The organism is Bacillus sp. CDB3 (genome assembly GCF_002081505.1).
GTDB classification, from domain to species: domain Bacteria; phylum Bacillota; class Bacilli; order Bacillales; family Bacillaceae_G; genus Bacillus_A; species Bacillus_A cereus_AT.
In genome coordinates, this window is the sequence record NZ_ALBR01000041.1 from 1 (window position 1) to 47,657 (window position 47,657).

The following is a 47,657-nucleotide window of genomic DNA, read 5'->3' on the forward strand; positions in this document are numbered from 1 at the left end:
ATTTTATAAGAAATTAGGTTTTAAAGATTCTCATGAAGGATTAAAACTCTCTCTCTAATGAATATAGCTATTTATATACCAAAAAGACGTATATTGTAAGGTAAATTAACTAGAGGCTTCGAAAATTATGGTAATTATCACTGTATTAAATATACAAATTGACACATTGTCTTTCATATAAATTACGTCACTTCAAAAGGTGTACCTTTTGATACGAAAATAAGCAAGTTAATGTTCTCTTTTATGAATGAGAATATTAACTTGCTTTTTAGATTTTAGTAAAAATTATTATAGTTTTATTTTATTGATAGCTTTATAATATAATATACAAATTCTTCACCTGTTTTTATAATTAATTAACAGCATAAATAAAACATAAATTTTATCCATGTTTTAAAATAATATGTATTTTGGAGGAGGTTAATTTGATTTTTTCAAAACTCATTGATCGATATGCCTTGTATGATTTGCACAAAAAAAGAAGTGTCGAGTTTCAGTATACTTCTCTTTCTAACACCTCACTAGATATAAAGGACATAGAATTTTTTTATAAAGTACAACCATCTAATATTCATTTTAACATTAAGCATTCAAAGCAGGAAAAGGAATACATGGTGGGACAATTCAAATATAAAAGCTCGGTTCAATCTGGTGATTCACGCAACGACTCTGTAACTGGGGAATTATTTTTACATAAAAATGCAGATACACCTCATGTCATCTTTGTTCACGGTTGGAGAATGGATTCTAACGAACGTGTAAAAAAAATATTTCACGACCATATGACCAACTTGAAGTGGAATATGTATTATTTCACTCTACCCTATCATTTTGAAAGAAAACCCAACCAATCCTTATTCAGTGGAGAGTACATGGTAAGTGCCAATATTGAACGAACTGTACAAGCCACTAGACAAGCGGTAGCTGATTTACGAGCTTTGATTAAATGGATTAAAGCAAATAATAATGGCCCCTTGATTTTAATAGGAGTCAGTTTAGGTGGGGTTATTACTAACCTAACAGCTCTTGTTGAATCAGAGATTGATGTATTAGCATCCATTTTCTACGCGAATCGACTTTCTTATTCGATTTGGAAGACAAATCCAGGTAAATTTATTAGAGAAGACTTGGAACATCATGGTGTAACGTATGATGATTTAATAGATTATTGGAAAATCACTGAACCGAGTCAAGCATTACCAAAAGTGAAAAAAGAAAATATTTTATTAATTTCAGGTAGGCACGATCTATATGTGCATCCTGAGGATACGGACTATTTGTGGGAATCCTGGGAAAAACCTACGCGATATATTTATACATGTGGGCATGCCGGGATTGTCCTTAAACGTAAAAAAATTGCAATTGATACTATCAATTTTATTCAGAATCGATTGAACTCCCCACACTTTCCCAATGTGATGCCTTAAAGCGAGAAATTACTAAGTACGGAATCTTATACTTGCAATGTTTCATTTTATACTAAGCTCACTTTTAAATCTTCCTTTTTTCTGTTTTCTCCCTTAACCTTACATGATTGGAAAATGATATAGAATTTAGGAAGTAACTCTGAAATAAACTCGCCATATGGAAAAGCGCTACTTATTCACCAGAAATTATTGTTGTATATCCTTCTTATGCAATATTACATATAAAATGCTTTATTTGTTCTGTTATAATTTTAAGAGTAAATTATTCATCCATTAATTTACACCATCCATATCTACAGTTATGGAAAACCTAATTACACATAAAAAAGAGAAGAACATTGGTGAGTTCTTCTCTTTTTGTTTATTTTTTTCATTGAATTGTAATATAATTACAGTATGTGAAATTATACTAATTTAACTTTAAAAGCGAAGTGAAAATAACCGTCACTTCGCTTTTTGCATTTACAATCCTTATTACATTTACTCAATTCAGTATATACTTCCACATTATTTGCTTTTATTTAATCGGTTCCTCTGTTTTTAAAACAAATGAACTTAATGCAGGAACTTTAATTTTATTATCATGGACAACATAAAGTGTTTTACTTCCGGCTTGCTTACCATCTACAAGCACTTTCCAAGGACCTTTCGATGGAAGAGTTATGTCCACGGTTTCTCTGTTTGCATTGTGAGCCACCATAAAGTATTCGCTTTTATTCCCATTGCCCTTTCCATCTATTGTATAAGCTACAACATTTTTGGGAGCATCAATAAAAGATACATGTGTTTTAATTTGCTCTGCAGATGTCATTCGAAAAGCTGGGTACTTTTTCCGTAAATCTATTAAGCCCTTCATATAATCTACTTCATTATTAAATGCTGCACGGCGCAACCAGTCCATCTGGTTAATTGAATCAGGAGATTTGTAACTGTTATGATCACCATATTTTGTGCGCATAAACTCTTGTCCTGCATGTAAGAATGGAATACCTTGTGATGTTAATAAAATAGAAGAAGACAATTTGTGCATTTGTTTTCGCACTTCTTCACTTTCACCTGAATTAGTCAACTCAAGTTTATCCCATAATGTATGATTGTCATGTGCTTCCACATAAGTTAGCACCTGCTCTGGATCTTGATAAGTAGTCGAATTTGTATCATAGTCAATACCTGCCTTAATGCCTTTTTTAATACGGTCTTCCATGTTTTGCTTTCCATTTACAAAACCATTATCTTTATCCTCAAATACACTACCTTTCAATCCATCACGTATATTATCGTTAAAATGAGCAATCCCTTTCATTTTCTCCGCATTTTTTTGATTGGCTTTCAACTCAGCTGCTAGAGGTGTATTTAAATCCCAGCCTTCTCCATGCAGAATAATAGAAGGATCAATTTGATTAACACCTTTACGTATTTCATTCATCGTTTCATAATCATGAATACCCATTAAATCAAAACGGAATCCATCTAAATTATATTCTTTTGCCCAGTATGTGACGGAATCCACCATAAATTTCCTCATCATTTTTCGTTCCGAAGCCGTATCATTTCCTACACCAGTTCCATTGGCAAGTGTTCCATCTTCATTGTAACGATAATAATAACCGGGAACTAACTTATGAAAATTTGATTCAGCGGCATTATACATATGGTTATATACTACATCCATCACAACACGAAGATTATTATCATGCAGTGTTTGAATCATTTGTTTTAATTCAGTTATTCGAACAGTCGGTTCATAAGGATTTGTAGAATAGGAACCCTCTGGAACGTTGAAATTTTTCGGGTCATATCCCCAGTTATATTGTGGTTCATTTAAAGTTTCTTCATTTACCGAGGCATAATCAAATATCGGTAAAAACTGAACGTGCGTAACACCAAGATCTTTTATATGATCAAGTCCTGTTTTTACACCTGCAGGCCCTTTTGTTCCTTTTTCTGTTACCCCTAAATATTTTCCTTTTTGCTTAATGCCACTTTCAGGTTGGATGGAAAGATCGCGTACATGCAATTCATAAATAATAGCATCTTCCGGATTTTTAAATTCTGGTTTTTTGTTTGCTTTCCATTTTTTCGGATTTGTTTCGTTTAAATCAATGACTACACCTTTATCTCCATTTACAGAAGCAGCACGTACATATGGATCAACTGCTTCAGTCCACTTATCCCCAATTTTCACCTTATACGTATAAAAGAGACCTTTTTGGTTCCCTTTAAGTTCTGCTTTCCAAGTCCCCTTTTCACCTTGTTGCATGTTTATTTCAGTACCTATTTTATCGTTCCATTTTTTATATGTAACCAATTTCGCTTCACTCGCAGTAGGAGCCCATACACGGAACTTTGTATGTTGCGGGGTATATATATTACCTAAATCGTTACCACTATAATAAAATAATTTATCAAACTCTTCGCTACGAATGACTTTACCAATTTCTGTATTCGTATTAGCTAAGTTTTCTATTTTAACTTTGTATGTCTGTTTTAAATCAATTTTCTGTTCCGTAATTATTTTCACCTTATTAGTAATATCTCCACCATTTTTATCAAAAGGATTAATTTCCTTAATTTTAATTCCCTCAATTTCAATTTTCTGTTCCTTACTATTAAACGGAACATTAGTCGTTACAGTAATTTCATTAAAACTATCAATAGTAGCTTTTTGAATTGAGAGATCCGAAGAAGGCTTAGAGTCATATATTTTTTCATCACCCGAAAGAATCCATACTTCAGCACGACCGTCCTTTATATTTTCAATCCAACGATCTCCACCGTCTTTCTCCCACTCATTCGTACGAATGATAAAGCCTACACGATTATAGTCACCATCTATTTTAATTTTTGCGTACTTTCCAAATTCATCTTCACCAGTAAATTCATATGAATTACCATTTGCATTTTCTCCCCACATCCAAAGATTCCAGTTTTTTGTGTTTCCAGATTTCTCTTTGTAATGAATGATAATTTCAGTAGCTTTCGAACTTGAAACTGCCTTCACACTCTGAAAAGAGAAAACAGATGATAACATAACAATTATGGTAAGTAATAAAAATGATTTGTTAATTAACCTTTTTGTCATTTGCACCACATACACCCTTTCTTTAAATAGTACGAGCGATTTATTATGCTCGTCTAAATTACACTGCTTAAATTAATGTAGAAACCTCGTTTATTTCACCCCCATATTGACTATTTTCACGTATGTATTCCAATGATCTTTTAATATGAAAACGTTTGCATCAATACTTAAAAAAATAGATTTGTTTTTCCCTTCATATATTTGTAAATACTAAAAGATCAGGGAAATCATTTTAAAGCAATCGTTTGTTATCGCTTTCATTTTATAGCACTTACTATTAAGAGGTCAATATATTATTAATTTTCTGTTTTTATACCCTTTAAATCTTGTATATTTGGGGTAGCTTATTGAAGATAGCCAGCCTGATTATTGCTTAGTAAGTTTATTTTCACTAATACATTGCTACGTAAAAAAACAGCTAATATCCTTAAAATAATATTAGCTGTTTTTTCATAATGTATTAATTAAAGTCCGATATGGGCTTTCACGCATCGCGAAATGTGTAATGCTGATTACATTTTCGGATTTCATTTCCAATTTATTTCCTTCTAAATGCAAATGCTGAGATCACTTCCAAAAATAATAACCCCGCTCTTCATTTAAGACGGGGTTACACTTATACAGCAAATCGGATTCAGATTTTTTTCGAATGTTCGTTTCCTCTTCAGGAGCTAGATCTGCTAGTTTCGTAATTTCTTCAGCTTATTGGTTGCTTTCAACTAAATTCATCATAATTTTAATCAGGATTTCTATTTTATTACTCGAAACCTTGATGCTATCACAAATCGCTCAAAAAATAGATAATGATGTTTATTTTTCAACTCCACAAAGCAATTTTATCTCTTTAATTTGTTCTATATGACGCTGTTCATGCAAATAGATCAGTTCTATCCACTGATCAAGAAGTAATTCTCCAAGAGCTGGATGCGTCACTGATTTTTTCGCTAATATAGATTCATCTTCTATTGTACTCAGGAAACGCATCAATTCTTTTCTAGAGTCGTTTAACAAATCAACCATTTGCTGCACTTCAAATGGTTCTATACTTGGTTCAATCATTTCTGGGGCTATAAATTTTATCGATCTATCTAATAAAATAGTGTGAATTTCTTTACGCTCATTTAATATACTATCCATCTTTTTTAATCCCGATGAAATAACTGTTATAACTCTCTCATCTAATAAAACTAAGTGATGACAAACTTGTGCTATACTCCATTTATCCTTATCTGGTTTCCTATTAAATTGAGCATCACTTAACAAAGTAATTTCCTCAAATAATTGATTTCTAGTTTCATAAAACTTGTCATTTACAAATGTATTCATGTGAATTCTCCTTTCATTAGAACCTACATACTTAGATTCTTACGCTAGAAATATTCTCTATAGAAAAAAGATTTTCCTTCACTATTATTCCAATCCGATCTTTTCTTCCTTTAGTAGGTTCTCTAATTCATGCTGAAATGTATGAGTTCTCTCAATATCCTTGAAGATTTCCTTGAGGTTATCATGCGCTACAGCTACATCATAATACTTTCCACGGAATCCTTTCAATATAACTACATAAAACGTTCCTAATTATCAATCTAGCATTAACTATATGTAAAAAATCACCCTATTCATTCATTTTTAATGCTTATGTATGTACATTTGTTAATTTATTAGTTATATTATGGGTATTGAATGATTACGAAAAGTTAATAAATCGCTTGTATAACACCTTATATTTTTATATCCGTGAAAACTACAAAATGTATAAAATTCCATTTGTCAAATGAATTTAATGCGGAAGGAGGTTTGTGGTTACTTCATCGGGATATAATAATCAGTTTTGAACTGATAAAAATATAGGAGGCGACATAATGTTTCGTACGATTTCAAATTTCATGAGAGTAGCTGAGATAAGAAATAAAATTCTTTTTACACTAGCGATGTTAATTGTTTTTCGAATTGGCACGTTTATTCCAGTTCCTCATACTAACGCAGAGGTATTAAAAGTACAAGATCAAGCCAACGTTTTAGGCATGCTGAACGTATTTGGCGGAGGAGCGCTGCAACACTTCTCAATCTTTGCTGTAGGTATCACACCATATATTACAGCTTCTATCATTGTACAATTACTACAAATGGACGTTGTACCTAAATTTACAGAATGGGCAAAGCAAGGAGAAATGGGCCGTAAGAAATCAGCTCAATTTACTCGATACTTTACAATCATTCTCGCATTCATACAAGCCATTGGGATGTCTTATGGTTTTTAATAATATAGCAGGTGGACAATTAATTACAGATCAAAGCTGGACTACATACTTATTTATTGCGACAGTTTTAACTGCAGGTACTGCATTTTTACTTTGGTTAGGTGAACAAATTACCGCTAACGGAGTTGGTAATGGTATTTCGATGATTATCTTCGCAGGACTTGTTGCGGCGATTCCGAATGTCGCTAATCAAATTTATTTGCAACAATTCCAAAACGCAGGCGATCAGTTATTTATGCACATTATAAAAATGGTCTTAATTGGACTCGTTATTTTAGCGATTGTTGTTGGTGTTATTTACATTCAACAAGCTGTTCGAAAAATACCGATTCAATATGCAAAAGCTGTTTCAGGAAACAATCAATATCAAGGAGCAAAAAATACTCATTTACCTCTTAAAGTAAATAGTGCAGGTGTAATTCCTGTTATCTTTGCTTCAGCCTTTTTAATGACGCCGCGTACAATTGCGCAGCTCTTCCCTGATTCAAGTGTATCTAAATGGATAATTGCGAATCTTGATTTTGCACATCCATTTGGAATGACACTATATGTGGGTCTTATCGTTGCCTTCACATATTTCTACGCATTCGTTCAAGTAAATCCTGAACAAATGGCTGAGAATTTGAAAAAGCAAAACGGATATGTTCCAGGTATTCGACCAGGTAAATCTACAGAACAATATGTAACAAAAATTTTATATCGTTTAACATTTATCGGTGCCATTTTCTTAGGCGCAATTTCAATATTACCGCTTGTATTCACGAAAATTGCTACATTACCACCTTCTGCTCAAATCGGTGGTACAAGCTTACTAATCATTGTAGGTGTAGCATTAGAAACAATGAAGACGCTTGAAAGCCAGCTTGTGAAGCGTCATTATAAAGGCTTTATAAAGAAAGTGAACTAATAAAAAAACACTAGATCTTAAAGATCTAGTGTTTTTTATTCTATAATATTCTATTTTTATCTTTACTACCAAAAAAGGAACTCCTTTTTCTCACCTTCAATATATCTCTTAGCTGTTATAAAGAGTCTCATCATGAATTTATCAATAGTTAGATAATCTGGTACAAAATCTTTTAATGTAATTACTTTGTGACTAACAACTCTATTACCATCTTTTATCCCAAAGGTTTTCACTTCTAAGTATTCTATTTTACCTAAAAGTAAATCTATACCTTGATATATTAGCACTTCAACCAATTCTTTAACTTCTTTATTATCAGGCTTATATTGTGTAAGTCGTCTATTATTATCGTATAAAAAGAGATGTTGAAATTCATTAATAATATAGTCTGCAGACACAGGTATCATATTTTTCTTTCAAAAAAACAGAGTGCCGCTCATTTAGCCCTCTGTTTTAAATTAACTATATTATTGTGCATGTAAAATACCTTGCAAAACAACTTCTAATCCCCAGCGGAATCGCTCTTCTCCACCAGATAACATATCTTCTTTTAGACTTACAATCATTGGATACCTTGCTGTATCTAAAGCCTCATATGAAGCACGAATTGGGTCAAGAGTGGTACCTTTTTCTTTGCGAGCTGTTTGCTCATATGCGACCGAAGCAGCATATAACAGTAAAATATCTACTCCCCATGCCGATGCTCTTGCATTAACCCCACCTTCATGTAGTTGACGCAAAATCTGTTCAGTAAGGGCTAAAGAATTTGGCCCAATTGGAATTGTCATTAAAGCTAATTCTGCCATTCCAGAAGAGTCGAATAAAGTCCGAAAATATGAATGTACAAGTGAAAATAGCTCTTTTTTCCATGGTTCATTTTTCTCATCTGTTATTTCAATTTTCCCTAGACCATAATCTAATACATACGCTCTTAATTCATCAGCATTTTTTACGTATACATATAAAGAAGACGGCCCCGTATCTAATACTTTTGCAATTTTACGCATACTAAGGCCAGAAATACCTTCAGACTCTAATAGGTCATAAGCAGTCTTCACAATGATTTCCTTACTTAACGGTTCTTTTGCTGGTCGTGAACGACGACTAGTAATTGTATTCGTTTGTTCTTCCATAGTTCTCCTTTAGTAAATATATTTTTATTGTTGCTCATGGAGTTGATTCATAAGGTTATTCATTTTCATAGCAGCATCCTCTGAGAAACAAATCTCAAGATTATCATTTGACACTTCAGCGGATTGAGAAGAATAATCGTACATTTTTTCTTCGTAATTTTCAATTGCCTCGTTCAAATTATCATGTTTTACAATAGATAATGCAAGTTCTGCCGCATCATGCATCGCTAGATTCACACCTTCTCCAGCAAATGGAGACATTAAATGAGCAGCATCACCAATTAAAGTAACACCAGGCGTACTTTTCCAAGTTAGTCCAACAGGTAACATATAAATTCGTCTAGGAAAAATCGCACCATCTGCACATCGAATATAATTTTTAAGTGTTTCATCCCAGTCTTCGAAATATTGTAGAAGTTGATGTTTTGCTTCCTCTGAATTTTCAAATGGAATTCCACAATTATCAAGCCATTTTTTCTCTGTTCTAAAACTTAAATATACGCGAATACTGTCATCTCCATTTAATTGCGCAAGAATTCCTTTATGCTCCGCAAGTGCAAATACTTTGCCACGTCGATTAAATTTCGCCATCTGAGGATGATTTTTCGTTACATTTTTCAAATTCAATTCTACCATGCTAATACCAGTATATTGCGGTATAGAATTTGTGACAAGTGGACGAATTCGAGAGAAGGCACCATCTGCTGCTACCACTAAATCAACAGTGTCTACGTGTCCATTTTCAAAATGCAGTTCATGTATACCATTTTCTACGGGAATGGCTTTTGTTAAGTTATAGCCCCAATGTATACATTCCGGATCAACAGAATTTAAAAGTAACTCACGTAAAGTGCCTCGATCAATTTCTGGACGATCTCCGCCATTAGGATCCGCTACTTCGTCTAAATATATTTTTCCGTTCTTATCAAATAAACGAAAATCTTCTCCCTCGTATCTAGCAAGTTCATTGAATTGTTCTAACAATCCTGCTTCTTTAAGCGCCTCTTGTCCGGAATCATGATGAATATCTAATGAACCTCCTTGTTGCCGAATCCATGGTGATGTTTCTCTTTCATATACGACACATTTTAAACCATGTTTCTGTAATATACGAGCTAATGTTAATCCCCCTGGTCCAGCACCTATAATTGCAATACGTTTTTCTGCCTTATTTTTCTTTCCATCATTTATCACACCTTATATTTGATTGAATTACTTGTTTTATTTATAACACAACGTACACTGTTCGTAAAGTACACCGTTCGTTAATCACTAAGCAAATTATGTTAAACTTAATGTGTAAAAATATAAAGCATGTTACAAGTTAGTAGTAACATGCTTTTTAAGTTGATAAAGTAATAAAATTTTATTAACTTAAAAGTCCAATGATTTCTTTTATATTATTTAAATTTCTTTCTTCAATAACTTCCCTTGCTTAAAGTAAACACCCAGCGTAGTTCGATTTGCTAAGAATACACCAATCAAGATTAAACCAGCACCAATTCCCATTGTAGGATTTAATGGTTCTCCTAATACAAAATAACCTACAATAACAGCGATTAACGGAGATACATATAACCACGTTGATGGAAATACAGGATTTGTTTTTGATAAAAGCCAGTAATATAAACCGTGTCCACCGATAGACCCTACAAATATGAGATATAAAATTGGCCATTGTACATTCCAAGATGTTAAGATTGTTAGATTAGGCTGTTCCATTACGATAGATACAATTAACAACAAAACTCCTCCATAAAACATTTGAATGCCGTTAATGAGAAATGGTGATACGTTAGGTAAATCTGAAAGTATCTCTTTAGAACGAATAGAACCTATTCCATAAAACAACTCTCCTATTAATATAACAAGGCAAGCGATACTCCATATTAATGTAAGTTCTTGATGCATTCCAGGTAAAGAAATGCAAAAAACACCAAGGAGTGCTATAACTAAAGCGACAAGTTGTTCTTTTTGCAATTTTGTTTTATTTCTCTTTGATTGCAATAGCAAGATCATCATTGGACCCGTAGCAGATAGAACTGCAGCTAATCCAGAAGAAATATATTGTTCAGCCCAGTAAAGGGTCGCGAATGTCATAAATGTTAAACAAAAACCAGCATATATAATACGTTTCGATATTAAGTAAGGCATAATATCCTTTCGCTTTAATTTAAAAATAATAATGAGAATAAGGCCCGCCAAAAAGAAACGAATTCCAGCTGAAAATAATGGTGGTGCGCCCGCTTCTATTCCAATTTTTATCGTTAAAAATGTCGTTCCAAAAATAATACATACTAAAATATAATTTAAAATGACCATTTTGCTTCCTCCTTTTTACTCTTGAAATGAGTATAGAGGATATGGTGTATAACAGTGTATCAACGCATATAACAGTTGAATAAAAATATAGTTGATTGCCAGAATGTTTTTCGCTTTAATTAAATTAAAAAGAAAAACAGGTGATTCTATGAAGATAGTACTGCGTAAAGAATCCAACATACCATATTACCAACAAATATATATGCAAATCGTTGAGAGAATTCAAAGCGGGATGTTTTCACATGGCGATTACCTCCCTTCCTTACGTTCTATGGCCGATGATTTACAAATTAGTTTATTAACTGTTCGTAAAGCGTATAAGCAGTTAGAAACGAAAGAATATATACGCATTGAGCAAGGAAAAGGTACCTATATACATAAACGTGTGAATATAGATTTAAAACCAATTCCGTATCAATGGCAAAAAACGAAATCCATTAATGTTATGCGTTCTCAATATGTAATGAACCAACACCGTAAATATTTCGATTTTTCACAGGCGGTCCTTTATCCACGTTTATTACCAAATCCGTTTCTTTCAGATGAAATGCACAAATTACTTAATAAGGATCAAATGATACTGGCAACATACGGACCTGTTCAAGGTGATAAAGAACTTAGAGTGGAAATAACAAACTACTTAAAAGAACACCAAAAAGTAGTTACAGATCCATCTCAATTATTAATTACAAGCGGTGCCCAGCAAGGAATTGATTTAATCGCCCAAACGTTATTAAAGCCTGGAGACATAGTGTTAGTAGAAAGTCCGTGTTATGGAGCGGCGCTTGATGTATTTATTAATAAAGGAGTTCAAATTATCCCTGTTAGTCTTGATAACAACGGCATTCGCTCAGACTTAATCGATGATATTTGTCAAAGAAAGAATCCTGTTTTGTTATATGTGAATCCTACTTTTCAGAATCCAACGGGCACAGTAATGAGCAAAGAAAGAAGAATGGAGCTTGTAGAACTAGCAGAGCTTTATCAATTTTTCATTTTAGAGGATGATTCTTTCGGAGAGATATATTTTGAGGATTTTAAAATTCCCCCTCCAATAAAAAGCTTTGATACAAATGGTCACGTTATATATTTAAAAGGATTTAGTAAAACATTAGCACCAGGTCTGCGCATCGCGGCGCTTGCAGCTGAGGGTCCTATTTTTGAATGGTTATATGCCGTGAAAGCTTCGATGGATATAGGTAGCCCCTTATTGACACAAAAAGCACTACTTCCTTTTTTACGAGCGGAACGAATGAAAAATCATTTAGAAAAATTATGTACTGCTTTACAAATTAGACGCGATTTAACAATTGATATATTGTCTCCATTAAAAGAATTAGAATTTGAAATACCTAATGGAGGATTTAACTTATGGGTTACACTCCCTCAGTCAATCGATCCTTTTACATTATTACAAAAAGCGAATGAAGTAGATGTTTCTTTTTTACCCGGCACAGCTTGTCTGTTAAGCCATGAAACTCAATATAATCATTTGCGAATTAGTTATTCAATGTTAAATGAAAAAGATATGTTGATTGGATTAGAAAGATTATATGATACAATTACCAAATTTAAATCAATGATTTAAACTCCAAAACAACAACTAACCTCTTATTTACACAATAAAAAACCAACACTTTTAAATTTTATTAAAAATCAAGATATTAGCTGAACCTATTATTAATAGTGAATTCTTATATAATGTCATACATTATATGTATAGAAATTAAAAGGATAGAAGAGCTTGAATAAATTCGCTCTATCTATCCTCTTTTTAACCACAAATGACTTATCATAGCGGACTTCGCTGTCAACAGAACCCGTATTGCTCTATTGCTATGCTCAAACTTCTTTTTATTACTACTTGTTCAATAAGAGGTGTTTTCTTCCTGTATAAAATTTATTTTATAGGGAATTCATTATACTTATTAAAACAACAATATGATATAGACAAAGCCAAAGAATAAACATAATGGACTATAGAACCAAGTGTCGTATCTAGCAAACTGAGAATGTTTAATTTTTTTGAAAAATCCAACAAATTTAAAATCACCAATTGCCCTAATAATAAAAACTAAAGCACAGACAATACTTCCGATTTTAGATAAACTATTTGCCTGGAACCCCTGCAAATAATCTGCTTGAACAACAATAATGACACTAGCTAGTAGAATAAGAATGGCTATGAATAATGTTCCCCATATTCTCGGAGTAAAAGCAGGCTTATGTTCTCCCTCTTTTACTGGGATAACAGCGGCAGAACCCCATCGACCTCCAAAAGCCCAATAAATATGCAAAAAACTGATAAAACACAGAAGCACTACAGCTACTAATGTTAATAGTAATTTCATTTATTTGCCCCCAATGTCGTAGCTTCAAAAATAACATACACTACCGTATGTTACAGTAAAAATTTTGTCCCTTCAGGTTTTATAACCATATTAGGGACATTAATTATCGAATAATCAATTATGCTTGCGTTCGGAGGCTTTACTTCTTTCAGTCGATGTTTGTACACCCGCTGAAAGAAGTTAAAAGCTCAACCATTTTATCAATATCAAAATTAGGATTTGCTTCAAACCTTGTCATCCAACCTACATACGTTAAATAGGCAAGTCTCGCTCGAGCAATTGATTCAGTTTCGTCTATGCCCATTTTTTGATACAATTTTGCAACACAAGAAATTCTTTGTTCTTCTATATCTAATAAACGTGTTGCCACAACAGGATCATATTTAGCCCAAGCATAAATACCATTCTCAACTTTTTTATCTCGATTAAAACTAATCTGTAATAGCTGTTCTAAAGAGGAATCCTGTTGCTCCATACTTTGAACAATCAGCTTTGTTGCATGAACTTCCCAAAAGTCAAGCATAGAATCTAAAAGTTCTTGATGGTCACGAAAATAGTGATAGAAGCTTCCTTTGCTTATTTTTAGCAATCGAGCAAGTGCTTCAATGCGAACTTTATGTATTCCTTCATTAGCTAATTGTTGTAATCCTACTTTTATCCAGTCTTCCCTCGTTAATTGCATATCATCTCTCCAATAAAATACGGTAGCGTATGTTTTACGTTAGGTTACTACTATTCTCATTTTTTGTCAATTATTCATTCTATATATTTTTTGAACTTTAATGTTGTTAATCATAATATTGATCGTTATCACCCTAGGTAAAATACAAGCACATACTTTAAGTCATATTAGCTTCACATGTATAAGGGATATATCAATGATTTTGTTGGTCAAGTATACAAACAATATAACATCCATGTAATAGAATATACTATATTAGACGAAAGGAGATAGCGATATTTGGAATTAAAAAAATTTATTGATCCCCTTCCGATTCCCTCTGCAATAAAACCTAAAGGAACATATAAAGGGAAGCCATTTTATGATGTACGTATGATTGAAACGTTACACAAGTTTCATAGTGATTTACCAAAGACGAAAGTATGGGGTTATAATGGAATGGTACCTGGTCCAACGTTTGAGATAAAAAAAGATCATCCTGTATATGTGAGATGGTCAAACGATTTACCTAAAAAACACTTCTTACCTGTTGATACAACCGTTCACGGGGCGCATGATAACCCAGAAGTACGAACTGTTGTACATTTACATGGAAGCCCAAGTGAACCAGATAGCGATGGTCATCCTGAAGCATGGTTTACGAAAAACTTTCAACAAACAGGACCTAGTTTCGTAAAAGAGATTTATCATTATACGAATCGAGAACGAGCAACTGCCCTTTGGTATCATGATCATGCACTTGGGATTACTCGTTTAAATGTATATGCGGGTCTTGCAGGACTTTACTTGATTCGTGATAAAGAAGAAAAATCACTACCCCTACCTAAAGGGAAATATGAGATACCACTTATCGTTCAAGATAAGTCTTTTAATCCGGACGGTTCCCTATTTTATCCTGCTCAACCTGAAGATCCATCACCAGGTTTACCATACCCTTCTATTGTTTCTCTATTTTTAGGAAATACAATTGCAGTCAACGGGAAATTATGGCCATTTTTAAAAGTGGAGCCCCGCAAATATAGATTTCGTTTATTAAACGCTTCTAATACTCGCACATACAAGTTCCAATTAAGTGACCTTAGCTCATTCTTTTTAATAGGAACTGATGGAGGCCTTCTTAAACGGCCGATTAAAGTACAAAGTTTAGATGTTTCACCAGCAGAGCGTATTGACATTATTATTGATTTTTCAAGGTTTGAAGGAAAAAAAGTAGTTTTACAAAATGGAATTGATTTAGATAATCCAACTGGTGAGATAATGGAGTTCCAAGTAACGAAACCATTATCCTGCCCAGATAAAAGTAAAATCCCGTGCATATTAAGTAACATTGCCTTTATTCCATTAGAAAAAGTAAGACGATTAACATTAAATGACTCAGAGGATGAATTTGGGCGTCTCATGCTTTTATTAGATAATAAAGAATGGGCCGATCCAGTGACAGAAACACCTTTATTTAAGTTCTGTTGAAATATGGGAGTTAGTAAAATTTTGACCGTTGGGATTTCATCCTATTCATATACATCTAGTAAATTTTTCGAGTTCTTGATCGTCATGATTTGAATGGAAACTTGTTAGAGCCTCTCCCGAGCTGATTTTTGGTTTTAAAACGACTTACCGTGCTAGTAGCAGGTGAACAAACCGTTCGAATCATAATGAAGTTTGAACCCTATTCTGGAGATTATGTATGGCATTGTCATCGCTTAGAGCATGAAGACCATGATATGATGAGACCTTTAAAAATCATACCTTCCAGTCTTATTAAGCACAAAAAGTAACACGAAAGTCCCTTCAGAATTACTGAAGGGACTTTTACATATTTGCGAAAAGTACCTTTATGTATAAGCACCTTTCAATCTATAACTATTTTTTTAGATTGTATTGCTCTAATAGCTTTTCTAACCTTTCTAAAGTAACTGGCTGTGCCGTGGTAGTTAGTTGATACCCAATACGTCCGTTCGTTTCTACAGTTGCTTGTTGTAAATTCTTGATTTCATGTATACCTTTTTCTCTCAGATGCATAAATAATTGTTGCTCTGACATTTTTGCGCGTAATAAATTCTTTTTTAAAATCTCTCCGTTTTCTATAACAATAATGCTATTTCCATTTAGAAATTTTTCTATTTTTCGTGATTTCAATTCAAAAAAATGAATGATAAGTAAAACACTCGCAAAAATAAACGCAGCAAAAATAGATGGGACTACTTTCCTACTTAATACAGGTTCTACAATAATACGACCTATAGAAACAACAATAATAATTTCAGCACGAGTCATTTGGCTAACAGATTTACTACCCGTCAATTTTAAAAAAATAATTCCAGTGAGGATTAAAATTATGCTTTCAAAAAGTATATTCATTACAGTCCAATCCTTTAATTGTGAATGTTACTAGTATTCCCATTAAAGGATTTTTATAATATTTTAAACCCTTCAGACCATGAAGGATGTAAAGGTATCCATCCATACTCTTTACGTGCTTTATTATTTGAAGCACCCCTCTCCCAGCTATTCTTCCCCGTTTGAATCTTAGGATTAGGTGCCCCTATTGCAGTTGCATATACCGGTAACCACTCTTTACTAGTAGCTGGGTAATCATCAACTATATTTACTATGCCTGAGGGCCAACTAAGAGCTAACACAGCTGCCCTAGCTGCATCTTCGACATGTATAAACGAGCTTATCCCATCCGTCGCAACAATTTCGTTATTTCGAACTTGATTCGCAATCACTCCGTTTTCCGTATACCACGTTCCTGGACCATATAACGTACCGTACCGAAGTATAACTACTTCGGATAATTCAGAGACTATTTCTTCTAATTTAACAATACCATTTATCGTAACTTGACGAGGCATAGAAGCTGAAAAATCTAGAGGATCTGTTTCTGATGCAAGCGTATCTCCTGGTTGATATGCCCACGAAATACTTTGAGCAATTATTTTCTTTACACCTACATTTTTAGCTGCGTCAACGAGATTACGAGTACCTTCGATTCTAATTTTTGCATTATCCTCAAAATCCCATGAAGACAATGATGTTAATTGATGAATTACTACATCGGGATTTGTTTCTTCTAATACAGAAAATACAGCATAACGATTAAATACATCGGCTATTACTGGTATAGCACCAACTTTCTTTATTGCTTCTACTTGCGATTCATAACGAATCATTGCAAATACCGTATGCCCCTCTTTTATTAACATTGGCAATAAAGAACGTCCTATTACCCCCGTTGCACCTGCCACAAAAATTTCCATATGTGTTCCTCCTCATTTTGAATATCATAATTAAGACGAAACATATGTAAGGTATGTGACAAATATTTGGTTAGTTTTTTCATTATTCATATGAAACATATACTTTTAAAGGATTAATTTTCCCTTGTCCCAATTCCTCAAAACATTGTATGAGTGCAGTATAATGTATTTCATGTTGAAAAATTTCTTCTATAAATGGTGTTTGTTCTATTTTTCTAAAAAACCAACCTGCATGTTTTTGATAATCATATCCGTCACTTGATCCAATAATCTGCAACTCTTTCTGATAAAAATCGGCGGTTAATGTTAGTTCTTCTATATTACCATCAGAAAGTATACATATTTCACTATTACTGCTAAGAGCTTTTTGCAATGTATGGAATCCACTATTTGTAGCGGAACATTCGAAACCATAACTATATGTTTCTATTATTTGCTCTTCTGAATCATATATGTTTTTTGTACCAAATTTCTTTGCCAATTCTCTTCTATTTGTATTAGGTTCAACAACATCCACATATTCAACACCTGCATAGTATTTTAAGAAATAACATGTGAGTAAACCCATAACTCCCATTCCAGTTATAAGTACTTTTTGATCCTGTCGTGGGTTTAATTTTAATACCCCTTTAGCAGCATCACATGAAAGAATGGATAATAAGGCAACTTTAGGTTTTATATAACTAGGTACTCGAATTACTTTATGTCCCTTAACTATTCCTATCGTTTGATGCCCATAAAAAGAAACTACTTTATCGCCTACGTTTAAATTTGTTACTTTATTACCAACTTGAATAACTTCACCATAACTTTCATACCCAGTTTCTCTCGAATATGAAGGATTAACATCTGAAATGTCCGATTCTTTATACTGTGGTAACTCTGCCCCTATACTTATTGCACCTGCGATTGTTTTAACGATAATTTCATCATCCTGTAAAGGCCTAATTTTATCCGTTTGCCACTTCAGTTGATTAGATCCTTCTAAAACTAATTTATATTGTTCCATTAATACCCTCTCTTTTTATGAAAATGTATTTAAAGTAGCTTTTGAACTATTTATAATAATTAATGTGCATGTTTCATCCAAATTTTAAGCTATAAAGTTGACTAGCAACCAACAGTGATAAAATGATTATTGAATTTGAAGGATTTGAAATAAATGAATATATTATTGGAAGTAACTGTTCTATTGCTGATTTAAAGAAAAAGTATAAAAACATAAAACACAATGATCTATCTTATAACGAAATTGTTTCCTTATTTTGTGTTAGAAATAATTATCAACGTATTTCAAAAATTTATTTAAAAGATATTTTAAGTGATGTTGTAATTGATTTAGACACAGACTATATTTATATTCCTAGAAGGTAAAAGTAACTACTTTATAATAGAGAGTTTCAATGTAAATTATGATTTAGACAAAAATTTAATAAAAAAAGTGAATCCCCAAGTATAAATCGTAAATAGAGTGATAATATACATCGTAAATTCAAAAAGAGTAAGCTTTCGCTCACGTTTTATATTCTTTAAATATCTATAAAAGAAAAATGAGCATAAGAGCATTAGTAATAAAGACATTTGATATAAATTTTCTACTACAAGAACTGCCATACACTTCACCCCCATATAAAATATATAAACTATACTTAAATGATATCATTTAACAGGAATTATTTACCAGAGATTTGTAGGAAATCTATAATACTTACTTAAATAAAAAAGAGCACTCCTACAAATGAGTGCTCTTAAAAAATATTAATTTTGATTTAAAACATGTTCTTCAAAATATTTTCCCCAGTCTGGTCGTCTTCCATCCATATCTGTAAATCCATACTCTCTTCCTAATTCCCATGAACTTAAAGCTCGTCCAGTTTTTTCATGAACAGTTGGATCACCTGCTAAAGCTGCGACTGCTCTCCCAACGAAGAAAGGCGTTTCCGATGCGATAAAATGAGGATCTTGTTTTGCTCCGTCTCGCCAATTTTCCTCTGTTACACCAAATATATCTAACATCGCTTCTGAACGAAGGAATCCTGGACTAACTGCAACCGCTGTAATATTGTGTTGTTCTAAATCTTTCGCCATTGCTTCTGCTAAATGAATTGTTGAGATTTTTGCTAAACTATAGTATAAATTTCCTCTGTATTGATAGTCGACACCATCTGTAATTTCAATTACAAGTCCCTTTTTATTATTTACCATTAATGGCACACCGTAATGGCTTGTCATTATATGAGAATGAACAGCTCTTTGTTGCATGAGTAGTCCGTTATGTAAGTTGTGTTCCCAGAAAGGTTTCTCCCATTCCGTTAAAGGATCGCCTCCCCAAACATCATTTACTAAAATATCAAGCTGCCCATTTTGTTCTTCTTGAATCTTTGTAAATAATGCTTTAATATCTTCTTCTATTGTATGGTCAACACGAACTGCGATTCCAATTCCGCCATGTTTTGTAACAAGCTCTGCTGTTTCTTCAATCGTTTCAGTTCTTCCCATACAGGATAGATTCCCTTTTGTACTTCTTCCTGTTACATATACAGTTGCACCCGCTTCACCAAGCATCATCGCAATTCCTCTTCCAGCACCTCTTGTCGCCCCGGCTACAACTGCTATTTTACCTTGTAATGGTTTCATGTGATTCTCCTTAGTTGTTATGATCAAGTTTAATTATTTATAGCACACTCTAACTACCATAATTCTTTATAAGAATTATGGTAGTTAGAGTAATACATTTTAAAGTAAATTTACCACAAACTCCACTTGCAGTTTACATTCATCAGTTCATTTAAGGGTGATTTATTTAGGGATTTTCACAGTTATCTTTCTTGGTCATCATAATATGTTTTATCTGCGTATTTTTTATCCTTTCCTTTTAGATAAGCTAAGATTACTTTTGGATTTTTAAGTAAAGCCCAGTCTCCGTATTTATCAAATCTTCTACATGAAGTTATCATTCCATTTTTTATTGTACCGAATTTCTTATTACTTTGCTTTCCCCATTCTTTTAATCGTTTAGCGAAATCTGCATCTTCGGCCATAAGCATGTTTTCATTAAATCCGTTGATTGCCATAAAGTCTTTTCTATAGCACCAAAAAATCCCTACAGATATAGCTCCATACTTAAAAAGTAAAGGGATTATTATTAACATTGCGGAAACGAATATTCCTAAAGACATCCTTTCAAACTTCCCAGTTACCCCACCACCAATGTATTTACCTGAAGCTAAATATTTGTCTACATTAGATAACATAAATTCTGTCATTTGGGTATCAGCATCTATAGTAATGATTATTTCTCCACTAGCTATTTCGGCCCCTGCATTTCGGATTTTGGATAAGTTTTTATCGTTATTTTTTAATGTAATACAGTTATAAGACTTTGCTATTTCTTCTGTGTTATCTGTGCAACGATTTAAAACAACTATGACTTCAGTTTGATCTTTATATAGCTCTGATGCCTTTGCAATTGAATCCAAACATTTTTTAATGTACTTTTCTTCATTGTGTGCAGGAATTATAAGAGAAAACTTCACATCTTTATTAAAATTTACTCCTGAAGATTCGTTTGTTTCAGTCATAATATCCCCCTTATTTTATAAAGTAAATATCTACTATATATATTAATAGTTATTAGGTTGTATTATAGAAACTGAAGGTGAACTGTTATTTACAAGTTTACTTCGGAGTATTTAAAACATAACAGTAAACGTAAAACAAGCATAACCCCGTTCTGATGTTAAGAAAGGGGTTAAATAATATGAATTAAATTTGATTAGTATTGCGCCCTATGCCTCATTGTGCAACAGCGAGGTTCACGCTTTTTCGTTCGAAATCAGCACATCTAAATAGTGCTGATTGTACATAATGCCTAATATGTTTCCGAAGGGATCAACTACGGAAGCGGTAGTGAATCCCACGCCGCGCTCTGTAGGTGCCTCATATTCTTTAGCTCCCATAGACAACAGCTTATTAAAAGTTGCTGTTACATCATCAACATGCCAGTACACGATAGCACCAGCTGGGCTAGTCACTGAACCAGCTGGTGCATAACGGCTATCGATTAAACCTAGCTCATGTTGGTAGTCTCCAATACGAAATTCGGCATATCCTGGGCGTTCAAAGTATGGTTCGCTTCCTAATAGCTCAGCGTACCACTTCTTTGCAGCTGCTAGATCATCTGTCCAAAAACTAACTGTAGTTAGTCCTCGTAATGTTTGTGTATCGCTCATAATCGATTCCCTCCATAATGTTGAGTAATACTTCCTCCTACTAAACGATATAACATCTTCTGAACTACCTTTAATTTACTTACAAATACCCCATCCTCTTATTTTTATTCAAGAAAACGACCTTTTAATGGCATATCATGTATGTAACGATTTTTTGTAATTAAACAATATTATTGTGACTCAACCAGAGCGGTACATACAAACAAGGCTATTCTATTCAAAGCAAGCCCACTCATAAGCATTATTCTTTTTTAAACTGAAAATCCACACGGTTCATTCGTTTTATTTCCTCAATTACTTTGCCAATCCCTTCTTCAATCTTGTCTTCTTTTACATTAGATACATTTAATTTTAACAATCTCTCTTTTTGAAAGTTACTTAAATAATTTTTATCAATAGAATCTATGCTTATTTGACTCTTGCTTAAATTTTGAATAAATGTATCCGTGACTATATTTCTTTTTAACTGTAAACAAGTGTGTATCCCCATTGGATCTACTGTTCTATAAGTAAACAAATCTGGATTTTCATTTTGAACACTTTCTACTACTTTCGCTAGTTTTTTTGCCCTATTGTAGTAAGATGCTTTTATTTTATGTTTATGTCGATCAAACATTCCGCTCTTTATGTAAATTTCTAAAGCAGCTTGCGAAATCATAGGACTATCGATATCTAAAATCTTTTTATACTTATAAAAGGCATCTGCAATGGATGGCGGAATGACTGCAACACCGACTCGCAAACCAGGAAATATGATCTTCGAATAACTTTTTAAATATATAACATGGTTACAATTATCTTGACTGTAAAAAGGATCTACTTTTGAATTAGTCTCTAAATCTGCTAAATAATCATCTTCCACTATAAATACATTATATTTCTTCGCAAGTTTAATAATCTCTTCTCTCTCTTTTTTAGAATACGACGTTCCAAGTGGATGGTGAAACCTCGGTATTGTATAAAAAAATTTAATTTTTTCTGTTCGGAATATCTTCTCTAGTTCATTTAAATCTATCCCTTCATGTGTACGCTTTATTCCGATTACAGGGATCTTATTTGTTTCTACATATTCAATATATAAATGGTAACTCGGTTGTTCAATTAGAATTGTGCCATGCCCATTCGGAAATGGTATAGAAGTTAATATAGCAAGTGCTTGCTGCACACCTGACGTTATAAATATATTATCTTCCTTCGTGAAAACTTGATAGTTTGCTAATTGTTTTTGAACAACCGAAATTAAAGATGGTAATCCTTTCGGTGTTCCGTATATAAACAAATCATTTTTATATGTATCAATCGCTTTATTAATACAATGTTGAAAATCCAAGTATGGAAAAACATCGGGATCTGGTGCTGAAGAAGCGAAATCAATTATCTCATTATTCTCTAGGTAACTTCCAGATTTTTTAACAACGTAGTATCCACTTTGAGGTACAGAATAAATAATATGGCGTTTTTCTAATTCGTGAAGCGCCCGTATTATTGTCGCCTTATTACATTCGTATTGCGTAACAAGTGCACGTATAGACGGTAATTTCTTCCCTTCTTTTATCTCACCATTTTGAATCATACTTTCTAGATCGTTCAAAACATGTAAATACTTATACATCATTACACCTCCTATATTTTTTGTACCGGTACAGTTTGTATTTGTTCACATTGTAGCACTAGGTCAGAAAGATTACTATGAACGTATACTGGCCAGTAAGAAATTAACTACTATGAGGTGAAATTATGAAAAATACAACAAAAGCATATATATCAGCATTACTCTATTCATTTATTATTGGATTTTCATTTATGTTTGTGAAACTAGCACTAACCATTACGAGTCCTCTTGATACTCTGGCTCATCGTTTTACAGTTGCTTTCATCGCAGCAACCATTCCGGTTATTTTCGGTTTCGTAAAGTTAAATATATCATTTAAAAACATACTTACTCTTTTACCACTCGCAATATTTTATCCGGCGTTGTTCTTTGCTTTCCAAGCATTTGGTTTAGTATATACAAGTTCCTCCGAAGCTGGAATTATACAAGCAGCTATTCCTATATTTACAATGATACTCGCTTCCTATTTTTTAAAAGAGTATACGAATACATGGCAAAAAACATCTGTATTTATTTCTGTCGTCGGTGTCATATATATATTTATCATGAATGGTATAGGGTCTCATGAAACGAACTTCATCGGCGTTATTCTCATTTTATTATCGGCATTATCATCTGCTTGCTACAATGTATTAGCTCGAAAAATGACAAAGAAATTCAAGCTAATGGATTTAACCTACACAATGACAGCAATCGGTTTTATTAGTTTTAATTTAATCGCTATCGCTGATCATATAAATAAAGGCACAATAACTATGTACTTTAAGCCATTTACAAACGGTACATTTCTTATATCCATTTTATATTTAGGATTACTATCATCCCTACTAACGGCCTTATTATTAAACTATTCATTATCTTATATTGAAGCAGCTAAAATAAGTGTTTTTAGCAACTTATCTACACTTATTACTATAATTGCAGGTGTTGTATTCTTACACGAGCAAATTGCCTACTTTCATATTATCGGTACACTTATGATTGTTCTTGGAGTAATAGGTACAAATTTTCTAGGCAAAAAAGGAATCATAGCGAAAAAGAAGAATACCTCCTTGAGTAAATAAAAAGTGAGGGGGAAATGATGCAGAACTCTAATACGATCGATATCCGTAATATACATGAGCTAGAAAACGAATTGTCTACTTTATTAAGTAAACCTATTTCTTCAGAAGAAGATTTAGAAAATTGGCTGAAAATACAGTCGAAATTAATATGGGAAATCGAAGAACAATTAAGATTACACTATATTGCTTTTCAATGTAATACCGATAACAAAGAAATAAAAGATAGGTTTGAATTTGATCAACAATATGTAAGGCCTCTTTTGAAACGTTATCAAAATTCATTTGATAATAAATATTTAGAATCACCATTTCGAATGCTACTTGATCCAAAAACTTATAGCATACTAGATAAAAAAATAAAGAATGCACAAACATTATTTTGTGAGAAGAACATTGATTTAGAAGTAAAAGAAGACAAATTAGTAACCGAGTACTTCGAAATCACAGGCAGTTTGACTGCACTATGGGATGGCGAAGAAAAAACAATTACTGAACTACAGTCTTACTTACAAAATCCAAATCGTGATATACGAAAAAAAGCAAAAACGCTCATTTCTGAAAAATTCTTATCTGTTGAAAATAATTTACAACATATTTTAAATGAATTAATTGCAATCCGTCATCAAAAGGCAAAAAACATTCAATTAGATAATTATCGTGATTATATGTTTAAAAAATATGAACGCTTTGATTATACGGCTGATGATTGCTATGAACTTGCAAAATCTGTTCGTAAATACGTTGTACCACTTATTGATAATATATTTAATGAGAAAAAAGCTGAACTTCAAGTAGATACACTTCGTCCGTGGGATCTAAAAGCAGCCGCACCAAATCAAAAAGTATTAAAACCTATTGAAGACGAGAGTGATTTAATCGAAAAAAGTTCTCATATTTTACACAAACTAGACCCTGAATTCTCTGCATTATTGAGCCGTATGCATAAAAATGATTGCTTAGATTTAGAAAGTCGTAAAGGAAAAGCACCTGGAGGATTTTGCGAACACTTACCTGCTTCTCAACTATCTTTTATTTTTATGAATCTCAATCATACACATTATGATGTTACTACTTTCCTCCATGAAATGGGCCATAGTATTCATAATGAATGTATGAAGCAGCTAGAGCTACAAAAATATTTAGAAATCCCTTCAGAATCAGCTGAGCTAGCCAGCATGACAATGGAATTATTTTCGATGGAGTATTGGGATACATTTTATGAGAATACAGAAGAATTTATAAAAACAAAATTAGATTTCTTTAAAGATATTGTTAAGTATTTACCACAAATGATTATCGTTGATCAATTCCAACATTGGATGTATGAAAATCCAAGTCATACTGCTAAAGAAAGAAATGAAAAATATTTAGAATTACATAACACTTACCAATCGAATGTGGTAAATATTGAAGGCTATGAAAATTGGATAGCAACTGGCTGGTTACCTGTACTACATATTTTTGAAGTACCATTCTATTATATCGAATATGCGATTGCACAGCTTGGTGCACTGCAAATGTATAAACAATATAAAGAGAATCCTAAACAAGCACTACAAAACTATAAAAAAGCATTATCTCTAGGTAGCTCTAAACCCTTAACAGAAGTATATGAAGCAGCTGGAATTCGCTTTGATTTTTCTAGTGAAACAATAAAAGAATTAATGGCATTTGTAGAAGAAGAATTGGAATTACTTGAACGGATATAAGTAAAAAGATGTACCTATCAGGTGCATCTTTTTACTTTATTCTCTTCTAATTAGTTTCAATTTTCATCTCGCTTTATTAATAAGTTCTATATATTGTAGGTCCCCATATCCTATTGTTGGAAAAAGATTAAACAACCTTTTTAATAACTCTTGTGTTGGTAAACCTTTATTTTTGGAAATATACTTTACTACTACATTATTTTCTTTTAGCATTTCTAAATATAAATCTATCGCCTGATACATTACAGGTAGTACCTCATGAGATGGCTTTTTATGATTTACTAGCACTTCATTGTAAACAGAAAAATAGTTTCCTAATTCAAGTTCAATTTGACTTACTTTAAATTCATCCTCTCTGAAGCTATTTAAGTATACTTTGCCCTTATAACCAGACTGTTCAAGGTAAGAAAGTACTGTAAGTAGATTCATTTGGCAAAACATATCTTCACCGAACCATAAAACAATACATTTATACTCTTTCTTAAAAAGATCCTCTAAAGGATGAATAACCTTTTTCATATAATTTTCTACAGTGCCTTGGTGTCCTTCTGCCCTTGTTTTAATAAACTCTTCATCAAAAATCTGTGCAGTAGTCGCATTTACACACATAGCTTCATTAAATGGAGCATAATCAGACTCCCCCATTAGTTTTTCACTTTTAAATTCTTCATACATAAATTGACCATTTAATATGTTTAGTACATCTTTATCAAACAGCTCACTCTTCGCATTTCGTAACTGATCAACTTCAATTTTTCTAGAGAAATTCATTCTATCCCACTCCTTGCCATTATTGATTGAGAGTTTAATAAATGATTGAACGGGCTTTTTGTTAAGTTGGAATTCTCTTGGGGTTATACCAAAAACAGTTTTAAAAGCTCTACTATAAGCCTCTTGCGAAGAGTAATCGTAATTAAATGCAATATCAATTATCTTCCTATTATTCGTCAAATCTTCCGTAGATAAATACAATCTTCTGAGAAGAATATAGCGTCTAATACTTATTCCTGTTACTTGGTGAAATTTAAAAGAACAATAATAAGGAGTATACCCCATATAATTAGATAATTCATCTAATGAAAATTCACTTTTCAAATTCCCCTCAATCCAATCGATCATAAGTTGTATATGTTTATTCAATAACTTCACTCCCCAATAAGATTATACGAGGTATCCTTTTCCTTCTTTTGATATTTCTTGTGATTTATAACATTACACTTCCACAAAAAAACTTAACTACTATATGTAACTTTTATTTTCATATTTTTTCAGCTATCTTATTTTGTCATACATTTACTTAACTTTCCAATGAAGTGAAACTTTAATCAGGGTGGAGTTTATTCTTCCCCACCGATTATTATTCCGTACTAATCGGGCTTTTACAGGATATATCTTTTTAAAGGATTCTACCAAATAAAACACGAAATTTGTAAGATAAGGAACTAATAGTTTTGTGGGTGGAAAATTTATGTTTGGAAAGGAAGTTATAATGAAAAATTTAGAAATAGAAATACTTAAACAAATTAATAAACTATATCCATTGAATTTTATTGAAATTATACCAGTAACAAACGAAATGTATCAATGTCTCGCAGAACAAGGTAATTACTTCGTTAGAATAACTAACTATAAAACGTATGAAGAACAGTTGGAAGAAGTTAAATATACGGACTTTTTATATAAAAAAAGGGTTAGGAGTCCCTCCAATAATTCCTTCTATATCAGGGGATTTAGTAGAAAAAATAACATTAGACAAAGAACTCTTTACTGTATTATATAAAGCTGCTCCTGGTATACATTTACCAAGAAACGAATGGAATTCTAATGTATTTAAAAAGCTTGGTCAACAAATTGGAAAATTACATCGTATATCTAAAGACTTTGAAAGACTTGAACCAGTAATACATATAAACGACTGGTATGAAAATGAAGAGTATAATTTTATTAACTATATCCCTAAAGAAGAAACTACTATAAGAGAAATTGCATCTGACGTTTTAACTTCTATAAAGGAACTGCCAAAGAATCCTTCAAATTACGGCTTAATACATGGAGATTTATGGTTAGAAAACATATTAGTCGAAAATAATTCGAATTTAACAATGATTGATTTTCAAGACTGTGAGAAACATTTTTACATATTCGATTTAGCAGTCCCAATCTATAGTGCGATAGAATATTCATTCGTTGGGAATGGTAACATAGTCGACTATGAGAATTCTATTACAAATGCAATAATCGACGGATACCAAGAAGAAAATGAGATTCCTAAAGAAATGATAGATCTATTTCCATTTTTTATTAAATTAAAGGAGATTTTTGAATATAGTTTAATGCATATGTATTGGGATAAAGAAGAATTAACTGAGGAACAAGTACGAATAATGAATCTTTATAGGATGAAGATTGAAAATAAGTATGCCTATATCAATATTTAAAAATGCTGTTGTTTAACTATAAGGAAACTTTAGTTAAACAACAGCATTTATTAATTAGCTACTAGACAACCTTTGTTTTATTACTTATAAAAACTGATTCAATAATCTTTTCAAATACACTTCATTTTGCGGAGATATTTTCTCAGAAAATCTAGCTGCAATAATAATAGGAGCCCATTGAAAGATCTCATCTCTTGTTAGATCAGTATTACTGCAATATATTTGTAAATACATTTCCGCTAATTCTATATAAGACTGCGCATACAATAAATATGTACGAAACACATCTGCACGAATATCACCTGAACTAGCATCTACCCAATCTATAATATTCACATTCTTTTTACTCAAAATTAGATTAAATGGATGGAAATCCCCATGGCATAATCTAGGTTCAAATTTGATTGAATGTAACTTATTCAATATATTTTCCTTTTGTTTTTCATCCAATTTATGTACAGATTTAATTTGACACTCTAACCTTTCCCTCATTGATTCTATTTCATCCGTATTCACACGTATAGCATGAATCTTTTTTTGCTCATTAACACATAGGCCAATGTAATGCTCTGCTTTATTCAAATTATTAAGTAGGAGCTTACCAACACTTTCTCCTTCTACATATTCCATAATAATAGCTTGTCTTCCTTGTACCTCTGTAACTTCAAATACTTTAGGAACTTGTAAATCACGTGAATATGCATACTTTTGTTTTTGTGCTTCATATAGAGATTCTGTATTAGGGAGGTATTTTTCAAACAATTTTACAACTTTATTATCACATAGATAAATTTCAGCCGTATTTCCTTTTGCTATCGGATTTTCTAGATTCAATTCATTTCTCTCCTTACAGTAAAGTATTCGTAAGATTGTTAAAAAGCAGAAAAAAGTGGAGCGCCCTACATTAACCCCAGACGAACAAGAGCGTATTGAAAACATGTTATTATGTTCATTTCTTTCTGAAGAGAAGAAATTGATTACTTATTATAGAGATGATCATTTACTTACTAGATATATGACTGTAACTGACATAAATCCGATAAAAAATTTAATAACTTGTACTGATGCATCTTATAACAGAATTCCCCTTAAATTTAGGGGTATAATTGATTGACGGCATGTGAACCGATATAGCCTGCACCACCTAAAACTAAAACTGTCATTTCGTCATCACCTCTCGATTTGCGCTTTGTAATTCTTTGATAAAGCGATCAAATCCTGCTCTACCATCTTCATTCATTTTATAGACACCAGCATCTTCTAATATGCATTCGAATTTTTTTGCAACTTCAGTTTGAAGAAAGCTTTGGATGGTCTCTTCCGCATAGCCACTCTGGGCTTTTAATTCATCTGCCCATTTTTGATGGAGTTCAGAAACATTCGCTTCTTTATTTAACAAGTACAGCTCAACTTCATGAAGCTCCTCAATCAAACGTGAAGGGAGAATCGCTAGGCCCATGACTTCAATAAGCCCGATATTTTCTTTCTTAATATGCTGTACATCTGGATGTGAATGAAAGATTCCATCAGGGTATTCTTCACTCACATTATTATCACGCAGTACAAGATCAATTTCATACTTTTCTTCGCGACGCCGCACAATTGGTGTAATCGTATGATGTTGTGTGCCATATTTTGATTGCGCACGAATTTGTAAAAATTCATCCGAATAGTTCTTCCAACTTTCATGGATGTAGGTGCTGGCATTAATTAGTTCCTCTTTGTTTGAAGAAGAGAGGCGAATCACACTCATTGGCCAGTTGACAATACCGCAAGAAATATTTGGATAGTCACATAGTTCAAATGTTTTAAGAACTTTAGCCTTAGCCATCGGAAAGTTATGGCGTCCAGCTTGATAATGATCATGACTTAAGATAGATCCTCCTACAATAGGTAAATCCGCATTTGAACCAATAAAATAGTGTGGCATGATTTCTACAAAACTGAATAAACGAGAGAATGCCTCACGAGAAATTTTCATTGGTCGATGCTTCTTAGATAATACGATGGAGTGTTCATTAAAGTATGCATATGGTGAATATTGAAAACCCCATTCTTCTCCATCTAGCTCGATGTTAATGATTCGGTGACTGCTTCTACCTGGATGGTTCCAGCGACCGAAATACCCTTCATTTTCAATACAAAGTAAACATTTTGGATAATTACCCTTCGGTGTATTTCTTGCCGCTAAAATCTCTTTTGGATTTTTCTCTGGTTTGGATAAATTAATAGTAATCTCAAGTTCACCATATTTTGATTCTGCTAAATAATGAATATTTTTTGCAATCGCACGGGTCTTTATATAATCATTGCGTTTACTTAGTTCAAAGAAATAATCCGTTGCTTGTTCAGGACTTTTGCGATATCTCTCCTGAAAATTCACATTGACCTTGGATGGAAGTGGTGTAATCACATTCATTAAAAGTGCTTCGAACATATCACGATTGGCCTGGTTTTTAGAAATAGTAAGATTTTCCGTCGCTTTATCCAAAAGCGTATCTAACAGCACATGTGGGTCCGTTTCGACTACACTAGTAATCTCCTCCATTTCCGATTCACCAAGCAAACGTAATAGTTGATTGTGCATATAAATTCGGTCATTTTCTTCAATGGTTCCATTTTCAATTGCAAGTGTAATAAAATCATAAATTGCTTGACATGTGTTCATCGTTTCCACCCCATTCATCATCCAATCACTTTAGTTCCGCTACCAATGTGTGCCACATAAAAGACAGGCGCATATCCTACAACTTTGATATACTCATCATAAACATTGTTTTTAAAAGTGTTGGTTTCACTTTTTTTTACTAATGCGATGGCGCATCCCCCAAATCCAGCTCCAGTCATACGGGCTCCAAGCACACCCTCTTGTATTTGCGCAGTTGCCACCAATGTATCTAATTCAATCCCGGTTACTTCATAATCATCTCTTAAAGATGTATGAGAAGCATTCAATAGCTTTCCGAATTCTTCTAAATCACCTGCAGTAAGAGCTGCTTTGGCTTTTTTTGTGCGTTCATTTTCGTAAACTGCATGCTTCGCGCGTTTAATAAGGACTTCATCTCCAATAAGATTTTGGTTTCCATCAAATTCTGCTTCGCTTAGTTCTCCAAGTGCATTAATCTCTAACTTCGTTTGGAGACGTGCGAGTGCTTCTTCACATTCAGCACGTCTCTCATTATATTTTGAATCTGCTAGTTCACGACGTTTATTAGTATTCATAATTACAATTGCATAGTCGTCCAAAACCACTGGAACCATTTCATACTCTAACGTATTGGTATCAAGGAGAATCGCTTTGTCTTTCTCGCCAAATCCAATGGAAAATTGATCCATGATACCAGAATTTACACCAATGAATTCATTTTCAACTTTTTTACCCATTTTCACTAATTCAAGTCGCGTTACGTCTAAGTTGAACAAGTCTTCTAATACTACCCCTACAAGTAATTCAAGTGAAGCACTACTTGAAAGACCCGCTCCGTTTGGAATCGTTCCTTCAACTAACAACTCAAAACCACAGTCTATTTTATGACCTGATTCTTTCAGTGTTAAGATAACTCCTTTTACATAATTTGCCCAATTCGCATTTTTATCGTAATCCAGTTCATTCAACGTGAAGCTAATTACTCCAATTTCTTTAAAATTCGTTGAATAAACTAATACTCTACCATCCTCACGACGTCTAGCGACTCCATAAGTTCCATAAGTAATCGAAGCGGGGAATACATAGCCACCATTATAGTCTGTATGTTCTCCGATTAAGTTGATACGTCCTGGAGAAAAATATTGAGTTGTTTCTTGAGGTCCAAATACCTCAGCAAATTTTAAAGCTAGTTCACGTTTCTTTTCCATAAGTATAAACCTCTCTCTTGCATTCATTTTAAATAAGAAAATCAGCTCAATATTCACTGGCTCACTTGTAATAGTTCATCATTATTTCTAGACACAATATCGTATTTTAAGTAAGTTCTAATAGCAGTATCTAATTTTTTCTATACATGTTTCTAACGTGGTATAAGGAATGTCGTATTCCCGTACCACATCTGACAAGGCACGACCGTGACAACGACGCACAATTTCAAGGCGAAACGAAGCCGTTAAAGAACGAATTAACCCAAGTCCGTAATCATATGGTAAAATCATTTTGATAACCTTAGAGTAAAAAACGAAAACTCCTCTCGTGGCTTGTCTCGGCAACAATTACGATACGGAAGTTTTCTCTTTTTTATAGTCCTTTAAGGAATCCTTAGAGTTTATTCGAAAGTTTATATTGAATTCTAGCTCTTTAAAAAACATGTCTAACCTGTATGATGTTTCTTATCCAACAGTACGTGCCAAATTAGATAGGTTACTACAAAAGATTGAAGTACATAGTAAGGAAGAGGATGTAGAGTTTGTAAATATGATTAAGGGCTTTGTTATTGATGAACGAATTAGTCTAGACGTCGCTAAAATCATCATAGAAAAATATAAAAAAGAAAGGAATGTTTAATTATGAGCCCTGTAGTTGGAATAATAGTTGTTATTATTATAGTTACTCAAAGCTTTTTATCATCTCGAAAAACCCCTTATTTAGGTGGAATTCTTCCTGTAGCATGCATAGGTTTTATTAGCTTCTTTTTTAATAAACTAATAGCTAATGGTGATTATTTCTCTACATGGCTAATGATAATAGCTGGTTTATGCGTGCTTTTAAGTATATGGAATTCAGGCAGAGAACGTTTTAAAAGAAATAGACAAAAAGAATTAGATCGAATTGAGTTACAGAATCTCTAATTTTAATTTTCTTTTTGTCCTACGCTTTTTATTCCACGGTTCCCTTGACCACGAGCCTCTACACCCTCATCGTCAAGGGACTTTCGCGGCATAAATGCATAAGACTTAGTGATTCCCCCAAATAGAAACTACTTTTAGTAGTTTCGAGATCGTAACTGCTGATAGCAGGAAAAATCATTTATGATTGATATAGCTTTGTACGTTGTTTTACTTGATTAAAATAAAATCCTACAAGTTGAAGGCAATCTCCTCTTTTTTCTTAAATTCTGGAAGCCACTCTCCATGTGCCTCTATTAAATCATCACAAAGGGAAACAATATCATCCAATGACAATTCTGCGGCCGTGTGAGGATCTAGCATCGCCGCCTGGTAAATATATTCTCGATTACATGTAATGGCAGCTTCAATGGTTAGCAGCTGCGTATTAATATTAGTACGGTTTAATGCAGCAAGCTGCTCAGGGAGATCTCCAACATACGTTGGAGTTATGCCACTTCGATCCGCTATACACGTAACTTCCACACAGGCTTTTTCAGGTAAGTTGCTAATCAATCTTCCGGTATTTAGTATATTTCCATTAAATTTAAATGGGATATTCGTTTCAATGGCTTCAATGATAAATGAACCGTATTCTTTTGAGCGTACATGGTCTAATGCCTTATTATTGACTAATTCCTCCCGCATAGTTTCCCACTTCTTGATTTGCTGTTCACAACGGCGCAGATATTCATCAAGGGGAATATTGTATTTTTCGATTAACTCCGGATATCTAGATTTGATAAAGTACGGATGATACTCGGCGTTATGCTCCGATGATTCGGTCACATAATAGCCAAACTTATCCATCAATTCAAATCTCACCATATCATGATGTTTTGTTTTTTGCTTTTCTCTTGCCCTTCTTTTAATTTCTGGATAGAGATCCTCACCATTTCTTGTTACTTCCAATAGCCATGCCATATGGTTAATTCCTGCAATCTTTTCTTGAACACCTTCAGAATCCATGCCCAATGATTTGAATAGTTCATTTGTACAACTTTGAACGCTGTGACATAGGCCCACTGTTTTAATTGCTGTGAAACGATTCATCACGCCTGTTAATACCGCCATAGGGTTGGTGTAATTTAGAAAGAGGGCATTAGGGCAAACCTCTTCCATGTCCTTTGCAAAGTCTAGCAGCACAGGAATGGTTCGGAGATTACGAAAGATACCGCCTATCCCTACCGTGTCAGCAATCGTCTGCCGTAAACCATATTTCTTAGGAATTTCAAAATCAATCACTGTGCTTGGCTTATACCCCCCCACTTGAATGGCATTAATGACGTATTTTGCGTCCTTAAGCGCTTCCTTTCGATCTAAATAGGCTTTGATTTGAATATTTTTATTCAAGCTTTCTTTCAAGTTGGTCAACATATTCTCAGAATCTTTTAACCTTTGCACATCAATGTCATATAGTGCGAATTCAAATCCCTCTAACGCTGGAACAAGCATACAATCACCAAGAACATTTTTCGCAAATACCGTGCTACCTGCACCTATAAATGTGATTTTTGACATTTTTATCCTCCTTATGAACCATTTTTATTTATTATTTATAGCAACTAGGATCGGCTTTTTAGAATAAACAGCCGTGAAAAAAATCGTCCCATTGCAGTGTTGCTAAAAACAGTTTGTTCTAGTTGCATACCAGCATTCATTAACATGAAGCCATAATCCGATTTAGGATTTTCTAAAAATTAGAACTCCAGACTTCTCTGTCTCCATCCTATGTAACCCTTTCGATAGATCGGTTTTATGTTTTCGGATTAATTTGCCAGTGCAGCTGTATGTCTCAATTGTTATATTGATAAGATCTGTTTCTAAATCTAGGATGAACTCCTCGTTTAAAGTGCCATTTACAATAATAAATTCCTCGGGAATATTGGTACCAGTCTTAATACAAACATCTGCGTAAATGGCGATTAGTCTGGTTGAGTCATTCACAGCCTCTACTATCGGATAAAGTAATTCCGGTGCAGTAGGCTTTAAATCACCATTTAATAATACGTCTTGGTATTTTTTCGAAAACCCTAGCCAAAACTTTGCCATTTCAAAATGATCTTTATTTAATTTTTCAAAACGCATTGAAAATTGCGGTACACCAAAAATAACATTGATTAATTGCAGTGCCGCATTTTCAGTCGTATCTTCTGGACTCCACATAATCATATCGGAATGAACAGCAGTGTTTCCTGATAGCAAGCGTAGATCCATAATACCAACACGGTTTGTAATTGCATCATTCGGGCAATCTCCTACCCTGAAAATATTTCCATATTTCCTCATATAAGGTCCGATATATCTTTGTCTGAATTCAACCATAATGGATGGCTTAATTAATTTTAAACCTTCCATAATATCAGTAAATAGACGATCCACCGCTTCCTGTACGGATTCATAATCCCGTTCTGGATCAAATTGAATTGCTTGTCCCTTCGCTCGATTTAAATCAAATAAATCAATAAAATCAAATTTAAATCCGTCTAGATCCCACTCTTTCAGAGCTTTTTCGTAAGTAGATATCAAATATCCCCTGACTTCTGGGTAACGTGGATCCAAAACTCCTGCCTGGAGATTATCACTGAAATATAAAATTTTACTTCGGAATCGCTCCCATGTCTTTGAATAGATTCCTACAAATGGTACACTATACCACAATAAATATTTCATCCCCAAATCATGTACTCTCTCAACATGTTCCCTCATGTCCACGATTCTTTTAGGAGACACTTCCCAATCTCCACAATAAGCATAACCACGATGATCATCTTCTGTCTGCCAGCCATCGTCAACGATAACAGCCCCACAACCTAACTGTTTCGCAATCTCACATTGTTTCTCGATTTCATCATCAGATATGTCCTGATGGAAGCTATACCATGTCGAATACATAGGAAGCTTCGCAGTTTCTGGAACAAAGGATGGCCCATATCCATCCATTTCCTCATACCACACGGAAATATCTTGGATTGCTTGATAATAAGGAATATCCCTCATATCGACTCGAATCACTCCATCATAGGATGATTGAACTTTGGATGGCTCTGTAAATAATGTGATTTGCGCTTTCATCGTTCCAGTTTCTTCGTGGACGCCCAAATTAAAATTAACAGTATCCATCGCATTGGAATATGCTACAGCCAGCCTGTTTTGTCCTTCTTGATTATAGAAACAGCCAACCGGGGCTAATACTGTTGCTTTAGAAGAAAAACCTCCATCCCAATCCACACCGAAACTTTTACTACGGGAGGATCCTGGATGCCAATATGATTGAATATCAACAATTGGGTGATGCCAAACTAAATTAACTTTTGGGAATTGAATGGGTTGTTCTGATCCTATATGGATATGAACAAATAAAACTCCATTTTCTTCTCTTTGGTCAATTTTGACTTTGACACTCTCTTCATGAATGGCCTCAATGTTTACCTTTTGTGTGATCATAGCCTCTCCTCCTCTTTTTCTTTTTTAGCATATTGAATTATAGAGCTACACCTTTTAAGCGAGCAAAAATATTTTTTGTAAACAATACGATGACTAGTGCAATACCACTACCACCAAACATGAATAATAGACCTGGATATATTAAAAAAAGAAGTGACATCAGAATGAGAGTGATGATGATCATGATCGTTTTTATCGGATTTGCTATGCCTATTAATGTGGCATATTTAAAATAATGAAATGTTTTTACTTCAAAATGATTAAATGTCTGAATAATATAGAGTAAATTCACTACATAAAATAAAAGCATTGACAAACTCATAAGGGAAAGAACCCTACTTACCAAGGTGTCATACATTTGAAAAAAATAAAGATCCGTCATAAGTATCGATCCTATTAAAACGATGACAAAACCCATTTTGTTCGATTTTTTAAAATTAGATTGATAGGAATTCCAAAAAGTTGCTACCATTTTTGTATCCTTTTTGTTGATCAAATCCATTATTAATTGGAACATAGCAACAGTCGATGGGAATAATCCAAACACCCCAAAACCAATCAATGTAAATCCAATCCACAATAAATTAAGACATAACAATTTCATAATCCATTCTAATAAATGATAAATCCTTGCGATCACGGCCCACTTCCTCCTTTCTGTCTTCCTTGATCAGGTAGGAAATAAACATTATTTGATACCTGTATTTTGAACGCCATCCAGGATAAAGCGCTGTGCTATAAAAAATACTATAATGGGAGGAATACAAATTAATAGAGTCGAAGCCATGATAGAAGTCATATCAACTCCAAACATCCCTTTGAATTGCATGAGTCCCAACGTTAAAGTGTATTTACTTTGATCGTTCAAAAAAATTAATGGTCCTAAATAATCATTCCATGAGCCTAACATTTGAAACACACCGACAACCACCAATACTGGAGCCATTAACGGAATGAATATCCGAGAAAAAATTTGAAAATGGTTCGCCCCGTCTATGATCGCTGCTTCTTCCATTTCTTTCGGAACTCCTAATAAAAATTGGCGAAGTAAAAAAATGAAATAGGGTGATCCAAAAAAGTTAGGAACAATCAGTGGTTTTAAAGTATTAATCCAGCCCAACTGATTAAATTCCATATATAAGGGAATTGCAGTTACATCCCAGGGAATCATCATTCCTGCTAGTAAAATTAGAAAAAGAATGTCCCTTCCTTTAAAATTGAATCTGGCAAATCCATAAGCTACTAAAGAAGATGATAATAGTTGTCCGATGATGCCTAATCCTGTAACAATCAAAGAATTTGTCAGAAATGTTGTAAAAGGTAAAACAGTCCAGGCTTTATAAAAATTACTAAATTCAAACTGAGACGGAATTAGTTTCGGGGGAAAAACAAATGTCTCAGCAGGGGTTTTTACAGCTGTAATGAACATCCAAAGAAATGGTGCGATAAAAAATAAACAAAAAATAATCAGTATTGTATGTACCATAACCTTCGTTGTTATACTTCTCGTAATCATCATATTCCTCCTTTCCTATTTTTGTTTCTTTTTCATTTCATTTTCATAGTAAACCCAAGTATTAGACGATTTGAAAACCAGTAATGTCAGAGCCAAAATAATTAAGAACATAAACCAAGCATTTGCGGATGCATAACCCATTTTAAAATACTTGAAAGCATTTTCATAAACATACATCGCATAGAAATACGTCTTTCTTAAAGGCCCTCCACCTGTTAGAACAAGCGCGAGTGTTAACTGTTGAAATGCTGAAATGATAGCAGTAATGACATTAAACAGAATGGTTGGACTCAGCATCGGAAGTGTTATTTTACTGAACTTTTGCCATTTACTTGCACCATCTATATCTGCAGCTTCATATAGGTCTTTCGGTATATTTTTTAAACCGGCTAAGAATATCAGCATCATAGTCCCTTGCCCCCAAATACCTGCAAACACGATGGCAAAAAGTGACCAGGTTGGATCATTTAGCCAGTTTGGTCCATTAATGCCTATTAATGATAGTAGATAGTTTAGTAAACCGTATTCTCCGTCGTACATCCATGACCAAATCATTGAAAGGGCTACTCCCGAAACAACCGTAGGAAGATAGAATATCGTTCTATAGCCTGAAAGCCATTTTACTTTTTGATTTAATAATATAGCTAGCAAGAGAGCAATACCGATGTTTAACGGTACTAAAATAGCAGCAAACTTAAAGGTAACTCCTAAAGATTGCCAAAACACTGGATCATTTGTAAACATATCAACATAATTTTTGAAACCAATAAACGTTGGGGTTCCAACAGTAGGCCAATCAAAAAAGCTTATGATAAGAGAAAAAATCAAGGGTCCGAACGTAAAACAGATGAAACCAATGATCCAAGGAGAAATGAATAGATAGGGAGTAAGGTCTCCCCATCTAATCTTTGATAGAATGGATATGGGTCGTTCGGGAACCGTTTGAGTTATTTTATTTTCAGTTTTTATAATCATGAAATGATCCCCTTCTTTCTCTTAAACTATTTTTTCAATGCAGGCTCTGTTAATTTAACCGCTTCATTCAAGGCTTTATCTGCTGAATTTTGCCCTAATAATACACTGCTAATTGCATAATCTAGTTTTTTGTCAACTTCTGTCCATTTGTTTGTAAGTAAAAAGCCTGGAGTATCTGATGATCTTTCAAGCATAGTATAGAATGTACTTAATAACTGATCATTTTTATGACTTTGTTCGGAAACCACACTCTTAAGTACTGGCATATCAGTCTTTCTCATTTCTGCTGCTTCTGCTGATACAAAGTATTTGATAAATTTCCAAGCTAGGTCTTTTTCTTTAGAGTCTTTGGCCATTGCAATTCCTGCAGAATGGATAACACCCTTTGAAGGTTGTCCATGAAAGGATGGAATTTCTGCAGTTCCAAAATCCATGCCAGCCTTTTTAAAATCTTCTAAAGGCCAAATGCCGTTCTCGATCATAGCGATTTTCCCTGATTTGAAACTTTCAGTGACTTTATCAGACACAATAGCACTATTTTCATCAATCATATGTTGAAAGCCATTAAGGATTTCTTGTGTTTTTGAACTATTCATATATCCATCTACCTTTTTGCCATCAGGACTAATGAAACTACTCCCATTACTCCATACATATTCTTGGAATGCATATGAATTTTTTTTGGAAGAGAGAACAAACCCATATTGTTTCTTTTCAGGATTGGATAACTTTTTCGCTGCATCACTGAACTGCTCCCAAGTCCAACCAGAAGTCGGAAGAGGTACCCCTGCTTCTTGGAAAAGTTTTTTATTGTAGTAAATGACGCGAGTAGTAAAACCAATTGGAAATCCATAGGTATTATTTTTAAATTTGTGATAGTTTAGAATATTCGTATAAAAATCATCAAAAGTAGTTTTAAAACTACTGTCTTTATTTACGTAGTCATCAAGTGGCTCCAGAGATTTATAGTAATCTGGATAATTCCACATATACATGACATCAGGGGGATTTTTTGCTCCGAAAGAAGCAGCCAGCTTATCCTCAAACCCGTCAGCATATGCTTCAACTTGCACTTTCACTCCCGGATTCGCCTTTTCAAACTTTTTCGCAATATCTTGTTGGTATTTGAGACTCTCTCCAGTATCCCATGTAGCAAAGCGTAATACTTTCTCCCCACTTTTATTACCCTGACTAGAAGATTTCTCACTGTTCACGCAAGCAGAAAGCACCGTTACCAAAGAAATAGCTACAATTAATAATAACGATATTCTTTTTTTCAACATAAACCCCCCTATCATTTTTTGAAGATCAATTTTGTCTTTTGTAAAACAATCTTTAGACTTAACTTTAAGAATGCGTTTTCATTCTTTCTTAAAATTTTTTCAACCCCCCTCACCTCCACAACTTTTTCTAATAATCAAACTAGTCGGAACCACCACTTTTAATGGCAGTGTTCTCCCATCAATGCGTTCAACTAGAAGATTTACTGCTACTTTCCCCATCTCCTCGGTATGAACTTTTACAGTGGATAATGGAGGAGTAACAAATTCGCATAATTCAATCCCATCAAATCCAAAGATTGCGATATCATCAGGAACTTTTAATCCTGCATCCGTTAAAGCTTTCAAAGCACTAATGGCCATAGGGTCACTTCCAATGAAAAAGGCGGTAGGGAGATTCCCTGAATGGATCGCTTCCTCCATTAGCGTTAAGCCATCTTTCGTTGTCCATTTTCCAATATAAGTATATTCCGGGTTATATAATCCCTGTTCCGTTAGCATTTTTTCATATGTTCTTTTTCGTACATCATGAATCTCTAATTTTCCAGATAATCCACCAATGGTATATGATTGACCACCAATATAGCCTATTTTTTTGTGTCCTAAATCCAATAAGTATTGAATAACCTTTTCAGTAGCTTTTTCAGAATCTATCACCACTGAATCATATAGTTGTTCGTCAGGAGATACATCGACAAACACTAAATGTTGTACTTGTTTTACTTGATTTTCCACCTCTTCTTGACCTATGACTCCTACTACTATTAATCCATCCAATCCTTCTAGATCCTTTTTATTGAAGGGAGGTCTCAACATTTTCGATAGTTCCATTCCCAATTCAATCATCCTCTTTTCAATTCCATTACGAATGGCCAAAAAATATGGATCATCAAATTCCGATTCCTGAGAAAGATACATCAAAAGCCCAATTTTTCCGTACTGCTTAGGATTGGTAATTTTTTTTTCTATATTTCGTTGCTTTTTAGGTATGTAATCTAACTCTTCTGCAGCCTTAAGGATTTTTTTCCGAGTCTCTTCTGTAACCGATAAAGTTTGATCCTCATTTAACACTCTTGATACAGTCGTTTTTGATATCTGTGCCTTTTTGGCAATTTCATTTAATGTTACCAATATGATTACCTCTTTTTCTATTTTTAGTAAATAAAAATAATAATTTAGTGAATTTTCACTTAAATATAATATATCAGAGGCGAAAAACGAGCGCAATATTAATTTTCATAATTTTCAATTTAATTTTTCGCCACTATTCACCCATATTGAGATTCAAGGATCCGAAGATTTTACTAACTATTAACATTCACTCATTTTTCATTACGATATAAAGAGCGAAAAAAGTCTAGTGAATAAATCAATTAATTCAGTAAACTAAAACAAAAATTTACTGAAGAAACATTCAGCTTCTTCAACTGTAATCGCATTAATCTCATTGCTATTGGGGTAGCGAGTGCCATCAAAGGAGTTAATAAAAATAATGAGTTTTGAGGGTAACACGAGTACGATATGGCTTCATCCTCGGGTCTAATTGGTATGGAATTACAAGGAGCAATGGCGATATTCACCGTTAATTTAAAAAGAATCGTAAAACTTTTGGGTTAAGATAAGCAAAAAACAGTGTGGAAATTAAGAAAAGCCGACTATTCCTTCCAGAATTATGGATTGAAAGTCGGCTTTTTTATTTAATATAAGAACGAAAGTGGCAAGTTTAATTTTCTAGGAATATCGGAATGAAACTCAGGTGTATGCAAAATAGAAAATGTATACCCCTGTTGAATAAATAATACTTCATTATGTTTATTTTCAAATGGAACACTGTTTTTCTTAAAATTATTTGGGATTCGTTTTAAAAATGCGTGATCAGGTGTTCCGAAAGATACGTGTACTTTCGGTGGTAAAGCTTTCATCGCAATTGGAATCCAAGGCCGCTGCCACCAAGTTGCAACGATATATGCAGTGCCACCTATAACAAAGTTGAAAATCTCTCCATCTTCCATCGTTTTCATATTTAGATTTGATTTCAACCATTCCGTAAATACAGGTACACTTTTAACGGGAAGACCGATTTCCCTTACGTATAAAATGTTTAACGGTGAATGGGGAACTAATACGTCTTCTTTTATATAACTATGTGCGATAATTTCGAGAAGATTTCCATCACCATCTTTAAAGTATAAATTGAATAGACCATTCTCCTCACCCATTGTATGACCATCTTTCCTTTTCACAATGAGTAATCCAGACTCTTTAAGCCATTTTGCCGTTTCATGAAACTTTGAATATGGGATCTCAAAGGCGAAATGCGCAGGGGCAATTGGTTCATATACTTCTTGAAAACTAATTGTTGTATACGGTGTTACTTCAAATTGAATAAATGATGCGGTTTCTTTTTTTATTGGAAAAGATAATATGTCTTTATAAACTTGTTTTACCCCTTCTATAGAAACCGTTTGTAGTTTTATATCTGATATATGTGTAATCACGTTACATTCCCCCTTGTTTCTTATTATCTATTCTTATTGTATTGCACTTATAAATAGATAAAATCAAACCGAAGGATGGATTTTTCATATCAAAACTACAACTTTAGTATGAATATGTTAGCTCCAATTACTTTTTATTTCCTCTATAACAACTTCTGGTTTATCCCAATGCAACAAATGTGTAGTGTCAGGAATTACTTTTACTATACTGTCAGTTTTCTCTCTGAAAACATTTACTGTCTTATCTCTATAATCCGCCCAAACTTGCGGAACTGTAGCTCGAAGTAATACAATATTAGCTGGCAGCTTCTCGTATATATCTATCGTTTCATCTTTATGCATACCTCTTATTATATTACCAGCTGTTATCCCTCGCGCATGCCAACATACTTTACTATGCATTTCAATTCCAAGATCCTTTACTGCAAGTTCTAATAATGGAGACCACCTAGTATAGGTTTCTTTTTCACTTTTGAAAAATTCATCCCAATTATTAAAAACATATTCATCGAAATCTTTTTCGTAATGCGCGATTTCCTCTTGAAGTGTTTCTTCTTTAAGTCTTTTTGTTTGATATCCACCGCCAATAAGAATACTTCCTAGTACTTTTTCTGGATTATTTAATAAATAAAATAGTGCTACAAAACTTCCCCACGAATGTGATAAAAAATAGAAATGTTCAATTCTCAGTTCATTTATTATTTCATTTAACCAGTTTGCTAAATTCAGCATCTCATAATCTTCCGTTCGTTCAAAGGGAGGTGTTTTACCGTGACCTGGTGCATCAATAGAGATAAATCTATAATTTTCTTTTAATTCCTCTGCAATTTCTATAAAACTTAAACTCGTACTTCCTAATCCATGTAAACAAAAGATAACTGGCTTGTCATTATTTCCCCACTCAGTAATATGTACGTTTATTTTTTCGTTGTTAATATAGTAACGTTTCAAAACAATTATCCCCCATATTTCGATTTTTTGATTAACACTTTACCTATTTCTATGATTTTCAAGTTTTCCCTGCATTCTTTTCCACAAAAAAAGCTGATTTTCTTTTAAAGAAAATCAGCTTTTACGTTAAAATACACTATGATTTAACAGCAATAATCATAAATCTTTTGGAATTCGTACGAATCCCTTTTTCAGAACTATTAGTGTCAATGAACTTTTGTAAAATATTAAAGTCCTCTTCTTTTTCTCCAAATCTAGGAATAATAGGCGTATGTTTTAATAAGAAAATGAGATCCTCAGGAGTACTGTAATAATCAGTAACATCATATTCACGTACTTGTACGAGTTCAAATCCTGAATTAGTCAGTTCACTCACATATTTTTCTTTTAAAGTACCATCTCTTTCACCTAAACATTGTCCTCTTCCAAATGCTTCTTTTAAATTTAATTTATCATGTTCACTAACTTGTTGCGTTAAGAAAAAGAACCTTTTTTTATTACTTTTGCCAATTCAGATGCTACAAATGGTGCATGACAACTTGAAGCAATATCAAAATGAGCATGCGGAAACGTTAAAGATTCAGAATCCATTTGAAGAAATTCAACGTTTTGTACACCTGCTTTATTCAAATTAGAATGTGCTGTTTTGATCATTCCATTAGAATTATCTATCCCAATCAGTGATGCAGCTGAAGATGCTATTTTTAATATATTCTCTCCTCCACCTGTGCCAACATCAAGTAGAATATGTGATGGTTTACATCTTGCTTTCACTTCGCTATAAAAGTCCCAGGTGTCTCCTACAATCTCACATTTTAGCCTACTAAAATCCCAGCCGTTTTCACTTCCCACTTTATCATAAAAGCTTTTGTACTCTAATTCATTCATTTTATTATTTCCCCTTTGTTTATGCTTATATATTCTATAGGTTCTTAATGAAAATGAGCCATCAATTATTTATTCTATATATGCAAGCCAAGCTTCATAAAATGCTTGAACAGTGCGGTATCTTTTACTTTTTTCTTTATCTAGAGCTTTTTTTACATATATTATATAATTCTTGTGTGCTTTCCCATTTTTCATATCTTTTATCATTTTTCCCGCCGATAAAAGCAAAAGCAATTCCGGCTAACACATACACATTCGTTTCACTTGTAATTGGTGCATGCAGTTCATATTCCTCCGGTGCTTTAAAGCGACCTGCACCCCAAAAATCCTCCCCAATTTTATTGAATACAGGTGTTTTTTGAAAGAAATCAATATCACAAATCGTCAGTTTTGACTGCTCAAAATTATATAAAATACTACCGTCATAAAAATCAACCATGACATAATCTAATGACTCCACATACGCTGCAAATTCAAAAATTTGTGTTAATATATTAAGTCTCTTAGTCAAACATAAACCTCTTAGCTTCACAAAAGGCGAATTTGGTGCATGGTGCTTTTCAAACGGTGTAAAGTCCCAATGATTGTGCATGCATTCCCCATTAACCCAATGAAACCTTAAACAAAATCCATTTTGCATTTGAATGGAATTGATATATGGAACTAGTACAGGATGTTGAATTTGTTCATACACTTCTTTTGCCTTCATTAATCGTTGGATTGCGTCCTCTACATTACCTTTGTATTCTAAATTGCGTGCACCTGCATACTTCAAAAAGTATCGTTGTCCATTTTCAATAATACCAAAGCTAATATTACCTGAATCTTGCTGATTAAAAACCGTAAATACTTCTACATCCTTTAGCCAATTAAAATTATGATTCTCAGCTAATGTTATAGGGTATTGATTTTTTCCTATTGAAATATTTATCATGCGCTGCTCCTAGCTTTGAGCGAACGTAGTTTATAGAGGTATGATACGCATACTCAAATAACTTTTACCTCATATTTTGTTTTTTTCTGTTTGTTCATAAAACATCACTCCTTTCAAATAACCGCCCTTAATTGCATTCAATAGCTACCAAAATATTCTTACTTTCTATTATACATAATAACAATGATAGAAAGTGTCGCATTGTTTAATTACATATTATAAAATACAAATTATCAGAAAAACATATTCCACACACCGCATTAAGTTTACATAATAATATTACACTCTATTTTTATCGGTAAATTTTAAATGTTCCCTTCCCCAACCACACATACTATCTAAAACAGTACTGACTGTTTTTCCATGCTCAGTTAAGCTATATTCCACTTTAGGTGGTATTTCTTGATAAATTTCGCGTTTTATTAGTTGATCGTGCTCTAATTCACGAAGCTGCTTCGCTAATGTTCCTTGAGAAATGTCTGGTATCAATCGCTTTAATTCACCAAACCGTTTCGTTCCGTCTGTTAATAATATAAATAAAATGAGTGGTTTCCATTTACCTCCGATAATTTGCAATGTTGCTATTACCCCTTTTAATTTCGGTTCCTCTAAATTCATTTTCCTCACCACTCCCCCCAGTAATTTTTTATATTATGTATCCGTACAATAAGCGATTAGTACGAAATTCGCGACTAAGTACATATAAAGTGCGTACTTTTCAGTAGTCATTTTTTAACGAATAATAAAATTAACACAACTTATTTTAAATCTTATATTAAGGGAGATGTTTAATCATGTCTATTACTGTATTAAAAGATAAACATATCGTTATCATTGGCGGGAGTTCTGGTATTGGATTAGCAACAGCAAAACAAGCAATTGAACAAGGAGCACATGTTATTATTGCAGGACGTTCAGAAGAAAAATTAATGGTTGCTCGAGAAGTAATAAATAACAACCATCTTCAAACTTATGTATTGGATAACCAAGATAAAAACCAATTACAAGATTTTTTCAAGAAAGTTGGGAATTTTGATCATTTATTCACACCAGGAGCCTCTTACACACTTGGACCAATAACTGCTACGGACGATATCGCCGAAAGCAGCTTTATCGGAAAGTTTTGGCCACAATATTATGCCGTAAAATATGCAATTCCTTTTCTCTTAAACTCTGGATCTATCGTATTAATGTCCGGTGCATTTAGTCAACGGCCACTTAAAGGAGCGCCTGCTTACGGAGCTTGTAATGGTGCTATTGAAAGTTTAGGGAAAGCTTTAGCTGTTGAATTAGCTCCAATTAGAGTTAATGTTGTTTCCCCTGGAACGATACGAAGGGAAAATGAACAAAACGAAAATAGACTAGCTGCTTATGAAGCTTATAAATTTCTTTCTCTTGTACAGCGAGCTGGATATAATGATGAAATTGCACATACTGTACTATATTTAATGCAAAATAGTTTTACTACGGGGTAATGTATTATTTCCAGATGGAGGATACACATACCATTAAATTATTTAAAACAAAAGCCCCTTATTAAGGTGGCTTTTGTTGCTAATTTAGAAACTGTTGAAGTAATACAGAATCCTTTTTTAAAAGTTCTGCTAAAAACAAAAGTTGCGGAAAAGGTTGTAAGATTAACTCCTTATTCATTTTTTCATTCAAAATAGCCATTCCACCTTGCTTAATATAATCGTTTAGTGTTATTTCCTTACTACAAATTAGGCTAATATCACTTACTGAAAGTAATAATAGTCCTTTCGTTTCAGAAGATGGATTTGGTTCATTTTCTGAATGTGCAATATACATAATAGATAAAGTTTTATCTGGACTATCAATAATTAATAGTGGATCCACTTCGTTCTCTATTTTT

At 33.4% G+C, this 47,657-nt stretch carries 39 protein-coding genes and 7 pseudogenes; 13 read left to right on the forward strand and 33 right to left on the reverse strand.

Features of this window, described 5'->3' with window-relative positions; translation table 11 throughout:
- Positions 1-410: 410 nt before the first annotated feature.
- Positions 411-1,427 (forward strand): alpha/beta hydrolase, encoded by a 1,017-nt coding sequence (locus CDB3_RS11360; RefSeq protein ID WP_128854556.1) that lies wholly within the window; start codon positions 411-413, stop codon positions 1,425-1,427.
- Positions 1,428-1,944: 517 nt separating this feature from the next.
- Here the strand turns inward: CDB3_RS11360 and pulA are convergent.
- Both pulA and CDB3_RS11370 read right to left on the reverse strand, forming a co-directional pair.
- A complete protein-coding gene (gene pulA / locus CDB3_RS11365; protein WP_128854557.1) occupies positions 1,945-4,515 on the reverse strand; it encodes a type I pullulanase in 2,571 nt (856 codons plus the stop codon).
- Between the two features lie 804 nt (positions 4,516-5,319).
- Positions 5,320-5,835: a DinB family protein gene (locus CDB3_RS11370; RefSeq protein WP_001091627.1), complete on the reverse strand. Its 516-nt coding sequence runs from the start codon at positions 5,833-5,835 to the stop codon at positions 5,320-5,322.
- A gap of 698 nt (positions 5,836-6,533) precedes the next feature.
- Between CDB3_RS11370 and CDB3_RS33090 the strand changes: the two are divergent.
- Both CDB3_RS33090 and secY read left to right on the forward strand, forming a co-directional pair.
- A pseudogene (locus CDB3_RS33090) lies at positions 6,534-6,701 on the forward strand (preprotein translocase subunit SecY); the annotation flags it as partial.
- Complete coding sequence (secY, locus tag CDB3_RS11375; RefSeq protein WP_372708534.1) at positions 6,643-7,677, forward strand: preprotein translocase subunit SecY; 1,035 nt, start codon at positions 6,643-6,645, stop codon at positions 7,675-7,677. The pseudogene CDB3_RS33090 and the gene secY, both read left to right, overlap by 59 nt.
- A gap of 65 nt (positions 7,678-7,742) precedes the next feature.
- Here the strand turns inward: secY and CDB3_RS11380 are convergent, their stop codons facing one another.
- From CDB3_RS11380 to CDB3_RS11395, 4 genes are all read right to left on the reverse strand, one after another.
- A complete protein-coding gene (locus tag CDB3_RS11380; protein ID WP_128854558.1) occupies positions 7,743-8,084 on the reverse strand; it encodes an NUDIX hydrolase in 342 nt (113 codons plus the stop codon).
- Between the two features lie 60 nt (positions 8,085-8,144).
- Positions 8,145-8,810: a TetR/AcrR family transcriptional regulator gene (locus CDB3_RS11385; protein ID WP_128854559.1), complete on the reverse strand. Its 666-nt coding sequence runs from the start codon at positions 8,808-8,810 to the stop codon at positions 8,145-8,147.
- 24 nt (positions 8,811-8,834) lie between these two features.
- On the reverse strand, positions 8,835-10,001 hold the full coding sequence (locus CDB3_RS11390; RefSeq protein WP_128854585.1) for an FAD-dependent oxidoreductase: 1,167 nt from the start codon (positions 9,999-10,001) through the stop codon (positions 8,835-8,837).
- 213 nt (positions 10,002-10,214) lie between these two features.
- Positions 10,215-11,132 carry a DMT family transporter gene (locus CDB3_RS11395; protein WP_128854560.1) on the reverse strand — a complete coding sequence of 306 codons (918 nt, stop codon included), beginning with the start codon at positions 11,130-11,132 and terminating at the stop codon, positions 10,215-10,217.
- A gap of 148 nt (positions 11,133-11,280) precedes the next feature.
- Here CDB3_RS11395 and pdxR point away from each other — a divergent pair, with 148 nt between their 5' ends.
- A complete protein-coding gene (pdxR, locus tag CDB3_RS11400; protein WP_128854561.1) occupies positions 11,281-12,720 on the forward strand; it encodes a MocR-like pyridoxine biosynthesis transcription factor PdxR in 1,440 nt (479 codons plus the stop codon).
- Between the two features lie 340 nt (positions 12,721-13,060).
- Here the strand turns inward: pdxR and CDB3_RS11405 are convergent, their stop codons facing one another.
- Entirely contained in the window at positions 13,061-13,483 is a 423-nt protein-coding gene (locus tag CDB3_RS11405; RefSeq protein ID WP_128854562.1) for a DUF3995 domain-containing protein, read from the reverse strand.
- A gap of 148 nt (positions 13,484-13,631) precedes the next feature.
- Entirely contained in the window at positions 13,632-14,165 is a 534-nt protein-coding gene (locus tag CDB3_RS11410; protein ID WP_128854563.1) for a TetR/AcrR family transcriptional regulator, read from the reverse strand.
- Between the two features lie 279 nt (positions 14,166-14,444).
- Here CDB3_RS11410 and CDB3_RS11415 point away from each other — a divergent pair.
- Positions 14,445-15,940 (forward strand): annotated as a pseudogene (locus CDB3_RS11415) (multicopper oxidase family protein).
- A gap of 85 nt (positions 15,941-16,025) precedes the next feature.
- Here the strand turns inward: CDB3_RS11415 and CDB3_RS11420 are convergent.
- From CDB3_RS11420 to CDB3_RS11430, 3 genes are all read right to left on the reverse strand, one after another.
- On the reverse strand, positions 16,026-16,523 hold the full coding sequence (locus CDB3_RS11420; RefSeq protein WP_128854564.1) for a DUF421 domain-containing protein: 498 nt from the start codon (positions 16,521-16,523) through the stop codon (positions 16,026-16,028).
- Between the two features lie 53 nt (positions 16,524-16,576).
- Positions 16,577-17,425 (reverse strand): NAD-dependent epimerase/dehydratase family protein, encoded by an 849-nt coding sequence (locus CDB3_RS11425; protein ID WP_128854565.1) that lies wholly within the window; start codon positions 17,423-17,425, stop codon positions 16,577-16,579.
- Between the two features lie 82 nt (positions 17,426-17,507).
- A complete protein-coding gene (locus tag CDB3_RS11430; RefSeq protein WP_128854566.1) occupies positions 17,508-18,434 on the reverse strand; it encodes a zinc-dependent alcohol dehydrogenase in 927 nt (308 codons plus the stop codon).
- 122 nt (positions 18,435-18,556) lie between these two features.
- Between CDB3_RS11430 and CDB3_RS11435 the strand changes: the two genes are divergently transcribed.
- Positions 18,557-18,799 carry a hypothetical protein gene (locus CDB3_RS11435; protein ID WP_128854567.1) on the forward strand — a complete coding sequence of 81 codons (243 nt, stop codon included), beginning with the start codon at positions 18,557-18,559 and terminating at the stop codon, positions 18,797-18,799.
- Positions 18,800-18,835: 36 nt separating this feature from the next.
- On the opposite strand, the gene CDB3_RS11440 is transcribed toward CDB3_RS11435, so the two are convergent.
- From CDB3_RS11440 to CDB3_RS11460, 5 genes are all read right to left on the reverse strand, one after another.
- Positions 18,836-19,039, reverse strand: coding sequence for a hypothetical protein (locus CDB3_RS11440; protein WP_128854568.1), 204 nt, complete (start codon positions 19,037-19,039; stop codon positions 18,836-18,838).
- Between the two features lie 144 nt (positions 19,040-19,183).
- Complete coding sequence (locus CDB3_RS11445; RefSeq protein ID WP_128854569.1) at positions 19,184-20,062, reverse strand: SDR family oxidoreductase; 879 nt, start codon at positions 20,060-20,062, stop codon at positions 19,184-19,186.
- Positions 20,063-20,244: 182 nt separating this feature from the next.
- On the reverse strand, positions 20,245-21,006 hold the full coding sequence (locus CDB3_RS11450) for a glycosyltransferase (RefSeq protein WP_128854570.1): 762 nt from the start codon (positions 21,004-21,006) through the stop codon (positions 20,245-20,247).
- A 234-nt stretch (positions 21,007-21,240) separates the two neighbouring features.
- On the reverse strand, positions 21,241-21,657 hold the full coding sequence (locus CDB3_RS11455; protein WP_128854571.1) for a VOC family protein: 417 nt from the start codon (positions 21,655-21,657) through the stop codon (positions 21,241-21,243).
- 241 nt (positions 21,658-21,898) lie between these two features.
- Positions 21,899-23,269 carry an aminotransferase-like domain-containing protein gene (locus tag CDB3_RS11460; protein ID WP_128854586.1) on the reverse strand — a complete coding sequence of 457 codons (1,371 nt, stop codon included), beginning with the start codon at positions 23,267-23,269 and terminating at the stop codon, positions 21,899-21,901.
- Positions 23,270-23,394: 125 nt separating this feature from the next.
- Here CDB3_RS11460 and CDB3_RS11465 point away from each other — a divergent pair, with 125 nt between their 5' ends.
- On the forward strand, positions 23,395-24,333 hold the full coding sequence (locus CDB3_RS11465; RefSeq protein WP_128854572.1) for a DMT family transporter: 939 nt from the start codon (positions 23,395-23,397) through the stop codon (positions 24,331-24,333).
- A 17-nt stretch (positions 24,334-24,350) separates the two neighbouring features.
- A complete protein-coding gene (locus tag CDB3_RS11470; protein ID WP_128854587.1) occupies positions 24,351-26,042 on the forward strand; it encodes a M3 family oligoendopeptidase in 1,692 nt (563 codons plus the stop codon).
- A 63-nt stretch (positions 26,043-26,105) separates the two neighbouring features.
- Here CDB3_RS11470 and CDB3_RS11475 read toward each other — a convergent pair whose 3' ends face one another.
- Entirely contained in the window at positions 26,106-27,182 is a 1,077-nt protein-coding gene (locus CDB3_RS11475; protein ID WP_128854573.1) for a helix-turn-helix domain-containing protein, read from the reverse strand.
- A gap of 349 nt (positions 27,183-27,531) precedes the next feature.
- Here CDB3_RS11475 and CDB3_RS11480 point away from each other — a divergent pair.
- A pseudogene (locus CDB3_RS11480) lies at positions 27,532-28,480 on the forward strand (phosphotransferase enzyme family protein).
- 84 nt (positions 28,481-28,564) lie between these two features.
- Here CDB3_RS11480 and CDB3_RS11485 read toward each other — a convergent pair.
- Positions 28,565-29,314: an aminoglycoside phosphotransferase family protein gene (locus CDB3_RS11485; protein ID WP_128854574.1), complete on the reverse strand. Its 750-nt coding sequence runs from the start codon at positions 29,312-29,314 to the stop codon at positions 28,565-28,567.
- 25 nt (positions 29,315-29,339) lie between these two features.
- Between CDB3_RS11485 and CDB3_RS11490 the strand changes: the two genes are divergently transcribed.
- Positions 29,340-29,594: a YolD-like family protein gene (locus CDB3_RS11490; RefSeq protein WP_128854588.1), complete on the forward strand. Its 255-nt coding sequence runs from the start codon at positions 29,340-29,342 to the stop codon at positions 29,592-29,594.
- 45 nt (positions 29,595-29,639) lie between these two features.
- On the opposite strand, the gene galT is transcribed toward CDB3_RS11490, so the two are convergent.
- Positions 29,640-31,169 carry a UDP-glucose--hexose-1-phosphate uridylyltransferase gene (gene galT, locus CDB3_RS11495; protein WP_128854575.1) on the reverse strand — a complete coding sequence of 510 codons (1,530 nt, stop codon included), beginning with the start codon at positions 31,167-31,169 and terminating at the stop codon, positions 29,640-29,642.
- Positions 31,166-32,335 (reverse strand): galactokinase, encoded by a 1,170-nt coding sequence (locus CDB3_RS11500; protein WP_128854576.1) that lies wholly within the window; start codon positions 32,333-32,335, stop codon positions 31,166-31,168. The genes galT and CDB3_RS11500 overlap by 4 nt, the downstream gene beginning before the upstream one ends.
- Positions 32,336-32,720: 385 nt before the next feature.
- On the opposite strand from CDB3_RS11500, the pseudogene CDB3_RS11505 reads away from it, so the two are divergent.
- Positions 32,721-32,975, forward strand: a pseudogene (locus CDB3_RS11505) (DUF2089 family protein); the annotation flags it as partial.
- A 2-nt stretch (positions 32,976-32,977) separates the two neighbouring features.
- A complete protein-coding gene (locus tag CDB3_RS11510; protein ID WP_128854577.1) occupies positions 32,978-33,259 on the forward strand; it encodes a hypothetical protein in 282 nt (93 codons plus the stop codon).
- A 228-nt stretch (positions 33,260-33,487) separates the two neighbouring features.
- On the opposite strand, the gene melA is transcribed toward CDB3_RS11510, so the two are convergent.
- The 12 genes and pseudogenes from melA to CDB3_RS11570 form a co-directional block, all read right to left on the reverse strand.
- A complete protein-coding gene (melA, locus tag CDB3_RS11515; protein WP_128854578.1) occupies positions 33,488-34,816 on the reverse strand; it encodes an alpha-glucosidase/alpha-galactosidase in 1,329 nt (442 codons plus the stop codon).
- Positions 34,817-34,978: 162 nt separating this feature from the next.
- The gene (locus tag CDB3_RS11520; RefSeq protein WP_128854579.1) at positions 34,979-36,742 is read right to left on the reverse strand and encodes a glycoside hydrolase family 36 protein; all 1,764 of its coding nucleotides are present in this window, start codon (positions 36,740-36,742) and stop codon (positions 34,979-34,981) included.
- A gap of 37 nt (positions 36,743-36,779) precedes the next feature.
- Complete coding sequence (locus tag CDB3_RS11525) at positions 36,780-37,382, reverse strand: YesL family protein (protein ID WP_002110046.1); 603 nt, start codon at positions 37,380-37,382, stop codon at positions 36,780-36,782.
- 48 nt (positions 37,383-37,430) lie between these two features.
- Positions 37,431-38,258, reverse strand: a complete 828-nt coding sequence (locus CDB3_RS11530) for a carbohydrate ABC transporter permease (protein WP_128854580.1) — start codon at positions 38,256-38,258, stop codon at positions 37,431-37,433.
- A gap of 15 nt (positions 38,259-38,273) precedes the next feature.
- Positions 38,274-39,233: a carbohydrate ABC transporter permease gene (locus CDB3_RS11535; RefSeq protein WP_128854581.1), complete on the reverse strand. Its 960-nt coding sequence runs from the start codon at positions 39,231-39,233 to the stop codon at positions 38,274-38,276.
- Between the two features lie 26 nt (positions 39,234-39,259).
- Positions 39,260-40,513 (reverse strand): ABC transporter substrate-binding protein, encoded by a 1,254-nt coding sequence (locus CDB3_RS11540; RefSeq protein ID WP_128854589.1) that lies wholly within the window; start codon positions 40,511-40,513, stop codon positions 39,260-39,262.
- Positions 40,514-40,615: 102 nt separating this feature from the next.
- Positions 40,616-41,644, reverse strand: a complete 1,029-nt coding sequence (locus CDB3_RS11545; protein ID WP_128854582.1) for a LacI family DNA-binding transcriptional regulator — start codon at positions 41,642-41,644, stop codon at positions 40,616-40,618.
- 566 nt (positions 41,645-42,210) lie between these two features.
- Positions 42,211-43,011, reverse strand: a complete 801-nt coding sequence (locus CDB3_RS11550; protein WP_128854583.1) for a VOC family protein — start codon at positions 43,009-43,011, stop codon at positions 42,211-42,213.
- A gap of 117 nt (positions 43,012-43,128) precedes the next feature.
- A complete protein-coding gene (locus CDB3_RS11555; protein ID WP_128854584.1) occupies positions 43,129-43,962 on the reverse strand; it encodes an alpha/beta fold hydrolase in 834 nt (277 codons plus the stop codon).
- 136 nt (positions 43,963-44,098) lie between these two features.
- Positions 44,099-44,850 (reverse strand): annotated as a pseudogene (locus tag CDB3_RS11560) (class I SAM-dependent methyltransferase).
- A 136-nt stretch (positions 44,851-44,986) separates the two neighbouring features.
- Positions 44,987-45,784, reverse strand: a complete 798-nt coding sequence (locus CDB3_RS11565; protein WP_256869760.1) for a serine/threonine protein kinase — start codon at positions 45,782-45,784, stop codon at positions 44,987-44,989.
- Positions 45,785-46,063: 279 nt separating this feature from the next.
- Positions 46,064-46,402 carry a winged helix-turn-helix transcriptional regulator gene (locus CDB3_RS11570; protein ID WP_128854590.1) on the reverse strand — a complete coding sequence of 113 codons (339 nt, stop codon included), beginning with the start codon at positions 46,400-46,402 and terminating at the stop codon, positions 46,064-46,066.
- A 176-nt stretch (positions 46,403-46,578) separates the two neighbouring features.
- Here CDB3_RS11570 and CDB3_RS11575 point away from each other — a divergent pair.
- Positions 46,579-47,296: pseudogene (locus tag CDB3_RS11575) on the forward strand (SDR family oxidoreductase).
- 42 nt (positions 47,297-47,338) lie between these two features.
- On the opposite strand, the pseudogene CDB3_RS11580 reads toward CDB3_RS11575, so the two are convergent.
- Positions 47,339-47,657 (reverse strand): annotated as a pseudogene (locus CDB3_RS11580) (NUDIX hydrolase); the annotation flags it as partial.

Coding starts and splice junctions, on each gene's coding strand:
- CDB3_RS11465 (WP_128854572.1), top strand. CDS start 23,395: ATGAAAAATACAACAAAAGCATATATATCAGCATTACTCTATTCATTT.
- CDB3_RS11410 (WP_128854563.1), bottom strand. CDS start 14,165: ATGCAATTAACGAGGGAAGACTGGATAAAAGTAGGATTACAACAATTA.
- CDB3_RS11430 (WP_128854566.1), bottom strand. CDS start 18,434: ATGGAACAATATAAATTAGTTTTAGAAGGATCTAATCAACTGAAGTGG.
- CDB3_RS11405 (WP_128854562.1), bottom strand. CDS start 13,483: ATGAAATTACTATTAACATTAGTAGCTGTAGTGCTTCTGTGTTTTATC.
- CDB3_RS11435 (WP_128854567.1), top strand. CDS start 18,557: ATGATTATTGAATTTGAAGGATTTGAAATAAATGAATATATTATTGGA.
- CDB3_RS11500 (WP_128854576.1), bottom strand. CDS start 32,335: ATGGAAAAGAAACGTGAACTAGCTTTAAAATTTGCTGAGGTATTTGGA.
- CDB3_RS11445 (WP_128854569.1), bottom strand. CDS start 20,062: ATGAAACCATTACAAGGTAAAATAGCAGTTGTAGCCGGGGCGACAAGA.
- CDB3_RS11530 (WP_128854580.1), bottom strand. CDS start 38,258: ATGATTACGAGAAGTATAACAACGAAGGTTATGGTACATACAATACTG.
- CDB3_RS11420 (WP_128854564.1), bottom strand. CDS start 16,523: ATGAATATACTTTTTGAAAGCATAATTTTAATCCTCACTGGAATTATT.
- CDB3_RS11440 (WP_128854568.1), bottom strand. CDS start 19,039: ATGGCAGTTCTTGTAGTAGAAAATTTATATCAAATGTCTTTATTACTA.
- CDB3_RS11470 (WP_128854587.1), top strand. CDS start 24,351: ATGCAGAACTCTAATACGATCGATATCCGTAATATACATGAGCTAGAA.
- melA (WP_128854578.1), bottom strand. CDS start 34,816: ATGTCAAAAATCACATTTATAGGTGCAGGTAGCACGGTATTTGCGAAA.
- CDB3_RS11520 (WP_128854579.1), bottom strand. CDS start 36,742: ATGATCACACAAAAGGTAAACATTGAGGCCATTCATGAAGAGAGTGTC.
- CDB3_RS11570 (WP_128854590.1), bottom strand. CDS start 46,402: ATGAATTTAGAGGAACCGAAATTAAAAGGGGTAATAGCAACATTGCAA.
- CDB3_RS11565 (WP_256869760.1), bottom strand. CDS start 45,784: ATGATAAATATTTCAATAGGAAAAAATCAATACCCTATAACATTAGCT.
- CDB3_RS11425 (WP_128854565.1), bottom strand. CDS start 17,425: ATGGAAATTTTTGTGGCAGGTGCAACGGGGGTAATAGGACGTTCTTTA.
- CDB3_RS11385 (WP_128854559.1), bottom strand. CDS start 8,810: ATGGAAGAACAAACGAATACAATTACTAGTCGTCGTTCACGACCAGCA.
- CDB3_RS11450 (WP_128854570.1), bottom strand. CDS start 21,006: ATGACTGAAACAAACGAATCTTCAGGAGTAAATTTTAATAAAGATGTG.
- pdxR (WP_128854561.1), top strand. CDS start 11,281: ATGAAGATAGTACTGCGTAAAGAATCCAACATACCATATTACCAACAA.
- CDB3_RS11370 (WP_001091627.1), bottom strand. CDS start 5,835: ATGAATACATTTGTAAATGACAAGTTTTATGAAACTAGAAATCAATTA.
- CDB3_RS11535 (WP_128854581.1), bottom strand. CDS start 39,233: ATGATTATAAAAACTGAAAATAAAATAACTCAAACGGTTCCCGAACGA.
- CDB3_RS11510 (WP_128854577.1), top strand. CDS start 32,978: ATGAGCCCTGTAGTTGGAATAATAGTTGTTATTATTATAGTTACTCAA.
- galT (WP_128854575.1), bottom strand. CDS start 31,169: ATGATGAATGGGGTGGAAACGATGAACACATGTCAAGCAATTTATGAT.
- CDB3_RS11380 (WP_128854558.1), bottom strand. CDS start 8,084: ATGATACCTGTGTCTGCAGACTATATTATTAATGAATTTCAACATCTC.
- CDB3_RS11455 (WP_128854571.1), bottom strand. CDS start 21,657: ATGAGCGATACACAAACATTACGAGGACTAACTACAGTTAGTTTTTGG.
- CDB3_RS11395 (WP_128854560.1), bottom strand. CDS start 11,132: ATGGTCATTTTAAATTATATTTTAGTATGTATTATTTTTGGAACGACA.
- CDB3_RS11460 (WP_128854586.1), bottom strand. CDS start 23,269: ATGTATAAGTATTTACATGTTTTGAACGATCTAGAAAGTATGATTCAA.